Raw genomic sequence first — 56709 nt, forward strand, 5'->3', positions numbered from 1 at the left:
ACGCAAGAAATGCTGTGCATGTCTGGACTGGAGTGAACGAAAGTTTCATCTTGGCGGACATGCTGGAGCGATGCTGTTTGAGTTTTTTGAAACAAATAACTGGATTCAAAGAGTCACCGGATATCGAGAAGTCATCATTACAAAGCAAGGGCACCGTGCTCTTAGAAAATATTTTAGCCTAGAGACTGAGTAAAACAGGGAGTTATTCCTATCATAATTCAGTTTACCATTAGTCGCTAATACTAAGCCTGTAGAAATGAATGTACATAATTTCAATAAATAAAAATATCAACCCAATAAGTCCAGAATAATGCTTCGTTACACTTCGATTGTTTTTATATAATAACGAGATCTATACTCACTGAGATAAGCAAGTTGACTCACAGTGAGTGTATTTCATGTATATGAAAGTAGAAAGAATAAAAAACAATCATCAGTCGGTCACTCATACTATCGATGAAAGAAAAGAAGGTGTGATTCAAAAACGTGGTTTCTTCGATCACAGACCAGAATCGATCAACCAACCAAGTATGAAATATTTAATTGATAATCGCTCTACTGTTTTTCAGCTTCATACAGCATCGAAACAACCCATACAATTTGTCAGAGGAGTGAATAAACAAGAGAGAACTCGACATTTAAATGATGTGACATCACTGCGCGGGCATATCATGTATGCCCGAGATCATCCGGTCAAAACAAGAAAAGCAGGACGCAAATCTCAGGCACGGAGCTCAGTGAAAAAGAAATTAACCCCGAGAGAGCGTTTCTTTACTCATACTGAAGGGCATTACGTCAGAACACTAAATAAAAGAAATGTTACAGTCAGAGCACACGTGGATGAAGAAAATAAAGTAATGACGCACGTGTTACAAGGACGTTTGGATATGTGTAAAAACTGTCAGCAATTTTTACTACCGGAACTGAAAAGAAAATACCCGCGATACACCCATCAAGTACATTATTCTTTTCATGATTTAACCGGCTCCAGAACCTTCTGGAACAAACTAGGTAAGAAGAAAATGGTCACGAGAGTTGGTAATGATACCATAACAAGGTACAACGAATCAGAAAGATAGCAACTTTTCGTCATCCTTCCCCCTAATTGTAATTCCATATGTACCGTTACAAGGAGATTGAGGTGTGTGCCCGGTTTATTTGAGCATACATATACGATGAGGGATTTAAAGTGCCTGTCCTTATTAGCTCCTGCTTATTAGCTTCACCCAACCAAGAAAATCATCAGTTCCCCGATGACTGAAAGCGAATCAAGCACGGCTCTTATCTGATCCGGATTCGCGACAACCGAATTCTTTTTGTATATTTTTATACCAATTCAGTACAGTCATGAGTCACATGAAACGCTTGCAAGTGAGTTGGAACGACAAAAGAAAAGGCTCTGAAATTAAATTCTCAGAGCCTTTATCAGCAGCTTCGAGCAGCGTTCAACCGAGCTGCTTCACTGATCGGCATAAGTAAAACCTGCCTCTTCTCTTATCACTACCTATTAAAGATTAATGGGAAGCGATCCACTGTTTCAGTGTATTGTATACGGAGCTGGTCATCCGAGTACCACAGTTACGGGAAGATGAACCGGTTGTATGAATGCCACGCACGTAGTTATTCTTATCCCGGATACCGCTGCCACTTTGGCCACCGGCTGTATCCAGCGTATAGCAGACACGATAAGAAGAAATGGTATTGGTCGCACCGGAGTCAGTCCACAGCGTCCAGTGTGTTTTATCACCCGGATATCCGGTCACCGAATGAGTACCGCCGGAATAAACGCCCCAACCAGAAGACCCACCATGTGGTGCTTTTTGCAACACGATTAACCCATAATCATAATTAGAATTACGGTTATCAAACCAAGCTTTGGTGGTGACCGCAGTTTTCCACCCTGTGGTTCCCCAAGGTTTTGCAGAACCATTCTGCCCGGCGGCGAAATCCAGATTCTTATACCAGCTACCACGACCGTCTGCCACACAGTGGCCCGCTGTCAGTACATATTTATTACCAATTAGTGTACCAGTACATCCCACTGAAATGTGGCCGATATAGTTGTAAGGTGAAACAGTTGTATTAGTGATCCGGGTTCGATCATCACTACCAATGACCACCCCCTGAATATCCTCTTCTTCTCCGGTCACTTCAGGTTTCACCGTTGATTCCTGTTCCGGTGTAGTAAATAAAGTGGCATCCAGACCCAGATCATCAAATGTTCTAATTGCGTCCTCAAGTGCTTGCAGTGTTTCTGCTGAAATCTCAGCGGTGGATTGATTTCCCTCACGATCAACGGCAATTGCGCTCATTGCATCTGCCCGGTCAACAACAGAGTCACTGAACGTCGGATCATCATTGGTAAATTCCGGCGGCTCAACTATATTAACACCATCAATAAAGTTAGCTTTCTGAGCGATTTCGGTAAATAGTGCTAAATCACTGGCCTGAACACCCAGTGAGCACAGACCAATGATTGAGAGGGATAAGATTCTAAACTTCATTTTGTATTCCTTTAGATTCAGATTAGAAAGTAAGCAGCGTTCTGACATCCTGCCACTGCTAGATATGTTGAAACATCAATAATCAACAACATGCATAATAGCTTAAGTTTTCAATTTCAGGAAAGCTTAAAATCAGTATTCATCTCATCACTCATTACGCGGACACCCGCCCTAATCAATCTCTCATCATTATGCAATCAGTCTGATCATTGATGACTAACAAAGTTGAACTCACTCGGAATAAGCTGTTGAATCGGTTTCCTATCTCGCCTCAGTCCACCACGATAAGACGCACGTTTCATCATCCCGAGAGTATCCATGACAACTGCCCGCTCACAACTGATTTGCCCCGAGGTCACGCCCTACTATCACATCGTCTCCCGCTGTGTCCGGCGCTCATTTTTATGTGGTTACGATAGTTATAGTGGTAAATCCTATGAGCATCGCCGTAACTGGGTGGAATCGCGTATCTTCACATTAGCTTCTATTTACTGTATTGGAATCTGCTCTCATGCAGTGATGAGTAACCATTACCATATGGTTGTCTATATCGGTAAAAAGAAGGCTATCTCTCTTTCTGACCATGAGGTCATTGAACGATGGGGACAAGAGCATCAACTCCCCCGACTCATTCAGCGCTTTCTCGCCGGCCAGTTGACTTCTCAAGCTGAACATGATTCTTGCACCCAACTCATTGAAACCTGGCGTCATCGCCTGTATTCCCTCAGTTGTTTTATGCAAGAGCTCAATTATGAGATTGCCGTCCGCGCTAACAAAGAAGACCAGTGCAAAGGACGATTCTGGGAAGGGCGGTTTAAATCTCAGGCTTTACTTGATGAGAGAGCCCTGTTAGCCGCAATGGCCTATGTTGACCTCAATCCGGTCAGAGCAAACATGGCTGACACGCCTGAGCAGTCTGAGTACACTTCAATTAAAGCCCGACTGACCTCACTGGAGCAAGGAAAAACCGAAACCCACGGTTTAGTGAACTTCATCGGCTACGAACATCAGGATAAATCCCAAGGCATTCCTTTCCGGCTGATGGATTATATCGAATTGGTCGACTGGGTCGGGCGACAAATCAGAGAAGATAAACGGGGCTATATTAATCAACGCCTACCCAATATTCTCACGCGGTTGTCTCTGCCTCAGCAGGAATGCTTCAAACTCTGTACCGAGCTGGAAAAGAAACCCAGACTCTGGATTGGCTCGACTAAACGGCTTAATCTCGCGAAACAACAGCTCAAAAAGCAGAGAATCCTCGGGATTCATATTTCCTGAACAATACCATTCAATATCAATTCAGTTGCTTACATCCGTCATCCATTCAAGCCGATGATTCATCTTTATCGGCGCGCAAGACTGCTCTTCATCATTCAATAACCCGACATAAAATCGAGCAAAAAACAACGCATCTCGAGAACTGGCTTAGAAAAAACAGAATGACTTCAATCTCTGAACGAATCCATTCCTGAGGTGCGTGTCCTGATTATTCTGCGTGTCCTGATTATTCTGATTATTCTGATTATTCTGATTATTCTGATTATTCTGATTATTCTGATTATTCTGATTATTTCTAATATATCTAAAACCATTGTCGTTTCAAATTATAAACAAGCTTGCGAGCTAATTGACTCATTAGTTGAAGAAGGTATTAAAGCCGTTGAACTCTGTGGTGGGTCGGTGAAACGGGCTTGTTTAGGATGGTTCCAGATACCGTAAAATATTCAGTGTCATTTCTTTAAACTGAACCCAAAAGGAAATGACACTGAATTTTGAACACTAGCTTAAAAACTAATTAATTTATTTTTTTATAGAAAAATTTTCATTAAGCCATTTTGAGAAAAGAATTTCATATAATTTCTCCGGAGACCCTGTAGACAATGGGATGCCATTTACCTTACTAGGGCAACTTGCTGATGACAGACGGGAGGTATTTATTAACTTCTTATCTTTTAATGAATACATAGAAATCAAAACAGACGCTTCATCATAATAATATTCATTACAGTTGATCCCTAGTGGATCACTCCATTTTTCTACACGTGAATATATTAAATAATCATTTTTATTAATAGTCCCTATTTCTAATGCCTTATCTTCAGTTAAAACATTTCTATCAGTCGTGACACGAGATGTATACTTAGATAATTCATCATTGGCAATTCTTAATGCAGAAATATCACTTCCTTCTGCTACTTCATCAGAATTTATTGGTGATAAATAGGTCATTTTCATGCCACTACCACCATTTACCAAGTAGATACTAACACTCTGTAATGGTATTTTAGAACTATTATCTAAGACTTTACCATTGATGGTATCAATGTTATAACTATTTGATGAACATGCAAAAACAAACAATGTAGACATCGATATGAAAATTATTTTAATTTTTTTTATCATGAGACAACCTTATAATACTATAAAATAAAGACACTCCAAAAACATTTATCAAGTCATCCTTTTCATATTTCCATGAACCCAACCATTTCTATATAAACATCGTCCATTTGTTAAAGATTATATGCAAACCTTACATTTAGATAATGTGTAAAAAATAGGTCTATCCATAGAAGTAAAAATAGATCACTCTACAGATAAAGAACAACAAAAATTTATTAAATATCTTCGTATTCAGAGGATGACTTAGCATAAATATCGTCCCAAAGTAGGGATTCATTGTTTTTGTTAGGAACGTATTTTAAATTGCAAATTAGTCAATAGCAATGATCATCTCATAAACAACACACTAATTTATTGAATTTATTGATCTATGACGCCTTTTTATATCTAAATATAAGCTATTGAAAAGACAAAATATGCAACAAGTTAATTATTGCTTTATATTTATTCGCTTCTTCATCTATCCAATATAAAAATAACTTCAGTAATATCATTTCCTATTTTGGGCACACACAATGTAAATGCAGAACTTCACCACTACACCGGTCCCGGCAGGTCAATTCCATTTTCTTCCATTTTGCCCATTCGGTGATAAATAGCATGAGCTGCATCGATAAATGGCATGGCCAGAGCCGCACCACTGCCTTCCCCTAATCGTAATTCCATATGGATGAATGGTTTTAAGCGGAGATATTCGAGTGCGATTGCTGCACCTTTTTCTGCGGAAACATGGGAAGGGATCAAATAATCCCATACGTTAGGTTCAATCAGACAAGCGATCATAGCTGATGCATAGGACAGAAAACCATCCAGCACCACCGGGGTTTTCATGGCGGCAGCACCCAGAATAGCACCACTCATTCCGGCCAGATCAAATCCTCCGACTTTCGCCATCACATCGATCGGATCATTGCGATCCGGCTGATTAAGAGCAATAGCCTGAGCAACAACCGCTTCTTTATGACGTAATCTGCTGCTGGGCAAATTCGCGCCCAAGCCAACGACTTCCTGAGGTGCTTTCCCGGTTAAAACGCTCACAATAGCAGCAGCTGGTGTTGTATTGGCAATACCTAACTCACCGATCCCAATCACACTGAGTTGCTCTGTATCAATGGTTTTTCTGACGTATTCGGCGGTATCTAAAATTAACTGCTCTGCCTGCTGGTAAGTCATCGCCGCCTGTCTGAAAATATTGCCACAACCCTGTGCGACTTTCATATCGGTCACACCATCGGGGGCCGGCCCATCGATCCCGACATCAATCATTTCAACATCAATACCGAGCGAGTGACTGATAGCTGCCACACCAGTCAGACCATGAACCGTATTCACGGCCTGTATTGCTGTGACTTCCTGCGGGGTAACCGCGACATTTTCAGCAAAAACACCATGATCCCCGGCCATGACAAAAATTTTCTTCTTACCGGTTTTCCACTCCGTCGTCCGGTAGATTGCGGCCAGTTGGCAGGCCATTACTTCCAGCTGACCTAAACTGCCGACCGGCTTGAATAAGCGATCCACATGGGCTCGTGCCATTTGACGAATGGTTTCATCAACCGGAAAAATCGATGCTTTCAAAGCGGTCAACTGCGGGTTCACAAGATACCTCCTGCATGTCAAAAATTTGTGTCGGAACAACAATATCTCCAGATAACCTCAGGCCGTTGATTTCTGGCCCGGCATCCATGAAATTCCCCAGTCTTTCATTTCCTGTTCATTGCGAAATAAAGGCATGCCCAGTTCCTGATGCATTCTGACCAGCCATGGCTGCTCCAGACCAATATTTTCAATCGATGTTTTATCCAGAAAAACGCTTTCCGGTTTCCCTGCTGATACAACTTCGCCACCGGACATCACATAAACGTAATCACACAACTCATAAATCAGATTAATATCGTGACTCGACATCACAACGTGTTTTCCGAGAGAAGCGAACGAGCGGATCAGTGATTTCATCTGCCGGGTTCCCACCGGATCCAGACCTGCAGTTGGTTCGTCCAACAGTAAATACTGACTGTCCAGTACCAGTGCCCCGGCGATCGCAACCCGTTTTTTCTGTCCATAACTGAGATACTGAACCGGCTTACTGACAAGACTTTGCCCGTCCACCAGAGACAAAGCGTGTCCGACACGTCGGGTAATTTCTGATTCGTCAATGCCCAGGTTTCTTAAGCTAAAGGCAATGTCGTCAAAAACGTCGGTATAGAAGATTTGCTGATCCGGTTCCTGAAAAACCAGCGTGACCCGCTGACGATGTTCAATCAGGGATTTTTTGCTGTATGCCAGCGCCTTTTCCTGCCACAGCACCTCGCCATGACACGGTCGGTACAATCCGAGCAATATCTTGAACAGAGTCGATTTTCCGCAACCGTTCGCACCGACTACGCCGACCACACCATGATCAGCAAAGTTCATCGACACCCGATTCAGCACTTGCGAACCATCATCATAGACAAAATCTACTGCCTGAACCGATAATGTCATTGCGGAAACTCCCCCTGATACAACTTCACGAAAAGAGACTCTTTCATCTGTTGATGGCGAATCAGTACACGCTGCAACAACATACCCGCCAGCAATGCCAGAGACTTCAGCCAACCACGGCGATGGATATAACCAAAACGCAATGTCTGAGCGCTGAAAATTGCGTGGGCTTCTTCAATGAAGATAAAAATAAACCGATAGGTCAGTAACACCTGCTCAATCAGTACTGTCGGTAATCGGGTTGCCTTCAGGATCGTGACACACTGACTAAAGGGTGTAGAAATGACAAAACAGAACGTCGCGGCAATCGAACACAGACAACGGGACAAAGTTACTCCGGCGATCCCCCATAAGTCACGGCTGACACCCACAAACCCATCAGCGACCGGCACACTGATAAGCAAATCATCCGGATGCTGGTGATAAGTCATCACCATGGCTGTCACACTAAAGAGCAGAAATCCGGCTGGCAGGCTCAGCCAGCGAAGGTATTGCCGGAGTGAGATTCTTCCACCGAAGCAAGTCAGAAAAACCATCAGGAAAAACAACCCCCACTGATACACAACCGGCAGTGTCAGCGCCAGTATCAGTGTCAAAAGATAAAGCCATCCTTTATACACCGGCGGCACGTTGACCCACCGGCTCCGATAGGCATATTTATCAATGATCAGCATGACGACTTCGACGACCCTGATAAAAACCGAGAATATAGAAAATAACCGCAGCACCAAGTGAGCCCTGTAAGGTGAACAGCAAGCTCTCAATCTCACCACTGGCCGGTTCAAATACCGGCTCGAACCACGGCTGATAATCGGGGGCCATTTCGGTAATCACCGATTCCGCCTGACCGTCTGAACCGCCGAATTCACCATGAATACCTAAGACAAACGGCATCGCAACCAACAGACAGACCATCAGGATAATCACTAGACTTTTTTTCATCTCGCTTTCCTTCATCTCAGGGCACCTTGAGTTTTACCAAGCAAAGCCCGTTTGGTAATTTGTTCATAAATCAGCACGGTCAGTAATCCTTCCGCAATCGCAATCGGCACCTGAGTCAGAAGGAAAACACCCATAAACTTACTGACCGAAGCGAAAATACCCAGTTGCGGATCGGGAAATGCCAGACCAAGCTGAACCGACGTCACGAAGTAGGTGGCAAGATCAGCAAATGCGGCACACAGGAATACAGCAACATCCTTTCTGATCCTCAAGCGATTAGCAGCAATCCATATCAGATATCCGACCAAAGGCCCGAGAACCGCCATCGACATCCCGTTAGCTCCCAGAGTTGAAAGCCCGCCATGAGCCAGCAACAACGCCTGAAACAGCAACACGATGCCACCCAGAAGCGGCACTGCCATAAAGCCGAACATAATCACCGCCAGACCGACACCCGTTGGATGAGAACAGCTGCCGGTAACCGAAGGGAGCTTTAACGCAGACAGCACAAAGATGAATGCACCACATAGAGCCAGCAGAATCTTTCTGTCGCTATCGTTAGCGACCATGTGTTTCAGCTTTCTGATGCTCAGCGCCAGAAATGGCAAAAATAATACCCACCAGCTCAGTGCCCATACCGGGGGCAGAAATCCTTCCATGATATGCATCGCATTTGCACTCATGGGAAACATAAAAAACGCTGCGGCCCAAATGGATATGCCGAGTTTTTTGCGGAAAAGATGATAAAACATAAGTCTGATCCCTTATCTGTCGTCTAATGTTGATGCCATCTTCTGTTCACTACACTTTTTGTTGACGATATTTTCTGTTCACCAGAATGGTTGAAAAATAAGGAAGTGCTTCACCGGCCTTGATGGCAGCAAGCTCCGGGTAATACATTTCATTTTCCATCGAAGCATTTGCCATCAGAATGGCACACTGCAACAATCCGAGTTCGGCAAGGAGTGCCCGAATTTTTTCGAACCGACCATAAACTTTCATCAACACCACACACTCATGATCGATCAGAGCCCGGCGCAACACTTCTTCGTCTGCCGTACACGACATCACCGCCATGGATTGCTGCTCCATACAGAGCGGAAATTGTGCCCGTGAGGCAATCCCGGCGAACGAAGTAATCCCCGGAACGACTTCGATATCAAGCTGCGGCCCAAGACGTTCAAGCAGGAAAACCCAGGTGCTGAACAGCATACTGTCACCCAAAGTGATAAAACCGACCTGTTTCCCGGATGTCACGTCCTGCGCCATTTCAGCAGCAATTTCATCCCAGGCCTGACGTTTTTCCCCGGCATCTGCCGTCATGGGAAAGTGACGTTCTTTGATCAGCACCTGCTCACTCAGATACTCGCGTACAATCGACAATGCCAGACTATCGCCCTGCTTACGGCTGGCCGGTGCATACAGCACCTGAATTTCACCCAGAATCCTAGCGGCCCGGACAGTGATTAAGTCGCTGGCTCCCGGACCGGTGCCAATCGCAAACAGTTTTCCCGTACTCATGCGACCTGCTCCTCTGCCGGTTGTGTGGCTGCCAGATGATCAACAAACAGCTGCCGGATGAGCTGATTTTCTCCCAGTCCCTGCACAATGGGCTCAGCTTCAATACCTGCCTGCCGGATCAGCACTTTCCACGAATCGGGTTCATCGGATGCCATGTCATTGATCGCGTGATCACCGGCAACCAGCATCAGTGGCATTAAATAGACTTTACGGACATTTTCCTGTCTGAGGCGGTTAATGACCGAGTCGATTCCCGGATAACTCTCCACGGCACCAACAACAAATGGCAGTTCATTTTCCCGGATCATATGGTCCAGACAGGCATAGGCAGAAAATGCATGATGAGTCGCGCCGTGTCCCATTAACACCAGACGCTCATCGGCTTCAAGTTCAGGAGACTGATATTCAATAGCCTCAATCAGACGATTATAGTCATCAAAACTACTCAGCAACGGCACACCGATTTCGATTCGTTCAAACCAGTCTCTGCAATGCTCGACTTCGCGGACGATTTTTTCATACTCGTCACCATTGATAATATGTAATGACTGGATCAGTACATCCCGGTATCCGGCGCGTTTTAACCGTTCCAGAGCCTGACGGGGATTACTGATTTCAATTCTGTCCCGCTGAGATAACTTCTTAATGATCATTGAGGAAGTGAAGGCACGAAAGAAATCCCGCTCGGGGAATGCGTCTGCCAGTTCCTGTTCACACACTTTAATATTTCTCTGCATGGCTTGCGGATAACTGGTTCCGAAACTAATCACTAACAGGGCTTTTTTCATAAAGTACATTCCTTCTGTTTCCACTCATAGAACAATGCTCCGCACGCTTCAACACTGTGTAAGGTCTGGGCATAGTGTTCAGCAAAAAGCTGAGGAGGACGTTCAATCACAATACAGGTCATCCCGAGTTCGATACACGGCGCCACTTTTTCAGCAAATCCACCCGCCTGACCGGACTCTTTAGTAATCACTACATCGGGCTGAATGGTGTCGTATAAGGCGTGATTCATTGCCGCAGAAAATGGGCCTTTCATTGCAATAATCTGGTCACTGCCAAGTCCCAGAGACTCACATTCAGCCACAACACCGGATGTCGGCAGTACTCGCGCATACAAGGTTTTATCAGTGAGTAACCGGCTGAAAAGTGCCAGATCTTTGCTGCCGGTGGTCAGCAGAATCTTCTGCTGCTCAGGCAGAATGCGCTGACAGGCCTTTGCAATACTGCCAACTCTGATGACCAGCGGATGTTCAATAAAATCATGCAGAGCCGGACGCTCATAACGAATCACCGGACATGCGCTATTCATACCTGCGTTCACGATGGTTTCACGCAATATCTGCGCATACGGATGAGCCGCATCAATCACACAATCAACCCGATGCTCCACGATCCATGCACACATCGTTTCGCTATCCATTCTTCCCTGAATAACAGGCGCGGTAAGCGATTGGGCAGCAGCTTCACCTTCCGGAGTCGCAACCGACAGCGTATAACGGATATGGTATTGCTCCAGCATCCGGCAGATTTCCACGGCATCCGATGTTCCGCCAAAGACCAGCACATGGTTCGGACTCACAACGTATACCCTCTCGGAGTAATCATCATGCCCTGTTCCACGTAGGTGGACTGATTGCCGACAATGACCATCGTCCGCATATCCACCAGCTCAAAATCCATCGACTCAATCGTTGTTAACCACTTGGTTTCTTTGCGCCGTCCGGCCTCTTTGACAATACCAACCGGCGTATCCGGTTTTTTATAAGGAGACATCAGTTCGAAAGCATGGCGCAAATGCCCTTCCCGGCCACGACTGCGCGGGTTATAAAAGCAGATCACGAAATCAGCTTCAGCCGCTGCGGTAATGCGCTTCTCGATCACCGGCCACGGTGTCAGCAGGTCACTCAGACTGATATGGCAAAAGTCATGCATTAGCGGTGCACCCAATGCCGCACCGGATGCAATACTGGCCGTCATTCCCGGAACAACTTTGACTTCCACATGCCATTCCTGCTTCGTGACCATCTCCAGAATCAGTCCGGCCATGCCATAAATACCAGCATCACCACTACTAATCAGCGCAACAGTTTTACCGGACTGGGCCATTTCCAGTGCAGCCTGACACCGTTCGATCTCTTTACACATCCCGGTTTTGATCACCGGTTTATCTCCGACCAGTGCTTTCACAAGATGGGTATACGTTTTATATCCGACGATGACATCGGCGGCTTCAATTGCCTCCCGGGCCTGAGCTGTCATCATATCGATACCACCGGGACCAATTCCTACGACATATAGCATTACTTGATGACTCCATAAGTCAGGGTTATTCCTTGTTGTCTGACGGTTTCTCCCAGCAGACAACCGTGACTGAGCAGCCAGGCTGCCGGTTGAGAAACACATCCGACACCCACGGTTTTTTGCACGAATTCCGATTGAGGAAACTGGTCAGAACACGTACTTAACGCAGCTGCGCTAAAAAGTTTGAATGGCACCTGAAAGTGTTTGGTCAGATGCAAAATGGCAGGTTCATCGCGCTTGATATCAATGCTGCCAACCACAACCAGAGCAAGCGGATGGATATTGAGCTCTTGTATCTGTTGCTCAAACAGTGTCAGTAACTGTTGTGATGAGACGCCTTTCCGGCATCCGATTCCGGCGACAAGTCGCTTGGGGATCAACTGAAAGCTGGGAACCGGCCAGCGGGGCCGTTCTTTCTGCATCGAGACATCAATCAGAGCAGATAACTGGTGATGCTCCACTTCATCTTCTGCCACCACGGTTAACCCGCGGATATCAAAATGGTGGATATCAAAACCGATCGTCTTTTCCAGCCATGGGTCAATATGAATACCAACCGGATGACCACTCACCAACAACTGATTAACGGTTTTGGTTGCTTCCCGGAAATTTTCACTTTCAGCACTGATCTGTTTGGCAAGCAGATCAAAAGAACATTTCTGATTCACGTCGGTTGCCGTAGAAATGACCGGCTGAGCACCAATCACCCCGGAAACATACCGGGCCAGTTCATTCGCTCCACCGATATGACCCGACAGTAAACTGATTACATACTGCCCTTTCTCATCGATCACCAGTACAGCCGGGTCAGTCAGTTTATCTTTGAGTAACGGAGCTATCATTCTGACGGCAATACCACAGGCACCGATGAAAATAATGGCGCTATCACGCAAAAATGCTTCTGCAACCGTCAGCTTTAAACTGCCATGAAAAGGAGTATATCCTTCCTGCACATATTTCTCGGCGCAGTAACACTCCATTGGCAAAACCTGACGCAGCCGGTCTGCGACGGATTGTCCTCCCGGCGTCAGCGTAAACAGAGATACCGATTCACAGTTAACGGTATTCATGGCAAAACTCCGCATCATAGAGTTTGGAGTAGTGATACTCTTCCCCCAGAAAACGGCCAACCAAGATCAATGCTGTTTTTTGAATCCCTGCATCCGTCACTTTCCGGGCGATATCGGCAAGTGTACCTTTGACAACCTGACAATCGGGCCAGGTCGCTTTATAAACCACGGAAACTGGCGTATCGGTCGGGTAGCCGCCGGTTACGAGTTTATCGACAACCGCCGCAATCCCTTTCACCGATAAGAAAATTGCCATCGAAGTCTGATGGCGGGCAAACAGTTCCAGTGATTCCAGCTCAGGCGTCGGAGTCCGACCAGCCATTCGGGTAATAATGAGACTTTGCGAAACTTCAGGCACCGTGTATTCAGCCCCAAGTTCGGCTGCCGCGCCAAGAAAAGAAGAAACCCCGGCAATACAGCGAAAACCGATCTCCTGCTTTGCCAGTTCTTCTCCCTGCTCACGCACCGAGCCATACAAAGATAGATCCCCGGTTTGCAACCTCACGACCAGCTTATCGTTATGAATTCCGTCAACCATCAGTTGAATGATCTGCTGTAAATGCAAATAAGCACTGTCATGGCATTCTGCTTCCGGCTTGCAGTAATTGAGCAGTTCCGGATTGATCAGAGAACCGGCATAGATCACCACATCAGCCTGCTGCAGGATGCGGTATCCTTTTAGTGTAATCAGTTCCGGATCACCGGGCCCGGCACCGACAAAATAGACTTTGCTTTTGTCCACCACTTCCATTATTCATTTCTCCCCTTAATGCATGAAATCACAAACGTCGGGTTGTTCGGTTTAAAGTAATAACTGCTGCCCAGGCGGGTCAGCGGTGAAACCATAATCTGCGTACAATCCAGATCCCGTACCGGACAGTTTCCGAGATGGCCGAGCGCCTGATGAAGATTGCCCTGCAAAATGAAAGTCATCACCAGCCGTCCGCCGTCCGCCAGATGATTCAGTGCCCAGTCAATAATCTCGCTGAGATTGCCGCCACTTCCTCCGACAAAAATTGCATCGGCTTCGCTAAGAACCATGTCACAAGGCGCAATATCCTGAACCAATTCAATATGTTCAACTTCATGTCGCGTCATGTTCTGGCGCATAATCGCAATCGCATGAGTATTTTTCTCAATCGCAGCAACTTTCAGATCAGGAAAACGTAGTGCCGCTTCAATCGCTACACTGCCTGTCCCCGCACCAACATCGACAAAACACCGGGCATGGTTAAGTTCCAGCCGGTCAAGAACCACCGAACGAACCTCCTGCTTGGTCATCGGTACTTTATCTGCCCTCAGAAATTCACTGTCTTTCATCACTGCCTCTCTCATTCAGTACCACTACGACGTTCATGTCATAGGAACGTTGCACCTGATCCGCCTGAAGCATCCAGATTCGTTGCTCTGAATAGCCAAGGTTCTCTCCGATAATGAAAGTGCGCTCCAGTTGACGCAGCCTGGCCTGCTGAGCGATTTCAAACGGCCCCAGATGCTTGTCCGTAACCAATGCCACTTTGTCGTGAGCAAACAGAAAATCGAAGTCCGGCAATTTGCCATGACTGCTGGAGATATACAGATTGTTCATGTCCAGCCCGACTTCAGAAAACAACATCTGGATGGAACTGATACCGGGCACAACTTGTCTTTCGTGTGGCTGAAAATGCTGACAGATACGTTTGCCGATCCCGAACAGCATCGGATCACCCGAAGCCAGTACGACAACATCCCGCGATAAGCAGCGCGCCAGATATTGCATGGTCTGGTCGATATTTCCGGGCATTTCAACCCGTTCGCCCTGAAAATCAGGAAACAGACTCAACAACCTCGGCCAGCCGACCAGAATTTCAGCTTTATCTATCAGTTGCCGGGCCGCGATAGTCATCATGTCATCCTTACCGGGGCCGGTGCCTACAACATAAATCATTGATAGTCCCTCACAATCTCTTCGACCGGGCGGTTACTGCCAAGCACGTCATTGTCATAAGAAAAAAGCACCACATCACAGCGGAACTGGTGACTGGCATATTTCAGCATGTCGTGGATTCTGGTACAGATCCGGTGAGCCAGTGCGGTATACACTGCCTGATAACCCTGCTGTTCAATCAGCTCCAGTGCCTCTTCGGTTGTCAGACAGGCATAAACTTGCTGAAGCAAGGTATTTGGTGCCCCCAGTAAGGCCAGATGCGTTACCAACGTTTCAAGTCGCGCATCTGCAATGTGAGAATGGGTATGAAAAACCCCGGCAGCAATCTTAATCAGCTTGCCGATATGTCCCACCAGCAAAACATGCTGAAACTCAAGCCGATTGGCTTCCTGAAGCATGTAGCCAACGAAATTACTCATCGTCACCACAATATCGTGTTCAATATTCAATTGCTGGCGGACAAAACGCTCACCATGGTTTCCCGGAACCAGAATGATGCTGTCATGACCCTGAGCTTTTTTCTGTTCCAGTTCAATTGCCAGAGAACGTTTCCAGCTCTCCTCTGACATGGGTGTTACAATGCCGGATGTTCCGATAATCGAAATGCCGTTTTCAATCCCCAGCCTTGCATTGTAGGTTTTCTTTGCCCGCTCAATACCTTCCGGAGCAAAAATCTCAACAATCGCGCCCTGATTCGGCCCGATGACTTCCCGGACTTCCTGCTCAATGGTATGACGGGGTGTTTTATTGATCGCAGCAGCACCGACAGGCAGTCCGATCCCTTTCCGGGTCACGGTACCAACACCCTCGCCGCCAACAATATCAATCGATGTACCAGTGCCGAGAGTCACACGGGCATAAATCAGCATGCCGTGAGTTGCATCGACATCATCACCACCATCTTTACGAATCGCCGCAACTGCCTGAGAGGCAAGCACTGATGCATCTTCGACACTCAGATGCAACGGCACTCCGGAAGGTGTGACAATTGAGACCTGATGGATTAACTGTTGGCGCATAACCATCAACGCCGCAACCTTTGCAGCCGCAGTCGCACATGATCCGGTGGTATAGCCTTTGCGGTATGCTTTTCCCCGGTGCCAGACAACCTCTTGCAGGACCGATTCCGTCATCGTTCCTCCCGCATGTCATACAACACGGCATTCACAATCGCTGCCGCCACATTACTGCCACCTTTACGACCTAAAGCGGTAATAAAAGGAAAGTCACTTTCATACAATGCCTGTTTAGACTCAGTCGCCCCGACAAAACCGACCGGAACACCGATGGTTACCGGGCGTATGTCTCCGGCACTCTGCAATAGTTGGAACAGCGCCGTCGGTGCATTACCAAACACAAAAACCGCATTCCCCGTTTCAGACAACGCTTTTTCTACCGCCACCATTGAACGGGTTTTCCCCTGTGCTTTTGCTGTTGCAGCGACATCAACATCTGCAATATGACAGCGCACTTCACAGCCAAACTGGTGTAATAAGGATTTATTCATACCGGAAAGTGCCATGGTGGTATCCGTGTAAAAAATGCACCCGGCAGCAATCTGTGCCTGTAATTGTTCCAGAACTGTCGGAGAAAATTTCAGGATCTCCAGCCAGTCAAAGTCGGCAGTAGTATGAATCGCCCGGGTGATAATTTTCTTCTCCAGAGCATTGTGAAAACGATAATCCGGAAACTCAGAGGAAATGATCTGATCGATGATGTCGAAACTGGTGGATTCTATTTGTTGCGGCTGCTGGATAAAGCTCATGATTTGCTCCCTGTGGTCAATGACAGATGAATACAGGAAAGCACTTCGTGTGGCTCAAGGGGAGAAAGAATGGTCTGGCATTCCGGCGTACATTCGCCGCTATTTGCCAGTGTGTTCAGAATTACTTTCATATGCCATCAATCACTCATTGTTCCGGTGAATTGCGGGTAGAAAGCAACTGTCCCCAGTAATCTTTGGCGACAGCACCTTACTCGCTTCCCACCGAAGGAGTTTCCGGGATTGCTTTGACTCGTCTTCTGACTTAGCTTCAACCTTCCTGATCCCTTCCCGTTTTCACAGTGGATTGATCAGGTTGTCAGCATTACAGCAGCGGGGGCTGTGGAGGATTTTCACCTCACTTCCGAATCCCTGTGGGATATACATCAAAGCAACGTATGTTTTTCGGTCAACGTTTCAGTATTTACGGTGTTTACACACTGATAGACACCACACTATAAAACGGGTAATAAAACGACTATAAAACTTTTATCGATAAATTCTGGCTCACTCCATATCGATTTCATGTTTATTTTTACGTTCAATGGTAATAAATTGCCATACTATGTTCAGATTTCATTGATAATCATCAATTTATATTCAAATAATAAAAATGCTCATGATAAATTATTGTCATGCATCTTTATCCGGTTTTGTTAACTCTGACAATTTAATTATTATGAATATAAAAATAGAAGTAGATCACTAAATATCCTATCGCGGTAAATCATCCCAAAAGCCATCGGCTACATTTAAAACGGTGGAAATTTTACCAATCCATAGCAGGAATGAATATGACAAGCTAAGTTATACGTTAATACTTTCCTGATAGTTCTTTTCCCGATATTCCTGAGGACTCATGCTACATATTTTTCTGAAGACTTTACAGAAATAACTGGTTTGCGAAAAGCCCAGATTCTTTGCAATAGTCGCGACGGGAATCCCGCTGCTTTTCAGCATTTTTTTAGCCTGCATAATACGATAATTATTCAGATAAGCATTAAACCCGACACCTAGGTGCTTCTTGAATAATTTAGAGAAATAATAGGGACTTAAATAAACATGAGAGGCAACATCTTCCAGCTTGATGTCGTCGCTGAAATGATGTTCGATGAAACGCAGCGCTTTTTTGATCTTATGGTCATTGCTATGTGAAGTAAAAGTTTTCTGAGTTCCCATATCCGTATCATCAATTACGACAAGATTGATGTGCTGGCGAATACAGTTATCGACGATCAGTTGCAACAATTCGGCAGATGCCAATACTTTCTGGTAGTCAACGACGGGAACATCTTCATAAAAATTTCTCAGCTCTTCATTTTTGAACCACCCTTGCTGTATCGGGGAAATCCCTTCCAGCGAATCGGCTTCATCCTGTTCCAGACGAACCTGCCCACAAAGCACAAAACCAACCAGATGTCCTTCAACAATCAAAGGGATAGAGAAATCAGTTAAGCCGGTATGACACCGGTAAACACAAGGTTTGTTATCAGCGGATGCCCTGAGTCCGCCTCTTTTATCACTGAGCATACACTGATGATAAAGCTCGGGGTTTTCTCTGATCTTCTTGCAAAACATCGAGAAATTAAACCGCTCAGAGATTTCTTCTCCATGAATATTGACAACCACGACGGCCAATCCTGTTGCCTGAGCAAAATCTGAAGCGATTTTTCTGATTAATGCTGAATCTAACGCGGTCATCGAAGCCATCACTACCTTCTCTATTATTTTATCCTAACCATACCTGTTTTATCCTAACCACACTCATACGGCTATACCTGAATAACCTTGGTTCTACGGTAAAAATGGAATAAAAACTGTTTTAACATTAATAGACAAATAATTAAGTGATCAATTAGCCATATTTAGAATAGATTCATCAATAAATAATACGGTTATAATGTTAATTATATATATACAGAATTAACAAGTTGTTAAAATAACTATCTGTATCAGAGTAATTAATAAAAATATCCCGATAATCAGAAGTTTCCCCAAAAACCAGAAGATTCCCCGGAAATGGCTGATTAGAAAATAAAATAGAATGATCTTGCCCGCTTGATGAAATTTAGTTATTTGATCTCTCCTGTTTGCTCTGCATCACGAAATGAAATAATAATAAATTTTTGCTTCGGACAATTTTTTACCACTTCATTCATTTCACCAAACGCTGTCAGGACTTACATCATCACTTCGATATAGCGCAATTTTTTCACATAGCCTCGCCATAAATATCCAGACAACAACCAAAACTACACCATTATTTACCCGCCGCATTTTCTAATATCCCGAGGCAACATTGTGAAAATACTACGAGGTATATATATGCAACAAGAAGCTCTTGGAATGGTAGAAACCCGTGGATTAACTGCTGCCATTGAAGCCGCAGATACCATGGTCAAATCCGCAAACGTCATGCTGGTCGGCTACGAAAAGATTGGCTCAGGTCTGGTCACTGTTGTTGTTCGTGGTGATGTCGGCGCGGTCAAAGCGGCAACAGATGCCGGTGCATCTTCTGCTGCCAATGTCGGTGAAGTCGTCGCAACGCATGTCATTCCGCGTCCTCATACTGACGTTGAGAAAATCCTCCCAAAAGGACTTAGCGAATGAGTGACAACCCACTAGTTGACAAAATCATGGATCAGGTGATGGCCAGAGTTAAGGAGCAATCACCTGGCTCACCTTCAATCAAAGAAGAACGAGGCACAACAATGAAGCAGAAAACATGTGGTCTCACTGAGTTTGTCGGTACTGCGATTGGCGACACAATCGGGTTAGTCATAGCGAATGTGGACAGCGCGTTACTGGAAGCAATGAAGCTCGAAAAACGCTATCGCTCTATCGGTATTCTGGGAGCACGCACCGGGGCCGGACCACACATTATGGCTGCCGATGAAGCAGTGAAAGGCACCAATACCGAAGTCGTCTCGATTGAACTACCGCGAGACACCAAAGGCGGCGCCGGTCATGGTTCGTTAATCGTATTTGGCGGTGACGATGTCTCCGACGTCCGCCGGGCCATTGAAGTTGCTCTGAAAGAGCTGGACCGGACCTTTGGTGACGTTTATGCCAACGAAGCCGGCCATATTGAGTTGCAGTACAGCGCCCGGGCAAGTTATGCCCTTGAAAAAGCATTCGGTGCACCACTGGGGAAAGCCTGTGGGGTAATCGTCGGAGCGCCTGCATCAATCGGGGTTCTGATGGCAGATACGGCCGTGAAATCAGCCAATGTGGATGTCGTCGCCTACAGCACACCGGCAAACGGCACCAGCTTCAGTAACGAAGCGATTCTGGTGGTCTCCGGTGACTCCGGCGCAGTCCGTCAGGCAGTGATTTCTGCCCGTGAAATCGGCAAAACACTACTGGCAACAATGGGTGACGACCCAGTCAACGATCGTCCGTCTTACATCTGATCAAATTAACGAGGTTGGTTCATGCGTTCAAAAAGATTTGAAGCACTGGCAAAACGCCCGGTTAACCAGGACGGATTCGTAAAAGAATGGGTCGAAGAAGGCTTTATTGCAATGGAAAGCCCTAACGATCCGAAACCATCAATCAAAATCGTCAACGGCAAAGTTGTCGAACTGGATGGTAAACCCGAATCCGAATTTGATTTAATTGATTTTTACATTGCTCGTTACGGCATTAACATCGACAACGCAGAAAAAGCGATGCAGATGGACTCCGTCAAAGTCGCCAATATGCTCTGCGACCCGAATGTCAAACGAGATGAAATCATTCCACTCACCACAGCAATGACACCGGCAAAAATCGTTGAAGTCATGTCACAGATGAACGTGGTGGAAATGATGATGGCAATGCAGAAAATGCGCGCCCGCCGTACACCATCACAACAAGCCCACGTCACCAATGTCCGCGATAATCCGGTCCAGATTGCAGCCGATGCTGCTGAAGGTGCCTTCCGTGGTTTTGATGAACAGGAGACAACTGTCGCCGTCGCCCGCTACGCACCATTTAATGCGATTGCTCTGCTGATCGGTTCGCAGGTCGGCCGTCCGGGCGTATTAACTCAATGCTCTCTGGAAGAAGCCACCGAGCTGAAACTGGGAATGCTGGGTCACACCTGCTATGCCGAAACCATTTCGGTTTATGGGACAGAACCCGTCTTTACCGATGGTGACGATACACCCTGGTCGAAAGGATTTCTGGCCTCGTCTTATGCGTCACGTGGTCTGAAAATGCGCTTTACTTCCGGTTCCGGCTCTGAGGTTCAGATGGGTTATGCCGAAGGTAAATCGATGCTGTATCTGGAAGCACGGTGTATTTACATCACCAAAGCTGCGGGTGTTCAAGGGCTGCAAAATGGTTCGGTCAGTTGTATCGGCGTTCCTTCAGCAGTGCCTTCAGGTATTCGTGCCGTACTGGCGGAGAACCTGATCTGTGCAGCGCTCGATCTTGAATGTGCATCCAGTAACGACCAGACATTCACCCACTCGGACATGCGCCGTACCGCACGTCTTTTGATGCAGTTCTTGCCCGGTACGGACTTTATCTCCTCCGGTTACTCGGCAACCCCGAACTACGACAACATGTTCGCCGGTTCCAACGAAGATGCCGAAGACTTCGATGACTACAACATCATCCAGCGGGACCTGAAAGTCGATGGCGGCCTTCGCCCGGTGCGTGAAGAAGACGTGATTGCCGTCCGTAACAAAGCAGCCCGTGCAATGCAGGCCGTATTTGCCGGATTAGGTTTCCCGGAAATCACCGATGAAGAAGTCACTGCTGCGACTTATGCCCACGGTTCTCAGGATATGCCGGAACGCAACATCGTTGAAGACATCAAAGCAGCTCAGGAAGTGATCGAACGTAGTCTGAGTGGACTGGATGTTGTCAAAGCGCTGGCAAAAGGCGGATTCGAAGATATCGCTCAGGATATGCTCGATATTCAGAAAGCCAAGATTTCCGGTGACTATTTGCATACATCCGCCATCATCATCGGCGATGGTCAGGTGCTTTCCGCAATCAACGATGTCAACGACTATGCCGGTCCAGCAACAGGATATCGTTTACAGGGTGAACGCTGGGATGAAATTAAAAATATCCCGAATGCCCTTGACCCGAAAGATCTTTGAGAAGGAAGGCGAAAGATGGTTGATATCAATGAAAAACTATTGCGTCAGATTGTTGAAGACGTACTGAAAGAGATGCAGGGTGCCGACAAACCGGTCTCGTTTACCCGCTCTGCTCCGCCAGCCGGAGATGAAACATTCCTGCGTGAAACAGGACAGGCGCAGACCGGGACCAGCAAAGATGAAGTAATTATTGCTGTGGGACCGGCATTCGGATTAAGCCAGACCACAAATATCGTCGGTACACCCCATCAGGCGATTATTCGCGAGCTGAAAGCCGGTATCGAAGAGGAAGGTTTGAAAGCCCGGGTGATCCGCTGTTTCAAATCATCCGATGTGGCGTTTATTGCCGTCGAAGGTGATCGTCTCAGTGGCTCAGGTATCTGCGTCGGTATTCAGTCAAAAGGCACTGCGGTGATTCACCAGAATGGTCTGCCACCACTGTCCAATCTGGAGCTGTTCCCACAGGCACCGCTGCTGACTTTAGAAACCTACCGTCAGATCGGAAAAAATGCAGCTAAATATGCCAAAGGTGAATCTCCTCAACCTGTCCCGACACTGAACGACCAGATGGCACGTCCAAAATATCAGGCGAAGTCAGCGGTCTTACATATCAAAGAAACCAAACATGTCGTGCAAGGTAAGAGTGCCGTTGAACTTGAAGTACTCGGCTAACGAAGGGAAATGCTATGAATTCTGAATCTATCGAAACTCTGGTTCGCGAAGTGCTGCAAAAGATGACCACTGCAAATGGTCAGGAAACCGCAGCGCCAGCCAGCCCGGCGGTAAAACCGAACAGCAGTGTCTCCGTCGCGGATTACCCGCTCGCCAACAAACATCCGGAGTGGGTAAAAACCAGTTCCGGAAAGACCCTTGATGATATCACGCTGGAAAATGTGCTCAATGACAGTGTCAAGTCACAGGACATGCGTATTACACCTGAAGTGTTGCGTCTTCAGGCAGAAATCGCCCGCGACGCCGGGCGGGAACGTCTGGCCGTCAACTTTGAGCGTGCCGCAGAACTAACGGCGGTTCCGGATGATCGTGTTCTGGAAATCTATAACGCATTGCGTCCATACCGCTCCAGTAAAGAAGAGCTGTTGGTCATTGCAGACGAACTGGAGAACCAGTATCACGCTACCATTTGTGCAGCTTATGTCCGCGAGGCAGCAACGCTTTATGTTCAGCGTAAAAAACTCAGAGGCGACGATTAAACCGGGACTCCGACGAGCAGACTAAGAGGTGAGGTGATGACATATATTGTAGGGATTGATATCGGAAATGCTTCCACTGAAGTCGTACTGGCTTCTCTGGAAGCTGACACTCCCCGTTTTATCGCCAGTGCCATCACGGAAACGACAGGCATCAAAGGAACCAAACGCAATTTGTTTGGGATCTATAAAGCGCTGGATCTGGTTACCGAGAAAGCCGGTCTCAGCCGTGATGCCATTGATATTGTGCGGATCAATGAAGCAACACCGGTCATCGGGGATGTGGCGATGGAAACCATTACCGAAACCATCATCACCGAATCAACGATGATCGGCCACAATCCTAAAACCCCCGGAGGACTGGGGCTTGGGGTTGGTATCACCATCACCTTTCAGGACTTGCTCAAATGTGACAATCACCAGCCCTATATTCTCGTCGTACCCAGTGAGATCGATTTTGAAGATACTGCGGCGATGATCAATGCCGCAACTCAGGCCGGATACGCCATTACCGCAGCTATTTTGCAAAAAGATGATGGTGTGCTGGTCAGTAACCGCTTGCAGCGCACGATTCCAATCGTCGACGAAGTCAAATATATCGAGAAGATTCCCCTCGGAATGTTGGCTGCCGTCGAAGTTGCAATGCCCGGTCAGGTCATTACTTCCTTATCCAACCCCTATGGCATTGCAACGGTTTTTGAGCTCAGTGCAGAAGAAACCAAAAATATCGTTCCCGTTGCCCGGGCACTGATCGGCACCCGCTCTGCGGTCGTGGTCAAAACCCCGGCTGGAGATGTCAAAGCCAGAACCATTCCTGCTGGTCACATTACGCTTTACTCTGAAGGACGCACTACGTCGGTCGATGTCGCCAAGGGCAGCGAAGCGATCATGCAAGCCGTATCTGCCTGTAAAGCTCTGGATAATGTCACCGGTGAAGCCGGAACAAACATCGGCGGTATGCTGGAAAATGTCCGTCAGACCATGGCGGAACTGACCAACAAACCCAGTCAGGAAATCTATATTCAGGACCTGCTTGCCGTCGACACATTTATTCCCGTCAATGTCATCGGTGGTTTAGCCGGTGAATTCTCCCTTGAACATGCTGTTGGTATTGCTTCAATGGTGAAATCCGATCACCTGCAAATGGCCCGGATTGCCGAGGAGATTCACAATACACTCAAAGTTCAGGTTCAGGTTGGCGGGGCTGAAGCAGAAGCCGCGATTCTGGGTGCACTCACAACCCCCGGAACACAGACACCACTGGCAATTCTGGACTTAGGTGCCGGTTCGACCGATGCATCAATTATTGATCATCAGGGGAGCATTACGGCAACCCATCTGGCCGGTGCGGGAGATATGGTGACTTTAATCATTGCTTCGGAACTGGGTCTTGACGATAGCTATTTGGCAGAAGATATCAAGAAATACCCGCTGGCTAAAGTAGAGAGTCTGTTTCACATCCGTCATGAAGACGGCACAGTGCAGTTTTTCGATAAACCATTACCCAGCGACCTTTTTGCCAGAGTCGTGGTCGTCAAAGAGAGTGGATTTACGCCACTTCAGGGAGAGGAATCACTCGAAAAAGTTCGCATGATTCGCCGTAGTGCCAAACAACGGGTCTTTGTTACCAACGCTCTGCGTGCGCTTTCGGCTGTCAGTCCGACAGGCAATATTCGTGATATTCCTTTTGTCGTACTGGTGGGTGGATCTTCACTGGATTTTGAAGTACCACAACTCATCACCGACGCACTGGCTCATTACAACCTTGTGGCCGGTCAGGGCAATGTCCGGGGTTGTGAAGGCCCGCGTAACGCTGTCGCTACCGGTTTAATCCTCTCCTATCACCAGCAGGGAGGGAACCGGTAATGAACATGCTTCAGGAAACCCCGGCGATTTATGTTGTACTTCACCAGATCAGTGAAGATGCCCTGCAACAGCTGTTCTGGGGCATGGAAGAAGAAGGAATTCCGTTCCGGATATCAACATCAGCAGAAAATGATCTGCGTAGTGAAGCTCATCAGGCAGCCTCACTTTCTCCGCTGGCTGTCGGGATTGCCTGCAACCCCGGAGAAATCGTCCTGCATACCCGTAACCTGTCGCCGGATACCCCGCTGTTTCATCTTATCCTGAAAGATCAGGAACAGGATCGACAGCTACGCCATTTAGGCTGCAATGCCGCCCGTCTGGTCAAGGGACTACCGTTTAAGCCTTTGTAACACGACCTGCTCAGGAGAAAAAAGTACAGATGAACAACGTATCAGGACGCATTGAAACCATAAACCGGAGCATAACCCCGGCAGCCATTGACGCCACGATGCGATCAACCCGTTCTGCACATCGCCCCGAATGAAGGAGCCCACATGAGAAAGTCATTAGGATTATTAGAAATTAAAGGGTTAGCCAGTGCGATAGTGGTCGCAGATGCAATGGCAAAAACAGCCGCAGTAGAACTGTTAGGCATTGAAACCGCCAAAGGCGGTGGCTGGATGACGATTAAAGTCTTGGGTGATGTTGCGGCAGTTCAGGCTTCTCTTTCAACAGGACAGGCATTGGCTGAACGAACCCATAGCCTGGTCGCCCAGGTGACTCTGGCACGACCTGACCAACAGGTTCTGGACAGATTTGCCATTGCTGGTGTTCCTGAAGCCACGATTTCTGAAGCCACTGTCTCTGAAACCACAGCATCTGAAGCGGCCGTTTCTAAAGCCGGAGTATCTATGGCTGTTACTGACAAAACAGTGGCTTCCGAACCGGCTGTCTCTGAACCTCCTGTTTCCGAAAAGACCGAGCCACCGGCAAAAGCTGAAAAAACCGAGCCGACCTGCAATTTATGCCACGACCCGCTTTGTCCGCGAATCAAAGGTGAAGCTCACAGTAAATGTCTCTATCACAAGAAGGTGAAGTAACGTGGATATAGGTGAAGTAAAACAGACTGTTCGCGATGTACTGACTGAAATGCGCCTTCGCCCGATTCCGCTGGGAATTTCGAACCGACATCTGCATCTCAGTCAGCAGGATTATGATCTGCTGTTTCCCAATCAGCCCATGGCCGTTCGGAACACGCTAAAGCAGCCCGGACAATATGCCGCAGCACAAACCGTCACGCTGGCAGGCCCGAAAGGCCAACTGGAAAGAGTCCGGATTCTGGGGCCGGTGCGTAGCACCACTCAGGTAGAAATATCAAAAACCGATGCCCGTACGCTGGGCATTCAGGCACCGATCCGCCTTTCCGGAGATCTGGCCGGTACTCCGGGCATCCGGTTAATCACTCCCGATGCAGAACTGCAATTAAATCAGGGCGTGATTGTTGCTCTACGGCATATCCATATGTCGCCCCTCGATGCTCTGATTTATGGCGTCAGGCATGGTGACAGTGTTGCTGTAGCGATCGAAGGAACACACCGCAACAGCGTATTTGAAGAAGTCTCAGTGCGGGTGTCTCCGGATATGGTTCTGGAAATGCATCTGGATACCGACGAGGCCAACGCTGCCGATGCGGATAACCCCAAAGCCTATGCCCGGATTCTGGGGAGATAACGATGCCAGAGCTGAGTGAACAAGTGATTGCCGGAATTGTTGAACGTGTCGTTGAGATCATTCTCAAACGTGAACACGCCGTCTATACCACAACCTTCGCCAATCTGGCAGCAGACATCGCTCCAGAGATTCTGACCCGCTACGGGAACATCGTTGTCGAAGCTGTCGATGCGAATGGGATTCTTACGCTCGCTCGCTGCCTGACTGAACAAATCGAGATTAGGAATCTGTTACACATCGTCAGCTTCGGCGCCCGTATCACACTGGTCATTCATCCGTCACTCTGCGCCATACTCCCGGTGAAAGCATTATGTGCACTTCCATTCCACTGGCAAACCAGCGACGGTCGTCCGGTTTACCTGTGTAGCCAGAGCGTTATTTCGTATTCAAACGTTTGTGAATTATCCCACGCCATTCTGGTGACCCGGCCGAAAGCAATCGTGACCGTGATGGCTCAGGAAATCATGAATAAAAATCAACTGATTTGGTCCCGTTCGGAGGACACATTATGGATTTAGCAAAAGTTGTCGGCTCTGTCGTCTCAACCCAAAAATCAGACTCTCTGACCGGACGGAAACTACTCCTTGTTCAGGCAGTCGACACCGATGGGACAAGCCCGAAAATCCCCGGTTCCGTACCGGAAGTGGCGATCGACTGTGTCGGCGCCGGAGATGGAGAGTTTGTGCTGGTGACCCGCGGTTCGTCAGCCCGGGCATGTCTGAATAATGCCGTATCAGCCGCAGATCTGTGTGTCATTGCAATTGTCGACTCACTTTCGGTCCACCAGTAACTTGATCCACCAATAGTCATAGCGGAGAAACGTCGTGGGAATTTATACCAAAACCGGAGATAAAGGAACGACTGCACTTGTCAGTGGCGTCCGGGTTGCAAAAACCGATATTCAGGTTGAAGCCTACGGCACGATTGATGAGTTAAATACCCACATCAGTGTGGCTCAAAAGCAGGCGACAGTTCCGGAGACCATTGCCCTTTTAGAGTCAATTCAGTATCAGCTCTTTTTTATGGGGGCGGAGCTGGCGTCACCAGATGTATCCATCCATGCAGATAATCAGCAGCAAGTGACGGATAGCGACATCAAAGCACTGGAAAATGCCATCGATCATGCCATGGCTCGGGTGCCGGAACTACACAGTTTCGTTCTGCCCGGCAGCTCAGGTGCCGGAAGTCAGTTACATCTGGCAAGAGCCGTTGCCCGCCGTGCCGAACGACGGATTCTGACGCTCAATGAAACTAAACCGGTTCGTGGTGAGTTGATGCGTTATCTGAATCGTCTCTCAGATGCGCTGTACGCTCTGGCCCGCAGAGAAGATCATGAACAACAGCTCCAGTCTGTCATTGCTCAGGTCACCACACGTTATCAGGCTGCCCTTTTGTCAAAAGAAGACATCTTGTCAGGAGAAAAGCTGGCAGAAAACAGACAATCAAAAACCACACCGCAAGAATCAACACCAAAACCACAGACTTCAGCGGATGCCACTCAGGCCGCACTGAAATTATTAACCCTTGCCGTGACAGAAGCACAGCGTATCGGTATTCCCATCGTGTTTGCGCTGGTCGATAAGCACGGCAATGCCATTCTCAGCTATCGCATGCCAAACGCTTTGCTGGTCAGTCATGAACTCGCACCAAAGAAAGCGTATACCGCCGTCGCTCTTAAGATGGCAACCCATGAACTTCATGCGCTGGTCCAGCCGGGTCAGGATCTCTACCAGCTGGAAGCCAGTTGCGCCGGTGAAATTGTCTCATTCGGCGGAGGCTTTCCCATCTGGATCGATGGGGAACTGGCAGGCGGTATCGGCATCAGCGGCGGCACTGTCGAACAGGATATGCAGATTGCACAAGCCGCATTACAAGGAATCTAAGGAATTACTATGAATAATACCGAACTCGAAACGCTCATTCGTACAATTCTGACTGAAAAGCTTGAAAACCAGACAGAGACGACCACTGCCCCGGTTTCCCCGAATCAGGTCGCAATCTTTGCTGATGTCGATTCAGCCATCAAAGCCGCACACGATGCTTACCATCGTTATCATGAACTGCCGCTCAAATGTCGTAGCGCGATTCTCGATACCCTGCGCCGGGAACTGGATCAGGATATCGCCTATCTTGCAGAAGAAGGCGTCAGAGAAACCGGCATGGGTAATGTGGCTCATAAGGTTCTGAAAAACCGTTTGGCACTGGAAAAAACCCCCGGTATTGAGGATCTCACCACAACAGCCCTGACCGGTGATGACGGCATGGTGCTGTTTGAATATTCGCCCTATGGGGTTATCGGCTCTATCACTCCCAGTACGAATCCGACTGAAACCATCATCAATAACAGCATTAGCATGCTGGCAGCCGGTAATGCTATCTACTTCAGTCCGCATCCCGGTGCAAAAGCGTTATCTATCTGGCTGATCAAAAGAATTGAAAATCTGATTTACAAAACCTGTGGCATTCATAATCTGGTCGTCACTGTGTCACAGCCCAGCTTCGAGAATACTCAAATCATGATGCAGCACCCGAATATAGCCGTGTTAGCGGTGACCGGCGGTCCGGGGATTGTCGATATGGCATTAAGAAGCGGCAAGAAAACCATTGGTGCCGGCGCCGGAAATCCACCGTGTTTAGTAGATGAGACAGCTGAAATAGTCAAAGCAGCGCAGGATGTGGTTTCCGGAGCTTCACTTGACAACAATATTCCGTGTATCGCCGAAAAAGCGCTGATCGTCGTAGAGCAGGTCGCTAATGACCTGATCGCTCAAATGATCGATTTCGGTGCCTTACTGATCCAGGAACCAGCGCAGGTTCAGGCCTTAAAATCAGCTTGCCTGAGTGACGGGAAAATCAATAAAAATCTGATCGGTAAAAGTCCGGCCGCCATTCTGGAAGCCGCTGGTATTCCCGTTCCGGGTAAAGAGCCGAAGTTGCTTATCGTCGAAACAATGCAGGATGACCCGCTGGTCATGCATGAACAACTCATGCCCGTGTTACCGGTCGTCCGGGTCAGAGACTTTGAACAGGGAGTGACCGTTGCGCTGGAAGTAGAAGGTGGTCTGCACCATACCGCAATCATGCACTCACAGAATGTCTCCCGGCTAAATAAAGTTGCCCAGTTAATGCAGACATCAATTTTCGTCAAAAACGGGCCGTCCTATGCCGGAATCGGCTTTGGTGCTGAAGGTTTCTGTACATTTACAATTGCCACACCAACCGGTGAAGGGACGACGTCGGCAAGAACTTTCTGCCGCCTGAGACGCTGTACCCTGACGAACGGCTTCTCGATTCGTTAATTCACAGGTGAGCGATAATGAAACAATTTTCTATATCCACAATGATATACAGCGGTGAAGGAAGCCTTCACCGGCTAGCACGGATCAAAAACAGAAAAGTGTGGATTGTCTGTGACGAGTTCTTAGCCACAGGTGAAGCCATCGAGCGAATCCGGGTATTGCTACAACATAATGAGGTCCGGCTGTACACCGACATTCAGCCGGATCCCAGTATTGCAACCATCGTCTCCGGGATGGAAGCACTGATCGCTTTTACACCAGACATCGTGATCGGATTCGGCGGCGGTTCAGCGATTGACGCGGCAAAAGCGATGGTCTTTTTTGCCGCCCATTTTAACGTAGAACTGGAACGCTGCATTGCCATTCCAACCACCAGCGGTACCGGTTCTGAAGTGACCAGTGCCACGGTGATTACCGATCCAGTCGCAGGAATCAAATATCCTTTATTTGACCGTTCGATCTATCCGGATGAAGCGATTCTCGACCCGACCCTGACCGTCACTGTTCCGCCACACATTACAGCCAACACTGGCATGGATGTATTAACCCATGCCATTGAAGCTTATGTATCAACCAAGGCTAATGATTTTACTGACGCACTGGCCGATAAAGCGATTCATGCGGTTTTTGAATATCTGCCGACAGCTTTTAAAAACGGAGCCTGTGTCCAGACCCGTGAAAAAATGCATAACGCTTCCTGTATGGCAGGCATTGCTTTCAGCCAGTCCGGCTTAGGAATCAACCATGCCATCGCCCATCAGTTGGGCGGAAAATTTCACATTGCTCACGGACTGGCAAACGCGCTGTTGTTACCCCATGTAATTCGCTTTAATGCCAGACACGATATTCGCGCCCGGAAACGTTACGCCCGGATTGCGAAAAGTTGTCGTTTCTGCCATCCGGACGCCACTCCGGAAGCAGGAGTTAATCAATTGATTCACCGGATTAAATTGCTACAACGTGAACTAAAACTCGCAACTTCGCTGCGAATGCTCAAAATCATGCGCCAGGACATTTTAAAGCAACTGGAGGCTATGGCACATTCAGCACTTCAGGACTCAACCATGGCAACAACACCATACCAGGCCAGTGACAAACAGGTACGCCAGATAATTGAGGCATTATTATGAATTTAGCGACGCAAATCCGGTTACCGGAACTCAAAAACGTCTCTCCTGAACAGATTGTTGCCACCGCCAGACAATCCGGCGTAGTTGGTGCCGGAGGCGCAGGTTTTCCAACCTACGTCAAACTGCAGTCCAAAGCCGAGATTTTTCTGGTGAATGCTGCCGAATGTGAGCCCATGCTGAAGGTCGATCAACAACTGATGGTAACGGAAGCTCAGGCACTGATTCAGGGACTTCGCTACGGAATGCAGGCAACCGGTGCCAAAGAAGGGATTATTGCGTTAAAAGAAAAATACCGGCAGGCGATTGCAACGCTGACTCCCCTGCTGCCAGAGAATGTCCGGCTCCACATTCTGCCCGATGTTTATCCTGCCGGGGACGAAGTCATTACCATTTGGCTGGCAACCGGACGCCGAGTGCCTCCGGCTCAGCTTCCCATTACCATTGGCGTCGTCGTCAACAATGTTCAGTCCCTGATTAATCTGGCCAAAGCCATTGATGAACAACACCCGGTGACTCACCGGACTTTAACGATCAATGGTGCAATTCAGCGTCCGATGACACTTTCCGTCCCTCTGGGAACTAAAATCAGTGAGCTGATTGAGTATGCCGGAGGATGTACTGTTGCCAACCCGGCCTTCATCAATGGCGGGCCGATGATGGGAAAATATCTTGCAGATATTGACACTCCGGTAACGAAAACCACCGGTGGAATTCTGGTATTCCCGGATGATCACCTGCTGATCAAACGACGCCTGAGATCCAACGAACAAATTCTGGCGATGGCAAAAACTGTTTGTGAACAATGTCGGCTGTGTACGGATTTATGCCCGAGGCATCTGATCGGTCATGAACTCTCACCTCATTTACTCGTTAAATCGATGGGTTACAAACAGTTTGCCAAACCATCAACTTTACTCTCAGCCCTGACCTGTTCTGAATGTAGTGTGTGCGAAAGCTACGCCTGTCCGGTAGAAATTTCGCCGATGCGCATTAACCAGATGCTCAAAGCAGAGTTAAGAGCTGCCAATGTCCGCTATGAAGGAGAAATCGAACCTCAGGATCCGATGGCAGAACACAGAATGGTACCCATTTCACGTCTGATCAGCCGTCTCAATTTACAACCGTATTATCAGGAAGCCCCATTAACCGAGCTTTCCTGGACTCCGGAACGCGTGGATATTCCACTCCAACAACATATTGGTGCCCCTTCCGTACCGGTGGTTCATACCGGTGATCAGGTCCGGGTCGGTGATTGTATCGCCGAGCCTGCTTCTGATGCTCTCAGCGTTGGCCTGCACGCCAGCATCACGGGCACTGTAACAGATATTACGAATCATGCTATCACACTGTGTCGAGGATAATTTATGCATCATGCCATTGGATTAGTCGAATTAAACAGTATCGCAAAAGGAATTGAAGTCACGGACACCATGCTCAAAAGTGCGCATGTGGAGCTTTTGTCGGCTAAGACGATCTGCCCGGGGAAATATATTGTCATGGTCGGCGGTGAAATCGCTGCGGTGAAACAATCGGTTACCAGCGGGGAACAACAGGGCGGCCACATGACTGTCGACAGTTTTGTCCTGCCCAATGTCCACCCATCTATTTTACCGGCGCTCAGTGGTGTCACCATTGCCCAGCAGCGCCAGTCGATCGGTGTGGTCGAAACCTATAGTGTTGCAACCTGCATCAATGCAGCCGATGCAGCCATTAAAGCGGCGAATGTTGAGCTGATCAGAATTCACATGGCTTTTGGCATTGGCGGCAAATGCTACCTTGTTGTCAACGGTGATGTCTCCGACGTGAATACCGCTGTCGCCGTAGCCAGTGTTAACGCCGGAGAAAACGGCTTACTTGTACATGGAACCGTCATCCCCAAACCTCACCCGGATGTCTGGCGCCAACTGCTTTAATCAGGCGTTCTAATCAGGAAGGGTCTGACAAAGAGCAATAACAACCGAGCTGTAACGGAGTGCTTATGTTTGATGAACAAGAAAAAAAGAGCCGCGTCATTCAGGAATATGTACCGGGAAAGCAGGTCACGCTGGCTCACCTGATTGCCAATCCCAATAAGGCGGTCTACAAAAAGCTGGGCCTGAACGAAACGGCAAACGCGATTGGCATTCTGACCATCACCCCAAGTGAAGGCGCCATTATTGCCAGTGATATCACCACCAAATCCGGCAATGTAGAAATTGGTTTTATTGACCGCTTTACCGGTGCAGTTGTGATCACCGGAGATGTATCAGGTGTGGAGTACGCATTAAAACAGGTCATTCATATTTTGAGCCACCAGCTCAAATTTACGCCCTGTGATATCACCAGGACATAATCGATGAAACGCATCATGTTAATCGGACAAACGCTCAGCGGCAAAACAACGCTACTGCAAAAACTACAGGGTTTACCGCTGGACTATCACAAAACTCAGTCGCTGGCATGTGAAGATACATCGATAGATACGCCGGGAGAGTATCTGGAGAATCGTTCACTAAACAGTGCATTATTCATTACATCATACGATGCGGATATCATTGGTCTGGTACATAGTGCAACGGCACAACAAGAAATGTTCTCCCCGTTATTTGCTTCCGCTTTCACCAAACCAGTGATTGGTATTGTCACCAAATCCGATTCACCTGAAGCAAACATTCAGGAAGCAATCACCCACCTGACCTTAGCCGGAGCCGATCCCATATTTATCACCTCTTCTTACGATGGTGATGGCATTCCCGCTCTGGTGGACTACTTAAGCCAAACCGAACTGAAACAAAACCGAACTGAAGTTAAACCAAACTAAAGTTAAACCGAGGTATACCGACATATGGAACATAAAATCATCGCGATCAACGCCGGCAGCTCATCACTCAAGTTTCAGCTGTTCTCTATGCCTGCTGAAGTCTCCGTTTGTCAGGGACTCATTGAACGTATCGGGCTGGATGATGCAGTTTTTACCCTCAAATTCCGCGAACAGAAAATCAGCCAGACACTGCCAGTCACCAACCATCAGCAAGCCGTTGACCTGTTGCTATCCAGTCTGGTCCAGCATGGTGTCGTGACATCATTACAGGAAATTGAAGGCGTCGGGCACCGGGTTGCTCACGGCGGAGAATTCTTTCCGGACAGCGCTATTATTGATGAGAATACCATAACCAGAATTGCCCAGTTGAACGATTTGGCACCGCTGCACAACCCGGTCAATCTGACCGGTATCAAAGCATTCAGAACAGCCCTGCCGGATGCAAAAGCCGTCGCAGTGTTCGATACATCTTTTCATCAGACCATGGCAAAGATGGATTACATCTATCCGATTCCATACTCATACTATGAAAAATACGGAATCCGTCGCTACGGGTTTCACGGCACCAGCCATAAATATGTCGCCCATCGCTATGCCGAGCTGGTTGACACACCGATCGAACAACTCAACCTGATTACCTGCCATCTGGGTAACGGTTCCAGCATTTGTGCCATTGAGGGTGGAAAATCAATTCACACTTCGATGGGATTTACACCTCTGGCCGGAGTCATGATGGGAACCCGCTGCGGAGATATCGACCCGTCGATTCTGCCTTTTCTGGCCGATAAAGAACACCAAACAGTAGAAGCGCTGAACCAGATGATGAACAGCCAGTCCGGTTTACTGGGCGTTTCAGGATTATCGCATGATTTCAGAGATATATTGGCCGCTGCCCCCCAGAATGAGCGGGCTCAGTTAGCACTGGATATGTTTGTTGAACGGATCAGAGCCTATGTCGGACAATATCTGGTCAAACTGGGGAAAGTTGACGCCATTATCTTCACCGGTGGAATCGGCGAAAACTCAGCAGATGTCAGAGAAAAAGTCTGTCGCAACCTCGAAATGCTGGGAATATCCATTTGTGACGAGGAAAACCATTCTGGATCAACGATATTTTCTGCCAGTCGTAGTTCAATTGCTTTAGCGGTCATTCCGACCAATGAAGAATTGATGATTGCTCAGGATGTGATGAGGGTAGAAAAGAGATGAAAGGCAAAGTATGGCTGGTGGGCGCCGGACCGGGCGACCCGACACTACTGACGGTGAAGGCACTTTACTGTATCCGTAAAGCCGAAGTCATTGTGTATGACCGTCTGGTCAGTAAAGAAATTCTGCAGGAAGCGCCGGACAATTGCAGAATGGTGAATGTCGGCAAACTTCCTAATTTCCATCCGATTCCTCAGGATGATATTAATGACTGCCTGATCCAGTTTGCCCGGCAAGGGTTGAATGTGGTCCGTCTTAAAGGCGGCGATCCTTATGTCTTTGGCCGTGGAGGTGAAGAGGCAGAAGCGCTGGCAGAACTGGGGATAGAATTTGAGGTTATCCCCGGAATCAGTTCGGCGATTGGTGGTCTGGCGTATGCCGGAATCCCGGTGACTCACCGTGACTGTGCCTCGTCTTTTCATGTCGTCACCGGACATTTAAAGCAGGGCAAAGATCCGTTGGACTGGACACAGTTTTCCAAACTGGACGGTACACTGGTGATTCTGATGGGAATGAGTCAGATTAAACATATCTGTCAGCAACTCATCGACGGAGGAAAATCTTCCAATACGCCCGCAGCAGTTGTACGCTATGCCAGCCGGGAGAACCAGCAGGTGGTCACCGGAACAGTCGCCGACATTGCCCGGCGGGTAGAAGAAGCCAAAGTTACCTCTCCTGCACTAATTGTCATTGGAGGTGTGGCCGCAAAACATACGACACTCTCATTTCAGGCAACCTGCCGGCATATCGGCGAACTGGTGGAATCAGAGAGTGATCTCATCAAATAGCAGATAGAAAACAGAACTAACATGGTTACATACGAACAACATCAGAACAGCACTCATCCAGAATTACCGGTCAACCTCCGGAAATCCAGTCATGGCTGAAGCACGTTGTCCGGCTTCTTGTGGCGAACTGATTCAGGGATGGATTGCCGGTAGTGAAAAATTGATTTCATGTCCGATCAACTGGTTCAGTACTATCGAAGTTACTTCCGGTGATGCACGTAGCAGCCGGGAGCGGCCTCTGATGCGCAGTGCTCTGAAACTCGCACTGCAATCACTGAATATCCCTGTGACCGAATCTCAGGGTTTGAAGATCTCTTTTGATTCCACCATTCCGGTTGCCAAAGGCATGGCCAGCAGTACTGCAGACATCGCCGCTACCATTACCGCAACCTACCGCCACTTCCAGTCAGAATTATCAGAACAGCAACTTGCCTCACTCTGTGCCCGGCTCGAACCCAGTGACAGTACGGTATTTCGTTCCCTGACCCTGTTTGATCACAAACAGGGGATTGTCTCTGCTCAATATGGTCAGGCCGGGAATCTGGATATTCTGATTCTGGAAAGTCCGCAACAACTTAGTACAGCAGCCTATCACCGTATTGACCGGCGATTTCATCTGGTTAGGTCCTCGGAAAAACTGGCTGAAGCGGCACATTATCTCGCCCAGTCGATTCATTTAAAACAGGCCGGACGAATCGGATTAGCAACCACAGTTAGTGCGATTGAAAGTCAGCAAATTCTGCCGAAGCCTCACTTCAATGACTTACTCCGGTTGGTGGAAAAGCATGATTTGTACGGATTGAATGTAGCGCATAGCGGGACAGTCGTCGGACTGTTGTATCACTCAGCCAGACAGGATATTGAGGCCGTATTACACGATGTTCGCAACTCTCCAATCGCTCATGCGTATACTCAATATCATCAGTGCCAGTTGATCAGCGGTGGTGTCAGATAATATATTCGCAGACCTGATTACAATAGCGGGCAGGCAATCGCATTCACTGTCAGATATGGCTGACTCTGATACCAGTTCAGCGTGATATGTGTGAGACTCTGATTCGGAATCGCAAGACTGGTGTACCAACGCGGATTCTGCCAGTCCAGCCCGAGAACATGTGCCAGTATATAGCGAATCGGCCCGCCATGAGCGATGATCAAAGTGTCATGCTCACACTGCTGAACCAGCTCTTCCCAAGCTTCAGTCACCCGCGCCATCCCCTGAGATAACGGTTCAGCATCAGGTAAAGTCGCATTTGCAGGATCTGCCCAGAACCTTTCTAAAGTTTCCCATTCTCCCTGCAAATCATCAAATGGCACACCATCAAACCGGCCGAAACTCTGTTCCCTTAACCGGTCATCAATCTTTAAGTTCAGAGCCGGATCCAACGCCGTCAATAGCTCGGCAACGTATTTACAGCGAATCAAAGGCGATGAATAGATCGTCTGAAAACGGTAATTCTCAAGCAGGGAACGGGCAATCAGCTGCTGTGTGATCTCATCAACCCCTACATCTGTATGACCATTCAGTGCCGGTTTCCCTTCGGTTTTGCCATGTCGCAGCAAATACAAATTAATCATCATTTTTCCTTTGAAATCATCCACCGACAAGCATATCACTTCCTCTAATCTATAACATTATAAGCAAATCTATGCTGATGTACCCAAAGAAAGGTGGAAAATGAGAGTATGAGGACAGACACGGTAATCTGATACTCCAGAAACTGATTCCACGAATAAGTTCTTAGCGTGACTGTCCCTGTAATTTCCGATGACGGTGAGTTAAAATACCTAGAAAAAATGCTGACTCATATAAAGCTGCGGTAACTCTTATTTCTGGTGAATCAATCCGTAGCGCTGATACTATCGATATCGATAGTGTCAAATATATTACAGAAGATGGGCAGGTAAGATACATCCAAAGAAATGATAATAGGCCTGATGATTCTCTGGCCCTTTCAGGTTTATGAAACTTAATATTTGATAATGATGGTTCCCAAATGAGAGTAAAAATAATCTATCAATCATATGAATTAAGTGATGGTACTAGAGGCGCAATGTACGAAGACTTCAAAATTAACTATAGCGGTATAACATACCGCGGTTTCACTGGAAAATATAAAAGCAGATAGCCTTATGAGAAGATCATGAATAGAAAGCCTGTCTAAACTGTCTGTTCCAGATCTCCTACCTGCGATGATAACGCAAAGCATCGACCAATAACCGGAAAGCCGGTGAAGAGAGCTGACGGTTCGGATAATAAAGATAGTAACCGTCAAATGGCAGACACCAATCTTCCAGGACACGTTCTAACCGGCCTTGCTTGATATGCTCTTCAACCAGATCCTCTGGAACATAACTAATACCCAATCCGGATAATGCCGCATCCAAACGTCCTATGGAACTGGTCATCACAACCTGCCCCTTCACATTCACATTGATCTCTTTCCCGTCCTTTTCAAATTCCCAGACATACATGCCGCCATAAGTCGGTAGTCGTATATTAATACAGTTATGCTCGACCAGCTCATGAGGTATTGTCGGTTTCTGCCGCTTCTGCCAGTATTCGGGAGTTGCCACAACGGCCATACGCAAAGGCGGAGAAATCGGTACGGCAATCATATCCTTATCCAGATTCTCACCCAGACGAATCCCCGCATCAAAGCGTTCAGCAACGATATCAACGAATCCATAATTCACACTGATTTCGACGGAAATATCGGGATATTCCAGTAACAACTGACGCACTTTCGGCCACAGAAAAGTGTTGGCAGCATGCTCAGCCGCTGTAATCCGAATCGTACCGGCCGGGCGTAATTTAAACTCATTAATTAGCTCCAGCTCACGATCAATATCCTCAAGTTTAGGGGCTATTGACTGAAGTAAACGCTCACCAGCTTCCGTTGGAGACACACTCCGTGTCGTCCGGTTCAACAACCGGACATCCAGACGCTCCTCCAACCCTTTCACGGTATGACTTAACGCCGACTGAGACACCCCCAGCAACCCGGCGGCTTTGGTAAAACTACCTTCCCGGGCAACCGTCACAAATGCCAGCAGATCGTTGTAATTCTTATTCATGGTATTCTCGCAGAAACGCAATCCTGAAGTTCTCCGGATATATTAACCGAATCCGTATAACAGTTCACATTGAGTTCCCACAAACGTACCTGAGAGAAAAATTAAAGATTCCCTTCCTTACCTGAACGACGTACAAAAAAAACAACAACTAGTGTGGATACAATAACCTGAGCAACAAACAGAATGAGATTAAGCACCTCATATTGCTCGTCCTGCCATGTATTCATGAATCGCGTGATCAAAAAAAAGGCAATCACAGAAAATGTCATTGCCCACCCATATATCCTATTGATGCGATACCACTGCTGTTGATCGCTGAAAGTTAATTTTATCCTCACGCCATAGAATCGGTTTGGTCTGACTTTTCCAAATGCCAACGGAAGGGCAGTAATCAGAAAAATAAGGCTACCTATGCTCAACAGTAAGAAAGAAGTACCCATAGAAATCCTCTTGCTATATACGATCCCGTTTATGTGCAATCCTGAATTCTGTATGAGAGCGAGTAAATAAGCAACGGTTTCTGTAACTTCAGGTGAAGACAGTTCAGTCGTCTCGGAAAAACGGCTGAACTATCGTGGTCATTTACAACAGTGGTCATTTACAAACGAACGGCTATCACCATGCTAAGCAGAAATTTTCTCTGGAGTTCTCGTTGGAATAACCGATTGATCATCGGATATACACCGAACTAAATATTCCGCATCAGTCGCCACACCGGCAAAGCGCCCGGATCCCCATGTATGAAGCCATGAGAGGCCAATAAAATAAAGCCCGCTGACAGAAGTCACACCCCGTTCATGAACAGGTGTACCACAACCGTTGAATACCGGCACGTCCACCCATCTGAAATCAGACATAAAGCCAATACACCAAATGATAGATGTGATCCCTTCCTCCGCAAGATGGCATGTTTCTCGCTCCTGCTTCGGTTCCCACACAGGCGTGTACTGGTATCCTTCAGGAGCGACAATCCTATTCTTACGGATATAATCATCTATGCGCCGATTGACACTGTTGTACACATCATCCGCACGGGCAAGATTTTGCGCTAAAGTCGGCGCAAATTTCATTTCGCCGTGTTCGTAATCAAGCAGGTGCCCAAACAACGTCATACCTTCCGTCGCAAATTTGCGTAAATCAATATCGTGTCCACCATCCCGTCCTGTCACATAATGATTGGTATTATGACGGACATCTTTTCCTAAAGGATGTTGATTTACCGAGAGTTTGTAATATTGCATACGCTCAAGCCACTCAACGACATCCCGGCCACGATAATGTCTTGCAACTCTCGGCGCGTTACCCGTTACCAGATAAACTTTTTTTCCGGCCAGATGTAGGTCTTCAGCAATCTGGGCTCCGGACTGGCCGGAACCTACAACCATTACTGCACCGTCAGGAAGCTGGCCGGGATTCTTATACTGCACCGAATGAATCTGTACCATACTTGCCGGAATTTTTTCGGCCATACGCGGAATGAGTGGCTGCTGATAGCCGCCGGTAGCAATAACCACCTGATCTGCCGTATATTCACCATGGCTTGTAGAGACATGATAGATACCCTGATCATTTTTTGTCACTTTTTCTACAGTCACGCCTTCAACCACTGGTGCATTCACCTTCTCAGCAAAGCGGTTTAAATAATCAATGACTTCATCCCGGGTCATAAACCCCTGAGGATCATCACCATCATACGGATGACCGGGTAGTAAACACTGCCAGTTGGGTGTCACCAGAGTAAATGAATCCCAGCGTTCATGCTTCCAACTATGCATCACTGTGCGTTTTTCAATCACCAGATGGTCTATTTTTTCCTGTTGCAGATAGTAGCTGACGGACAATCCCGATTGCCCACTCCCAACGATAATTACGCTATAGTGTTTTTTATAGGTATCACTCATCATCTTCTTACCCTTGTTGTTGGCAAATTAATCTCTGTCGGCGAGTTCATCGGTGAAAAATTTTTCCACAATAATCGATAAGTGTTCATCAGCGTAAAACGTGATGAATTCGCGACAACGTAGTCGGATTCGTTCCAGTTGTTCATAAGCTCCGGAGCAGGCAAACCCATACTTCGCTTCAACCCGCTCGCTGGCTATCTTTAACGCCTTCTCACACTGGTGAAGAAAAACTTCAGGCGTATAGGCAATACCCGGTTCGAGATACTCCTTGATCACACTTGAAGGCGAATAACAAATTTCCGTTCCTCCTTTTGGCCACTTCACTGCAAATTTTGTTACCGGCATAGCGCATACTCCTTCTCTGGGGGAAAATTCCAGAATGTTTCCTGCTCGAAATCCCAGAAAGTTGCATGCTGTGTTCCATAACCCACCGTGACCTGGGCTGTCTCATTGACAGTTCCTATCACGCTGACAGAAATTCCCCGTTTCTGAAAAAGTGCGGTAATTTCAGGAATGCATTCATGTTCACAGCTAATCAGATAGCCAAAGCTGGGGAAAGTCAGCAGCCAGTCGGCCAATGACACGTCCCGTGGCCGGGTAATTTCTGCCAGTTGAATGTCTGCTCCCCGGCCGGAACAACTCATAAGCATCAGAACCGTTCCCAACAGGCCGGCCTGACTGATGTCTTTGCATCCGGTAACACCATCGATCCGGGCTAGTTGTGGAAATAATGCCAAATTTTCTCTCAACTGTCCTTTCGGGGCCGTAGTCGCCGCGTTCCAGTTTAAAAATGGCGCCATGTACTGGCCTCTCAGATCAACAACGGCAAGTAACGCATTCCCCGGCTGCACATCGAAACTGGTCATCAGCGTCGTCGCCCGGCCAAGTACCGCAACCGACAGCTGATTATAGGGTGTATGGTGGCAGGTATGACCGCCAACGACATCAACCTCATAGGCACGGGCTGCATCTAAAATACCATGCTGAAGACGTTGAATATCCTGAGAGTTTTTACCCCAAACGGCATTCACAACTGCTGTCGGCGTTCCGCCCATCGCCGCAATATCACTCAAATTAACCATGACTGAACACCAGCCGGCAAACCAGGGATCATGCTCGACAAATTCCGGAATAAAACCCTCAATCGCCAGCAAGTCATAACCATTACCATGGGGAATGACTGCCGTATCGTCCCCATTCGGATACCCCCAGCGGTTGACAGGTTCGAACCGGTCAAAGACATGACTCAACTGCCGCTTACCTTCAATTCCTGTAGCCTGCCGGACTTGCTTTATTAAACACTCAAGCATAGCTTTCTTCTCCCACCCAGCACCGGGATAACTGATTTAAGACTTTGGTATCCACACGCAGCGACCTTCCCTCGACCCAGAAACCATCCTCCATACCGGAGAGTATCGGGTAATAAGACAGATCTGCTGACATCGCAACATGGGGTTTCCCAAACGCGGAGCAAGATTGAGTCGCTATCCAGTTTAATTTCCGGAACAGTTTTTCGTTGCGTTTCTGTACGGTGGCATAAAAAGCATCACATCCCAATGTCACTGCGCTTCTGACCGCAAGTTCAATCAACGCAGCCCCCAGAACGCCTTCACGCCGGAAGGCTTTATCGACAGCCAGCCTTGATCCATACCAGATACGCTCCGAGATCCGGTGAATCCGGACTGTCCCGACAACCTTCTCCGGCATACCGGCAATATGAGTAACTGCAACCAATGTATATGCTTCACCGTCATGCTCATCGAAGTCATGACCATCAAACATTTCCTGTTCAATACAGAAAACAGCATTACGAATACGATGAGCCTGTGTCAGCTCCCAATCGGAAGTTGCCCATTTCACCTGAAAATGATGATTCTCTCTAATCACATTCATCAATCAGCTCCTCCTCATACTCAGAAAGAGAAGAACAGGCTCCGCATTTAACACATCCTGCTTTTGTTCCGGCAGAGCGCATCTCTGCATCAATCAACATCCGTGACAGTGGCCGTAATACTGAGGCCATAAACTCAGATGATGGAGCAGGATGATCTTCCAGTGGTGTGCCTCTGATCGGAACAAACGGAACAACAAAGGGATACACGCCGATGTCTATCAACTCTGCACTGAATTCAAGGATCGTTTCCCGGGAGTCACCCAATCCGGCCAATATATAAGTACTTACCTGCCCCCGGCCAAAAACACGGACGGCAGCCCGATAAGCTTTCAGATAGTATTCAACCGGTATCTCCGCTTTACCGGGAGTGATTTTCTGCCGGACAGAAGGCGTGATCACTTCCAGATGCATGCCGAGTGAATCAATTCCAGCATCTTTCATTTTCTGAAACCACGAGAAATCATCCGGAGGCTCACACTGCCCCTGAACGGGAATATCAACCACATGTTTAATTGCCAGTGCGCTCTCACATATGGCCCGGGCACCTCTGTCACTGTGGTTCGGCGTACCGGTTGTCATCACAACATGTTTGATACCATCCAGTTCAACAGCTGCCTGTACAACTTCCGCCAACTGCTCCGGTGCTTTACGATTGATCGTCCTGCCCGCATACAACGACTGACCAATAGAACAGAACTGACATGCCTTTCTGCGGTTTTCATAACGAATGCAGGTTTGAATCACCGTCGTTGCCAATACATCAGTACTGTGTAATGTTGCAATATGGCTGAACGGCACACCTTCAGCGGTCACCCGATCATAAAATGCCGGTTTAGCGGTCAGCTGAACTTCCGTGACCGGAATCAGTTCACCACTGATCTCATTGTTTTTCAGTAACATATCACCAGACAAGGTGTACTTCGATTCCCATGCGGTCTGGGTGAATGTCGGAATCATCAGTGTTCTGCCACTAAACTGCATGGCCTGATGATCAGACGGTCCGGCACCACCTTTCCGGCTGACCACTTGCTGCCGGGTTCCCATTAATCTGACACCCTGTGTCTGAATCTCTGTGAGTAGGTCGGCGTCAACAGAAAGATTGTCATTCATTAATTGATTCCTCCCGGGACTGATTCCTGTGGCTCCGGAGATTCACGCAACCCGGCCATTGGCGAAATATATTGTGAGACTTCCCGGTTGATTTTCAGGCTCAGTAACTCCGGACGGGCATAATGTCCGACGGAGTCCATCATTCGTTTACGCTTATCGATCAGTGAAAAATCCAGATCGGCAATAAGCAAACCTTCACCTTCCACAATCGGTGGTACAAGATGCTTTCCCTCCGGAGAGACAATTGCGGTATGACATCCGCCTCTGAACCTTTTTTGCAACTCAGGATCTGTCGTGATCCGGGCTATCTGTTCTTCGGTCAGCCAACCGGTTGAATTAACCACAAAACAGCCGGATTCAAGTGCATGATGACGGATAGTAACATCCATTTGCTCCGCAAAAACCGGGCCGACAAGTGAACCGGGAAACTGAGAGCAGTGAATCTGTTCATGCTGTGTCATTAAACAGTAACGGGCCAGAGGATTGTAGTGTTCCCAGCAGGCCAGAGCACCAATACGCCCTTTAGCTGTTTCAACGACTTTGAGCCCGGAAGCATCCCCTTGTCCCCAAATCATACGTTCATGATAAGTAGGGGTAATTTTTCTGCGCTTAAGAACCAGTTCCCCTTCATCATTAAAAATAAGTTGGGTATTAAACAGTGTTCCATACGCTCTTTCATTCACTCCCACAACGACAACCATGTGATGCTCTTTCGCTTTATCTGCGATTGCTTGCGTCGTCTTCCCGGGAACATGAACTGCCTGTTCATATAGTCTGAGGTGTGCTTTCCCCTGTTTTGCCGGCGCTTCAATGAAAGAGAAATAAGGGTAATACGGTAAAAACGTTTCGGGAAATACGATCAATTCAACGCCCTGCTCTGCAGCCTGATCGATCATCTTCAATACTTTTGAGAGTGTGCCGTCCAGACTCTCTAAATCCGGAGAAATCTGAACGGCAGCAGCCCGTACAATTTTCTTATGCATACTGCCGCCTCCCAAGACTATAATGTCCAGGTATCGAGAATCACCGCATTATCGCGGAGATGAAGTAATTTCAGATCCATCACATCAAGTGGATTAATTGGTGTAATACCTTCGATCAGTGAAGGCTCTCCATGACCATAGAGCGCTTGCAGCGCAAAGCGGCAGGCGTAAACTTTACCGCCTTCCGCCATGAATTTTTTAAGCTGATTCGCGTAATTCTGATGCCCGGGAAATGCTTCATCGCCGAGCGTTGGAAAGCCTCTCTGGATTCCCAGCGTGACACCTGGTCCATACAGCAGGATCGATGTCTCAAATCCTTTCCGCTGTAGCCGGGTTGCCTGAAGCATATTCACCAGACCAATCGAACCTTCAAAAGCGACCGTATGAAATGTTACCAATGCTTTCTGACCCGGCTTCGCCTTCACGTCTTCAAATACTTTCTCTTCATAATCAACAAAGAAGTCACCATCTTTATGCAATGGGGTTTCTACTTTTGGCATTTACTTTATCTCCGAATTATTCTTATTTAAGCAACTGAAATCGTCAGCCCCGGAGAAACACCTGCAGTAGCAATGCCAATAATCACCGTCCAAAAAGCAATCAATATGCGATAAAGCAATTCATTGCATAATTAAAATTTCTTAAAACTGAATTTTTTAGCGCAATCAGTCATATATATCAGCCCACAAACGTAAGCAGCATTGCACCAATATAAGACAAAACTCACCAATATAGTGCAAACCTACCCATATAAGTGTGGAGTTATACTGTTGAATTGTGAGTGATATAGCTCAGTGAACAACCGGTTTCAATACGATTAAGTATCAGATTCATAACTTAATCATCTCATTTGATTGAATCATATCGCAGTAACCAAACTCATTTGAAAGAGAGCTTGCCCTACTAAGCAAGATCATATAATCAACAAAAGTGAAACGCCATGGAAACAATTTGTAACATCACCAAAATGGTGCATCGCCTATGTACAAGAACAGAACGAGACAATGGCAAATAAGCCTATCCCAAAGAGGCAAGTATCCGGCATATAAACTGATTGCCGATTTGATCGCACAAGATATAGAAACGGGCAAACTTTCTCCCAATGACAAAATTCCTCCCATGAGAGATCTGGCAGCAGCGCTGCATATCAACTATTCAACAGCAGCCAGAGCGTATACCGAAGCGAAAAAAAGAGGCCTGATAGAAACGGTGACGGGGTCAGGAACTTTCATCCGGGGCAAACTTAAATCGATGAAACAACCACTGGCTACTTATGAGCTGATGATGAATATGGTGATTGAACCGGCCATTCCTACTCTCGTTGATGAAATCAAAGATGTCGCTCTGTCCAGTATCGCAATGAATGATTTTTATTCATTAATGCGTTATCAAAGTTACGGCGGCAATGATGAGTCAATCGATATTATGACCTCATTAATTCAACGACGGATTCCTGATGCAGACAGAAACAGAGTCATTACAACCCAGGGGATACACACTTCTATTACAGCCCTGCTGACCATGCTTTGCGAGCAGAATCAGGTATTGTGCGTCGATAGCCTCAGTTATCCGGGAATCAAAACCGTTGCTGCTCAGTTGGGAAAAACCCTGTTTGCTCTGGACCGGGATAAAAACGGACCAACGGCAATTTCTTTCGAAAATGCCTGTCAGTCTCACTCGGTTGCCGCACTTTATTTGAATCCAACCATGCATAATCCCACCTGTACCACGATTCCGAGAAGCAGAAGGGAAGCTTTATGCGACATCGCTATTCGGTATAACATCCCGATCATAGAAGACGACAGCTATGGCCTGCTTTCAGAGAGTACTGTTCCGCCGCTGGCATATTATGCGCCTGAATTAACCTACTATCTCGGTGGCTTTTCTAAATGTCTGGGGCCGGGATTACGAGTCGGCTACATGCTCTGCCCTTCACAAAGAAAAAAGGAACAGGTAATAGGCGCAATGCATTCATTAAATATTATGGGCTCACCGCTCATCCATAAACTGCTTTCCGACTGGATATCAGCCGGGACACTTGATCGGATGATCCAAGCCATTCGTACAGAGGCGGCGGCAAGAAGAAATGCGGTCTACCAAATCTTGCATGGTTATGATTTAAGGATGGAACTAAATGCTTTCCATTTCTGGCTGAATTTACCAAAGCCCTTCAATAAGACCCCAGTTGAATTTGCAGAAGAGTTACGCCAATTGGAAATCAGTGCTGTCGCCAGCAGTGCATTCTCAACCGATAATAATCCGCCAGATGCGCTCAGAGTGTGTATCGGCGGCCCGATTAGCCGGGTGGATATGAAAGAAAACATGAAAACACTCAAAGAAAAATTGGTTCTTCTGGGCTATCCATCAACTGCCTCCGGGTATCGTCAACAATATACCCGGTAATTTCCCGGAAGATACCAAGGCATAATATCTTCGTACCTGACGACAACATCTGAAATCAACTCACAGCACACTGGCTTCTATCTCCAATTTGGTCACATCTTCATTATTATATTTATACGTTTATTTATTGAATTCTCTTTTCACGCGAGATGACTCACATATGAAAGTCCAGACTCTGGACATGAAATCGATTTTACAAAGAATCGAGTATATATCGTCACGAAAAGGAATGGCTATGTTTAAATTATCACCTTGTCTCATTACCGTTGCCACAGCATTGACATTCAATGCTCATGCAACTTCAGTAAAATGGATTCAGTCTGGCTGGGATACAAATACCAACAGCATTGTAAACTGGCAGCAAAATAAAGCACCTGCGGTTTTAAAGAAAGATAATACCGATTATCGAGTCATAAAAATCGACACATCCAACCCTTTACAGACCATTGACGGCTTCGGTGGTGCATTTAATGAAAAAGGCTGGGATGCGATGTCCGGAATAAAAGCAGCAGAAAGAGAGAAGATCATTAAAAATCTGTTTACGGAAGATGGACTGAATTTTACTCTGGGCAGAATTCCCATTGGAGCAAATGATTATTCAATGGATTACTACTCACTCGATGATGTTCCCGGAGATTACGAATTAAAGCATTTCTCAATGGACAGAGAACACAAATATCTGCTGCCATACCTGAAATCAGCGATGAAATATAAACCGAATCTGCATGTCTTTGCTTCTCCGTGGACACCGCCCGCATGGATGAAAGCCAATCATTTCTATGGCTGTAAGGGCTCTGAGGAAAATGCCCATTTAATATGGAATGAAAAGACTCAAACCGCTTATGCAAAGTACCTGTCTAAATTTGCAACTGCATATCAGGATGAAGGCATTCACCTGGAACAAATCCACTTACAGAATGAACCTGCCGCATGTCAGGATTTCCCTTCCAGTGTGTGGACAGGCCCGGAGATGCGTGATTTTTTACGAGACTATCTCGTACCCCAATTTGAAAAAGATAATCAGAGCGCATCGATTTGGCTAGGAACAATTAATCATGGCGATTATATGGCATATGCAGAGCCGGTTCTGAACGATCCCAAACTGAAAGGAAAAATTGCGGGGGTCGGATATCAATGGGATGGGAAATATGCAATTGCAGAAACACATAAAAGACATCCAGATATTAAACTCATGCAAACAGAATCAGAATGTGGTGATGGAAAAAATGATATTTCTGCGGGATTATATACTTTTAGCTTAATCAAAAAATATCTCGCCGGAGGGGCAAATTCCTATGTTTACTGGAATATGGTGCTGGATTCATCAGGAAACAGTACCTGGGGCTGGAAACAAAATTCACTGATCAGTATCGATCGCAGACAGGGTGGAAAACCAAGCTATAACTTCGAATACTATGTCTTAAAACACTTCAGCAATTTAATTAAACCCGGCGCTCAGTTATTAAGTTATGATCTCGATGAGGATACACTGATTTTTGAGAATCCGGATCAGTCAATCATCATTGTTTCAGCAAACCCCAGCTTTTCTGAAAAAGAAATGACTTATACGCTCAAGGACCAGATGTTTAAAGCCAAATTACCGATGATGACCGTGAACAGTTTTGTTGTTCAATAAGCGTCTATCGTTCATAACTAATATTGAATGCCTGTACTTCTACAGGCATTTATATACCCAAATGACCTTGGTAACTTACCTATGAACAGGCCGGAAATAAAGATACTTCAGCTAACTGTTTTGTATGTGCATCCTTGAGATACCAGTCATTAAATACGAGTTCTACTCTGTTGACCGTATGAATACCAAAATCAAACTCGCGGTAATCTTTCAAGAATCTGAACAACATATCAGGATCACGCAATGGTGCTTTAAATCTGACGACTGTTGAGTGTGCTGTCGCGATGTTATACCTTGAATCCCGGCTGGCATGTAGGTGGGACTGACCAAATGCAGCTCTCAGCTTCTCTCTTAAATCTGACAACATTTCATCAGGCATAAAACCTTGTAAAAGTATGCAGCTGGGAGAGGCTGTAATCCCCTTAAACTGAATATCAAATGAGCCGATGCCCCGGACTGCTTCCTTAAAAATTTCAGCGTAATCCTGCCCTTCACTTTCGGACAAATGATAATTTTCAAAACAGGTAATAATAGTCAGAATCGTTAAATGTAAATCCGATAGCGGTTGATAATACTGCTCAGGCTCTAAGGATTTTATCTTCTGTAGAAAGTTTGATATTTCGTTTACCAATGATGTGCTGTTACGCAAATATGATAGTGTTGTCATCCCCCTGCGACTATCATGTGGATTATCAATCAGAGGATCGGTCTGATACTGACCTGTTTTGACAACCTGTTCAAAATTACGCCACATTGTATCGTAAATACGCTTCTCTTCTCCCATTTGGCCTATTCCTTCCCGAACACATTATTTTCCTGTTCCTGAACCCGGATAAATGTGGTGCGCTTGGTCAGCTCTTTCAGATTAGCTGCACCAACGTAGGTACAGGTTGAACGTACACCGCCGAGAATATCCTGAATTGTGTCTTCAACACTGCCGCGGTAAGGTAATAAAACGGTCTTGCCTTCGGCAGCCCGGTACTGAGCCACACCACCGGCATATTTGTCCATCGCACTCTTTGACGACATTCCGTAGAAATTCACATAGCTTTCGCCATCTTTCACAACAATGTCACCACCGGATTCTTTGTGTCCGGCCAGCATTCCGCCCAGCATGACGAAATCAGCACCACCGCCGAAAGCTTTCGAGACATCGCCGGGGCAGGTGCAGCCACCATCACCGATAATCTGACCACCCAATCCGTGTGCAGCATCGGCACATTCAATAATGGCCGATAATTGCGGATAACCGACACCGGTTTTTACCCGGGTTGTACAGACCGATCCCGGCCCAATACCAACTTTTACGATATCCGCACCGGCAATGATCAGTTCTTCAGTCATATCTCCGGTTACAACATTACCGGCGACAATCACTTTGTCCGGCAGAGCCCTGCGGACCCGTTCAACAAACTCAACCAGATGTTCCGAATACCCATTGGCGATATCAATACAGACAAACATCAGATCTTCACTCAAAGCCAGAATTGCCTGCATCTTAGTAAAGTCAGCATCCGATGTCCCGGTTGAAACCATGACATGCTTTAATGTCGCGGATTCTGCCCCTTGCACAAAATCTTTCCAGTCTTGCAGGGAATAATGTTTGTGAATCGCCGTAATCACATCATATTTTGCCAGAGCCTGAGCCATGCCGAAGCTTCCGACAGAATCCATATTGGCAGCAATGACGGGAACACCGTGCCATTGACGGCCACTATGCTTGAAGGTAAACTCGCGGGTTAAATTAACTTGGGAACGACTTTTCAGGGTAGAACGTTTCGGCCGAAACAGCACATCCTTAAAACCCAACTTTAGTTCTTGTTCGATACGCATTCATATTTTCCTCAATTGATTCACCTTGTGTCTCAATTTCGCAGTGCGATGATTCTGACGTTGGCAGACGTCGGTCTCTTAATTATCGGACACAAAAAAACCGGAGCGTTGGCAGACGCTCCGGTTTTCAGCATTATAGACATCACTTAATTTCCTGCAAGACTGATATTCCACATTTTTTTATGCTACTATCTGAAAACTTGCATATCTGATAAAACCATAGAAGCTTATTTTTTTCTTTCTATTATCAATAAGTTAATAAACTCAAACTGCTTACTCTGGATCTCCGTTTGTGTTTCTGCTGCATCATTACATTGATCACATCAACTTTTGTGCTCTCTGCACAAAAAACTACAAAATTGAACGATGGCAGCAGCAAGCAGTGTTCACATTTGCTACAGTTAGGAGACGCTGGCGGGTTTTCTCCTCTCTATAACTGACTCTCTGTAACCGACGCCTCACAACAAGATAAATACTAAGAATAATCTCAGGGAACGCATGGAGTGCAAGATGGAATCAACCATTTCTCTGATCATTGCAGTGTTACTTCTATTATGTGCGGCTCCCGTTCAGGCTCTTGCCGGGCCTGATTCACATCATTTCTATCAAAGCTCCGGTATTGCCAAACTCAATCACAATAGCAGTTCTGACGAAACCTGGGTCACTCAGTATGGTTATAACTATAATCTAACCTCAAACATTGGATTTGATTTGGGTTATGCCAAAAATCCGGATGATCTGGGACAGTTCACCTCAGTGTCATCACAACACCCTCATCAGCCAACGCTGCATTATCAGGAAATTTTTGGCGGAGCAAGAATTCAGCACACAGTGTTCGATGTTGCATGGATATATGCCAAAGGCGGATTAAGTTTAACCCGTGCCGGCGATAATCCGGCAATCACGACCTCACTGCCTGATATAGAGACAAAGAATATTGCACCTTATTTTACTCTGGGCGCCACAATCCCATCAGGCATTGCCACAGGATTCGAATTAAACTTTGAAATCTCTTATCAGGAGCCAGAGCAGGATGTAACGGCAAGCCCGGTGTTCCTGCTGGGAACACACTATCGGTTTTGAAATACACTATCGGTTTTAAAATACACTTATCGTTTTTGAAACACACTACCGGTTTTGATTTGATGAACAAACACTGGTCAATTGTTTACTAATTTACGTAAATGGGGCAGCAAATCACTGGCAAGCAATCCCCGTTCTCCAAATGATTCCGTATTCTGATCCGCTGCCATACTATGGACTAAAACACCCAGTTGTGTGGCTTCAACCAACGGCAGTCCCTGTGCGATAAATGAAGTAATTACCCCGGTCAGGACATCGCCCATGCCTGCACTAGCCATTCCCGGATTCCCAGCCATGCACACAGAAATTTGCTGTCCGTCATAAACCAGCGTTCCCGCCCCTTTCAGTACCACAACACCACCATACTGACGGTGAAGAGCCTGAATACTGGCATACCGATCCGCTTCTACTTCCTCCACGGTCGTCTGCAACAACTGAGCAGCTTCCGCCGGATGAGGAGTAATCACCCGCAGCGGATCCTGATTCGGATGCCGCATCAGAAAATACAAACCATCAGCATCAACCACTTTCGGTTTCTTAACAGACTGAACTGCCTGATAGATTTTGTAGGATTCATCACTGCGTCCCAGCCCCGGTCCGACAGCCAGAACATCACACCATTCAAGACGCCGTTCAATAGCATCTTCTTTATTCCAGCAAGCGCTCATCACTTCCGGGGCGCTCACCAGCAAAGGTGTCACATTATAAGGATGACACAAAACGGCTGTCATACCGGCTCCGCATCTGGCAGCAGCCATCGCCGTCAGAATAATTGCACCACCCATGCCTTCATTACCACCGATCAATAATGCTTTACCGTGTGTCCCTTTATGGGAAGTCGCGCTACGTTTCGGTAGCATCTGACCCGGCATTTTCGTATGAATTGCAGTAACTGTCGGATGATTCTGCTGATCGAAAGCATCTTCAACGCCCAAACCAGCGAAATGGAGCTCTCCCACATATTCACGGGCTTTTCCGGTCACTAATCCCTGTTTCAGACCAATAAAACTGACCGTATGTTTTGCAATAATCGCATCACCAAGCACACTGCCGGTATCGCCACACAAACCAGAAGGAATATCCACCGCAATCACCGGCTTCATACTTTGGTTCAGTGTTTCAATTAAAGAGAGCATTCCCGGCCGGACTGTTCCACGAAGTCCGGTTCCCAGCAATGCGTCAATGACAACATCAACACTATCCGGTACGCGATCCTGTGGTTCTGAGACAATACCACCGTGATTTTGCCAGTGCTCGTACGCCATTCTTGCATCGCCGGTCAACGCTTCAGGATCACCGACCTGCCAGACCGTTACATACAATCCGATCGATTTAGCCAGACTCGCAACAATATAACCATCGCCGCCATTATTGCCGCCACCGCAGCAAATCAGCCAATGCTCAGAACTGGGATATTGAGCCATACCAATGGCAAAAACAGCCTGTCCGGCACGTTCCATCAGACTGTACATTTCCAGTCCTTTGGCATCAGCAGCTTTCTGCTCACCAACACGGACCTGCTGGGTCGAATAAAATACATTCGTCATCGTCATGGGAGAACTTCTTTATCTTTTTAATTCATCAAACATCGGAAACGGGAGAACTTAACATTCGCACCGCAGGGAAATCAGCGCCTCCGCCGTCGCATCCTGAATCGAAAGAAAGACTGACTTCACCTCACCGGTCGGCGTTCTCATCGGATTGAGTGTGATATTCTGATACATAAACTCGGCCTGCTGAGTCACCGGACGAACATTACGACATTTGAACAGATAAGGCCGTTGCTGCCAGGTGATAAAACTACGACAACCCAAATTGTAAACAGGTTTAGTTTTTAATCTGAACCAGTCCTGAGGAATTTCAGGAAAAACGTCAAACAGAGAACGGCCAATCACTTCATGTGGCTGTTTTCCACTATGGTGAGTCATAAAACCGTTCCATACCTGAACTTTATAATCCTTATCAATCACGATAAGTCCGAGATCAACATTCTGAACCATGTCCACCATCCAGTGGAACTGTTCAAACTCTGCAGGAAGACTCATAACTAAAACTCCTCCATAAGATAAGCCAGCTTGTTATCCAGAAGAGGCAAAGACTCATCGACAAACATAAACAGCAAATCGCAGCGAATCGATGTTCCTTCAATGTTGTAGCTTACCTCAAAGGTCATCGTTTTCTGAAACGAACCGGCAGTTGAGCGAATCACCGATTCAATGGGGATATGTTGTCCCAGTAATACCGGGGAACTCTGGAAAAAACGGATTTCCGCCTGTTCACCGAGCCCGTTCAGGAAGGAACCGACCAGAATGTTCGATACATCCATTAAAAGTTCCAGTTCTTCCAGATCTTCACTTTCTGCCGGAACCTGCATTAAACGTTTCAGATCGGAGACACTTGAATCACTTAACAGGACTAAGGCTTCCCCGGCAATCCCTTCACCACTGAATCCCTGACAAACACCGGAAACCTGATCATTCTCCGCCAGTTCCCGCAGAGCCATATGGAGCTCGCTGACTTCAAAGATATTCACATTTGGTAGTGGTAATTCGACAAAAACATCAAAATAACGCGCTAAGGCATCCGCAGCCCGCCCAATGGAAACGTTGGCAACTTCCATATAGATATCCCGGCGCTTGATAACCGGGTACTCGATTCTTTCCGGAATCACAACTTTCGGTTGTGTCGGTGGTTCCACCAGTTCACTGAGTACTTCTTTCAGCGCATCAGCTGCAATCGGCTTTTGGATAAAAGCTTTGGCTCCCATTCCGAGAACCCGTTCCTGAGCCTTTGGCTGAATATCACCGGAAACAACCACCACAGGCGTTGTATAAGCTGCCTGATTCATGGCTTCTAACGTACCAAAACCATCCAGCTCCGGCATGGTTAAATCCAGAAACATCAACTGAAACTGTTGCTTCTTTAACTGCTCCAGTGCATCAAGACCATGAACAGCAAAGTTAACCTCTGCATTCAGGGAGGTTGGCAACGATCTCGCAATCTGTTTTCTCGCTAGTGCTGAGTCATCACATATTAATACTGAAAACGACATAACCGGCCTTACCCTTGTCTTTCCTAATTAAAAGTGTATACGGAAATTCAACATCTACAGGCGCAAAGCGATAAAGAACAACCAAATCTTTATTATTTTTGTGACCTTACAACGATGCCTATGGATGCTTATGCTGTAGGCCATAACGTCAGAATGACGATCCGAAGTAATACAGCCACAACAATCAATGCAACCCCGAAACGATATCGGCGATATTCTTCAATCGTCATTGGAATTCGTTTAAAGAACATTGTAGCAACGCCTCGCCAATCCTGACTTCTTCTGCCATAACGGATCATACTCATCAGAATCAGGAGGATTCCCAGTATCAGGATTGCCTTTTCCAGCCAAAAGAGCGTCACAACCATGTTGAACTCCATGTGGGATATTTGAAAGGTAGAAAAACCATAAGATGGACAGCGATATATTCTGCATCCTTCACAAAATATAGCCTATTGATAAAAACTGTCATTACACCATGTGTAAGCAAGAATGAAGAAGCCCTATACAAAAACGACGTTATGCAGCTTTTGGATAGGACTCCTGCCCCTGATGTTTTGCTTTACGCTGAAAGCTACCTTTGCCTTTTTTCGGTTTTTCGACTCTCATCTTAAACACTGGACTGGTCACAAGCGCTTTGAGGGCGTTATCAGTCACTGTGCCACGTTGAATCTCAACGTCACCAGAGACGGATTGGCGTTTTTCTTTCTTCATACAAGAACCTTTCATTTAAGTTGGTCAATAAAAACGCAACGAATTCTCCTCCATTATGTTGGTATGTCAATCAATTAGATGTAAAAAAATATATTTTATGATTTTGGCAAAAATAATAATGTAACAATGAAAACAGATTCTCACTAAACTCTAAAACGATCATAAATATCAGGCACATTAAAGTTTAGCCGCAATATTTGATTGACAACCCCTAAGATTACTCTACACTCACATGAGGCTAGGAAGCAGTTCTTTGTTTACCATAACGTCTTGTTGGATTTTGTAACTCCCCAGTCGTTCTGTACACAATAGCAATCTACTTTTCCACGCTAGAATCGCCGTTTATCGGCTTAGTTTTACTTTGATTTACCAGGAATATATTATGTCTAACACAGTGACTGGCACTGTAAAGTGGTTCAACGAAACTAAAGGTTTTGGTTTCATCCAACAAGAAAATGGTCCCGACGTTTTTGCTCACTTCAGCGCGATTCAAGGCGACGGTTTCCGTACCCTAGCTGAAGGTCAAACTGTTGAGTTTGTGATCTCTCAAGGACAGAAAGGCCCTCAAGCTGAAAACATCAAAGTCCTATAATATAACAATATAGGCAAGAATCTTTAAAAATAGCCAGCGTTGTTTGCTGGCTAATTTTTTGCCTCCGGAAAAGTAAATTTTCATTCTTCCGGTATATCACCGTGACCCAGAGCAGCCAGACAACTCCGGCTGTAGTGCAATCCAGGGGTTTCCGGGAATCACACTTCTCATCCGGCTATTTTCCCTCTAGAATGGTTTAAAAAATTCCCGTAGCCTTATGCAAAATTTTCCGATCACGACCCTGTCCACACTGGCAGAAATGACTATCGATCTTGCCAGCGGCCTGAATGATGAGAATCGATTTAACCGTTTACTGGAAACGATCCGCAAAATTATTCCCTGTGACTGTGTCGCACTGATGTCCCGTCAGGGGAATACATTGATCCCTCTGGCAATGCAGGGACTTACCAAAGATACCCTTGGCCGGCGATTTATCATTGATG

The 56709-nt window shown here is 46.9% G+C and carries 66 protein-coding genes and 1 riboswitch (2 of these 67 cut by a window edge); of the genes, 30 read left to right on the forward strand and 36 right to left on the reverse strand.

Annotation, left to right across the window (positions count from 1 at the left end; all coding sequences use genetic code 11):
• Both OCU74_RS20885 and OCU74_RS20890 read left to right on the forward strand, forming a co-directional pair.
• A protein-coding gene (locus tag OCU74_RS20885; RefSeq protein ID WP_234993632.1) for an ArsR/SmtB family transcription factor crosses the window boundary here: on the forward strand, positions 1-193 show its final stretch. Its footprint begins 521 nt before the window's first position; the window shows 193 of its 714 coding nt (coding positions 522-714); its start codon lies off the left edge, out of view; it ends in the stop codon at positions 191-193.
• Positions 194-398: 205 nt separating this feature from the next.
• A complete protein-coding gene (locus OCU74_RS20890; RefSeq protein ID WP_087482592.1) occupies positions 399-1079 on the forward strand; it encodes a hypothetical protein in 681 nt (226 codons plus the stop codon).
• Between the two features lie 435 nt (positions 1080-1514).
• Here OCU74_RS20890 and OCU74_RS20895 read toward each other — a convergent pair whose 3' ends face one another.
• The gene (locus tag OCU74_RS20895) at positions 1515-2504 is read right to left on the reverse strand and encodes a trypsin-like serine peptidase (protein ID WP_159457473.1); all 990 of its coding nucleotides are present in this window, start codon (positions 2502-2504) and stop codon (positions 1515-1517) included.
• A gap of 318 nt (positions 2505-2822) precedes the next feature.
• Between OCU74_RS20895 and OCU74_RS20900 the strand changes: the two genes are divergently transcribed.
• Positions 2823-3785, forward strand: a complete 963-nt coding sequence (locus OCU74_RS20900) for a transposase (protein WP_087482594.1) — start codon at positions 2823-2825, stop codon at positions 3783-3785.
• A 195-nt stretch (positions 3786-3980) separates the two neighbouring features.
• Positions 3981-4226, forward strand: coding sequence for a DUF6506 family protein (locus OCU74_RS20905; protein WP_087482595.1), 246 nt, complete (start codon positions 3981-3983; stop codon positions 4224-4226).
• A gap of 81 nt (positions 4227-4307) precedes the next feature.
• Here the strand turns inward: OCU74_RS20905 and OCU74_RS20910 are convergent, their stop codons facing one another.
• From OCU74_RS20910 to pocR, 18 genes are all read right to left on the reverse strand, one after another.
• Complete coding sequence (locus OCU74_RS20910; RefSeq protein ID WP_087482596.1) at positions 4308-4910, reverse strand: DUF4823 domain-containing protein; 603 nt, start codon at positions 4908-4910, stop codon at positions 4308-4310.
• 537 nt (positions 4911-5447) lie between these two features.
• Positions 5448-6509 (reverse strand): nicotinate-nucleotide--dimethylbenzimidazole phosphoribosyltransferase, encoded by a 1062-nt coding sequence (cobT, locus tag OCU74_RS20915; RefSeq protein WP_200807783.1) that lies wholly within the window; start codon positions 6507-6509, stop codon positions 5448-5450.
• Between the two features lie 57 nt (positions 6510-6566).
• Positions 6567-7394, reverse strand: coding sequence for an ATP-binding cassette domain-containing protein (locus OCU74_RS20920; RefSeq protein ID WP_087482597.1), 828 nt, complete (start codon positions 7392-7394; stop codon positions 6567-6569).
• Positions 7391-8068 carry a cobalt ECF transporter T component CbiQ gene (gene cbiQ / locus OCU74_RS20925; protein WP_087482598.1) on the reverse strand — a complete coding sequence of 226 codons (678 nt, stop codon included), beginning with the start codon at positions 8066-8068 and terminating at the stop codon, positions 7391-7393. Before cbiQ ends, OCU74_RS20920 begins: the two co-directional genes overlap by 4 nt.
• On the reverse strand, positions 8055-8336 hold the full coding sequence (locus OCU74_RS20930; RefSeq protein ID WP_087482670.1) for an energy-coupling factor ABC transporter substrate-binding protein: 282 nt from the start codon (positions 8334-8336) through the stop codon (positions 8055-8057). Before OCU74_RS20930 ends, cbiQ begins: the two co-directional genes overlap by 14 nt.
• A gap of 11 nt (positions 8337-8347) precedes the next feature.
• Positions 8348-9088, reverse strand: a complete 741-nt coding sequence (locus OCU74_RS20935) for an energy-coupling factor ABC transporter permease (RefSeq protein WP_234993633.1) — start codon at positions 9086-9088, stop codon at positions 8348-8350.
• 49 nt (positions 9089-9137) lie between these two features.
• Entirely contained in the window at positions 9138-9857 is a 720-nt protein-coding gene (locus tag OCU74_RS20940) for a cobalt-factor II C(20)-methyltransferase (protein ID WP_087482599.1), read from the reverse strand.
• Positions 9854-10645, reverse strand: coding sequence for a sirohydrochlorin cobaltochelatase (gene cbiK / locus OCU74_RS20945; protein ID WP_087482600.1), 792 nt, complete (start codon positions 10643-10645; stop codon positions 9854-9856). The genes OCU74_RS20940 and cbiK overlap by 4 nt, the downstream gene beginning before the upstream one ends.
• The gene (gene cobK / locus OCU74_RS20950) at positions 10642-11442 is read right to left on the reverse strand and encodes a precorrin-6A reductase (RefSeq protein WP_087482601.1); all 801 of its coding nucleotides are present in this window, start codon (positions 11440-11442) and stop codon (positions 10642-10644) included. The genes cbiK and cobK overlap by 4 nt, the downstream gene beginning before the upstream one ends.
• Positions 11439-12164, reverse strand: a complete 726-nt coding sequence (locus OCU74_RS20955; RefSeq protein ID WP_087482602.1) for a precorrin-3B C(17)-methyltransferase — start codon at positions 12162-12164, stop codon at positions 11439-11441. The genes cobK and OCU74_RS20955 overlap by 4 nt, the downstream gene beginning before the upstream one ends.
• Complete coding sequence (locus OCU74_RS20960) at positions 12164-13234, reverse strand: cobalt-precorrin 5A hydrolase (protein ID WP_087482603.1); 1071 nt, start codon at positions 13232-13234, stop codon at positions 12164-12166. Before OCU74_RS20960 ends, OCU74_RS20955 begins: the two co-directional genes overlap by 1 nt.
• Positions 13221-13985, reverse strand: coding sequence for a cobalt-precorrin-4 methyltransferase (locus OCU74_RS20965; RefSeq protein WP_087482604.1), 765 nt, complete (start codon positions 13983-13985; stop codon positions 13221-13223). Before OCU74_RS20965 ends, OCU74_RS20960 begins: the two co-directional genes overlap by 14 nt.
• Positions 13985-14554, reverse strand: a complete 570-nt coding sequence (locus tag OCU74_RS20970; RefSeq protein WP_087482605.1) for a decarboxylating cobalt-precorrin-6B (C(15))-methyltransferase — start codon at positions 14552-14554, stop codon at positions 13985-13987. Before OCU74_RS20970 ends, OCU74_RS20965 begins: the two co-directional genes overlap by 1 nt.
• On the reverse strand, positions 14541-15161 hold the full coding sequence (locus OCU74_RS20975) for a cobalt-precorrin-7 (C(5))-methyltransferase (RefSeq protein ID WP_087482606.1): 621 nt from the start codon (positions 15159-15161) through the stop codon (positions 14541-14543). Before OCU74_RS20975 ends, OCU74_RS20970 begins: the two co-directional genes overlap by 14 nt.
• Positions 15158-16294 (reverse strand): cobalt-precorrin-5B (C(1))-methyltransferase CbiD, encoded by a 1137-nt coding sequence (gene cbiD, locus OCU74_RS20980; protein ID WP_087482607.1) that lies wholly within the window; start codon positions 16292-16294, stop codon positions 15158-15160. The genes OCU74_RS20975 and cbiD overlap by 4 nt, the downstream gene beginning before the upstream one ends.
• Positions 16291-16926: a cobalt-precorrin-8 methylmutase gene (locus OCU74_RS20985; protein WP_087482608.1), complete on the reverse strand. Its 636-nt coding sequence runs from the start codon at positions 16924-16926 to the stop codon at positions 16291-16293. The genes cbiD and OCU74_RS20985 overlap by 4 nt, the downstream gene beginning before the upstream one ends.
• Positions 16923-17057, reverse strand: coding sequence for a hypothetical protein (locus OCU74_RS20990; protein WP_261856174.1), 135 nt, complete (start codon positions 17055-17057; stop codon positions 16923-16925). Before OCU74_RS20990 ends, OCU74_RS20985 begins: the two co-directional genes overlap by 4 nt.
• Before the next feature lie 99 nt (positions 17058-17156).
• Positions 17157-17329: riboswitch (cobalamin riboswitch) on the reverse strand.
• Positions 17330-17730: 401 nt separating this feature from the next.
• Positions 17731-18633, reverse strand: coding sequence for a transcriptional regulator PocR (pocR, locus tag OCU74_RS20995; RefSeq protein ID WP_087482609.1), 903 nt, complete (start codon positions 18631-18633; stop codon positions 17731-17733).
• Between the two features lie 615 nt (positions 18634-19248).
• Here pocR and pduA point away from each other — a divergent pair.
• The 21 genes from pduA to OCU74_RS21105 all read left to right on the forward strand — a co-directional run bounded on the left by pduA (position 19249) and on the right by OCU74_RS21105 (position 36942).
• Entirely contained in the window at positions 19249-19533 is a 285-nt protein-coding gene (gene pduA / locus OCU74_RS21000; RefSeq protein WP_087482610.1) for a propanediol utilization microcompartment protein PduA, read from the forward strand.
• Positions 19530-20336, forward strand: a complete 807-nt coding sequence (gene pduB, locus OCU74_RS21005) for a propanediol utilization microcompartment protein PduB (RefSeq protein ID WP_087482611.1) — start codon at positions 19530-19532, stop codon at positions 20334-20336. The genes pduA and pduB overlap by 4 nt, the downstream gene beginning before the upstream one ends.
• A 21-nt stretch (positions 20337-20357) precedes the next feature.
• Positions 20358-22019, forward strand: a complete 1662-nt coding sequence (gene pduC / locus OCU74_RS21010) for a propanediol dehydratase large subunit PduC (protein WP_087482612.1) — start codon at positions 20358-20360, stop codon at positions 22017-22019.
• Between the two features lie 15 nt (positions 22020-22034).
• Complete coding sequence (locus OCU74_RS21015; protein WP_087482613.1) at positions 22035-22691, forward strand: propanediol/glycerol family dehydratase medium subunit; 657 nt, start codon at positions 22035-22037, stop codon at positions 22689-22691.
• Positions 22692-22705: 14 nt separating this feature from the next.
• Positions 22706-23230 (forward strand): propanediol dehydratase small subunit PduE, encoded by a 525-nt coding sequence (gene pduE, locus OCU74_RS21020; RefSeq protein ID WP_087482614.1) that lies wholly within the window; start codon positions 22706-22708, stop codon positions 23228-23230.
• Positions 23231-23266: 36 nt separating this feature from the next.
• Positions 23267-25093, forward strand: a complete 1827-nt coding sequence (locus OCU74_RS21025; protein WP_087482615.1) for a diol dehydratase reactivase subunit alpha — start codon at positions 23267-23269, stop codon at positions 25091-25093.
• Positions 25093-25443 (forward strand): glycerol dehydratase reactivase beta/small subunit family protein, encoded by a 351-nt coding sequence (locus OCU74_RS21030; RefSeq protein WP_143693297.1) that lies wholly within the window; start codon positions 25093-25095, stop codon positions 25441-25443. The genes OCU74_RS21025 and OCU74_RS21030 overlap by 1 nt, the downstream gene beginning before the upstream one ends.
• 144 nt (positions 25444-25587) lie before the next feature.
• On the forward strand, positions 25588-26133 hold the full coding sequence (locus tag OCU74_RS21035) for a BMC domain-containing protein (protein ID WP_087482616.1): 546 nt from the start codon (positions 25588-25590) through the stop codon (positions 26131-26133).
• A gap of 1 nt (position 26134) precedes the next feature.
• On the forward strand, positions 26135-26764 hold the full coding sequence (locus tag OCU74_RS21040) for a phosphate propanoyltransferase (protein WP_087482617.1): 630 nt from the start codon (positions 26135-26137) through the stop codon (positions 26762-26764).
• Between the two features lie 2 nt (positions 26765-26766).
• A complete protein-coding gene (gene pduM / locus OCU74_RS21045; RefSeq protein ID WP_087482618.1) occupies positions 26767-27282 on the forward strand; it encodes a PduM family microcompartment protein in 516 nt (171 codons plus the stop codon).
• Positions 27273-27554: a EutN/CcmL family microcompartment protein gene (locus OCU74_RS21050; protein WP_087482619.1), complete on the forward strand. Its 282-nt coding sequence runs from the start codon at positions 27273-27275 to the stop codon at positions 27552-27554. The genes pduM and OCU74_RS21050 overlap by 10 nt, the downstream gene beginning before the upstream one ends.
• 34 nt (positions 27555-27588) lie before the next feature.
• The gene (locus OCU74_RS22065) at positions 27589-28647 is read left to right on the forward strand and encodes a cob(I)yrinic acid a,c-diamide adenosyltransferase (protein WP_087482620.1); all 1059 of its coding nucleotides are present in this window, start codon (positions 27589-27591) and stop codon (positions 28645-28647) included.
• A 9-nt stretch (positions 28648-28656) separates the two neighbouring features.
• Complete coding sequence (locus OCU74_RS21065) at positions 28657-30063, forward strand: aldehyde dehydrogenase family protein (protein WP_087482621.1); 1407 nt, start codon at positions 28657-28659, stop codon at positions 30061-30063.
• Between the two features lie 17 nt (positions 30064-30080).
• Positions 30081-31193 (forward strand): 1-propanol dehydrogenase PduQ, encoded by a 1113-nt coding sequence (locus OCU74_RS21070; RefSeq protein WP_087482622.1) that lies wholly within the window; start codon positions 30081-30083, stop codon positions 31191-31193.
• On the forward strand, positions 31190-32554 hold the full coding sequence (locus OCU74_RS21075) for a 4Fe-4S dicluster domain-containing protein (RefSeq protein ID WP_087482623.1): 1365 nt from the start codon (positions 31190-31192) through the stop codon (positions 32552-32554). The genes OCU74_RS21070 and OCU74_RS21075 overlap by 4 nt, the downstream gene beginning before the upstream one ends.
• Positions 32555-32557: 3 nt before the next feature.
• Positions 32558-33106: a BMC domain-containing protein gene (locus tag OCU74_RS21080; protein WP_087482624.1), complete on the forward strand. Its 549-nt coding sequence runs from the start codon at positions 32558-32560 to the stop codon at positions 33104-33106.
• A 65-nt stretch (positions 33107-33171) separates the two neighbouring features.
• Positions 33172-33525: an ethanolamine utilization microcompartment protein EutS gene (gene eutS / locus OCU74_RS21085; protein WP_087482625.1), complete on the forward strand. Its 354-nt coding sequence runs from the start codon at positions 33172-33174 to the stop codon at positions 33523-33525.
• 3 nt (positions 33526-33528) lie between these two features.
• Positions 33529-33993, forward strand: coding sequence for a EutP/PduV family microcompartment system protein (locus OCU74_RS21090; protein ID WP_087482626.1), 465 nt, complete (start codon positions 33529-33531; stop codon positions 33991-33993).
• A gap of 24 nt (positions 33994-34017) precedes the next feature.
• Positions 34018-35202, forward strand: a complete 1185-nt coding sequence (locus OCU74_RS21095; RefSeq protein ID WP_087482627.1) for an acetate/propionate family kinase — start codon at positions 34018-34020, stop codon at positions 35200-35202.
• Complete coding sequence (gene cobA, locus OCU74_RS21100; RefSeq protein ID WP_087482628.1) at positions 35199-35987, forward strand: uroporphyrinogen-III C-methyltransferase; 789 nt, start codon at positions 35199-35201, stop codon at positions 35985-35987. The genes OCU74_RS21095 and cobA overlap by 4 nt, the downstream gene beginning before the upstream one ends.
• 91 nt (positions 35988-36078) lie before the next feature.
• Positions 36079-36942 carry a GHMP family kinase ATP-binding protein gene (locus OCU74_RS21105; protein ID WP_087482629.1) on the forward strand — a complete coding sequence of 288 codons (864 nt, stop codon included), beginning with the start codon at positions 36079-36081 and terminating at the stop codon, positions 36940-36942.
• A gap of 17 nt (positions 36943-36959) precedes the next feature.
• On the opposite strand, the gene OCU74_RS21110 is transcribed toward OCU74_RS21105, so the two are convergent.
• The 10 genes from OCU74_RS21110 to OCU74_RS21155 all read right to left on the reverse strand — a co-directional run bounded on the left by OCU74_RS21110 (position 36960) and on the right by OCU74_RS21155 (position 45453).
• Entirely contained in the window at positions 36960-37565 is a 606-nt protein-coding gene (locus OCU74_RS21110; protein ID WP_087482630.1) for a histidine phosphatase family protein, read from the reverse strand.
• Positions 37566-38171: 606 nt separating this feature from the next.
• Positions 38172-39065 (reverse strand): LysR family transcriptional regulator, encoded by an 894-nt coding sequence (locus OCU74_RS21115; protein ID WP_087482631.1) that lies wholly within the window; start codon positions 39063-39065, stop codon positions 38172-38174.
• A gap of 101 nt (positions 39066-39166) precedes the next feature.
• Positions 39167-39505: an SdpI family protein gene (locus tag OCU74_RS21120; RefSeq protein WP_087482632.1), complete on the reverse strand. Its 339-nt coding sequence runs from the start codon at positions 39503-39505 to the stop codon at positions 39167-39169.
• Between the two features lie 183 nt (positions 39506-39688).
• On the reverse strand, positions 39689-40969 hold the full coding sequence (locus OCU74_RS21125; RefSeq protein WP_087482633.1) for an MSMEG_0569 family flavin-dependent oxidoreductase: 1281 nt from the start codon (positions 40967-40969) through the stop codon (positions 39689-39691).
• Positions 40970-40993: 24 nt separating this feature from the next.
• Positions 40994-41311 (reverse strand): MSMEG_0570 family nitrogen starvation response protein, encoded by a 318-nt coding sequence (locus OCU74_RS21130; protein ID WP_087482634.1) that lies wholly within the window; start codon positions 41309-41311, stop codon positions 40994-40996.
• Positions 41302-42276: a sll0787 family AIR synthase-like protein gene (locus OCU74_RS21135; protein WP_087482635.1), complete on the reverse strand. Its 975-nt coding sequence runs from the start codon at positions 42274-42276 to the stop codon at positions 41302-41304. Before OCU74_RS21135 ends, OCU74_RS21130 begins: the two co-directional genes overlap by 10 nt.
• Positions 42269-42859, reverse strand: coding sequence for an MSMEG_0567/Sll0786 family nitrogen starvation N-acetyltransferase (locus tag OCU74_RS21140; protein ID WP_087482636.1), 591 nt, complete (start codon positions 42857-42859; stop codon positions 42269-42271). Before OCU74_RS21140 ends, OCU74_RS21135 begins: the two co-directional genes overlap by 8 nt.
• Positions 42846-43970 carry an MSMEG_0568 family radical SAM protein gene (locus OCU74_RS21145; protein ID WP_087482637.1) on the reverse strand — a complete coding sequence of 375 codons (1125 nt, stop codon included), beginning with the start codon at positions 43968-43970 and terminating at the stop codon, positions 42846-42848. Before OCU74_RS21145 ends, OCU74_RS21140 begins: the two co-directional genes overlap by 14 nt.
• The gene (locus tag OCU74_RS21150; RefSeq protein WP_087482638.1) at positions 43970-44953 is read right to left on the reverse strand and encodes a Nit6803 family nitrilase; all 984 of its coding nucleotides are present in this window, start codon (positions 44951-44953) and stop codon (positions 43970-43972) included. The genes OCU74_RS21145 and OCU74_RS21150 overlap by 1 nt, the downstream gene beginning before the upstream one ends.
• A 17-nt stretch (positions 44954-44970) precedes the next feature.
• Complete coding sequence (locus OCU74_RS21155; RefSeq protein ID WP_087482639.1) at positions 44971-45453, reverse strand: MSMEG_0572/Sll0783 family nitrogen starvation response protein; 483 nt, start codon at positions 45451-45453, stop codon at positions 44971-44973.
• Between the two features lie 481 nt (positions 45454-45934).
• On the opposite strand from OCU74_RS21155, the gene OCU74_RS21160 reads away from it, so the two are divergent.
• Both OCU74_RS21160 and OCU74_RS21165 read left to right on the forward strand, forming a co-directional pair.
• Positions 45935-47356 carry an aminotransferase-like domain-containing protein gene (locus OCU74_RS21160; protein WP_087482640.1) on the forward strand — a complete coding sequence of 474 codons (1422 nt, stop codon included), beginning with the start codon at positions 45935-45937 and terminating at the stop codon, positions 47354-47356.
• Between the two features lie 235 nt (positions 47357-47591).
• Positions 47592-48992 carry a glycoside hydrolase family 30 protein gene (locus tag OCU74_RS21165; RefSeq protein WP_159457474.1) on the forward strand — a complete coding sequence of 467 codons (1401 nt, stop codon included), beginning with the start codon at positions 47592-47594 and terminating at the stop codon, positions 48990-48992.
• 79 nt (positions 48993-49071) lie between these two features.
• Here the strand turns inward: OCU74_RS21165 and OCU74_RS21170 are convergent, their stop codons facing one another.
• Both OCU74_RS21170 and OCU74_RS21175 read right to left on the reverse strand, forming a co-directional pair.
• Complete coding sequence (locus OCU74_RS21170) at positions 49072-49776, reverse strand: 2'-5' RNA ligase family protein (protein ID WP_087482642.1); 705 nt, start codon at positions 49774-49776, stop codon at positions 49072-49074.
• 5 nt (positions 49777-49781) lie between these two features.
• Positions 49782-50825 carry a GMP reductase gene (locus OCU74_RS21175; protein WP_087482643.1) on the reverse strand — a complete coding sequence of 348 codons (1044 nt, stop codon included), beginning with the start codon at positions 50823-50825 and terminating at the stop codon, positions 49782-49784.
• A gap of 510 nt (positions 50826-51335) precedes the next feature.
• On the opposite strand from OCU74_RS21175, the gene OCU74_RS21180 reads away from it, so the two are divergent.
• Complete coding sequence (locus tag OCU74_RS21180) at positions 51336-51908, forward strand: outer membrane beta-barrel protein (RefSeq protein ID WP_087482644.1); 573 nt, start codon at positions 51336-51338, stop codon at positions 51906-51908.
• A 77-nt stretch (positions 51909-51985) separates the two neighbouring features.
• On the opposite strand, the gene OCU74_RS21185 is transcribed toward OCU74_RS21180, so the two are convergent.
• The 5 genes from OCU74_RS21185 to OCU74_RS21205 form a co-directional block, all read right to left on the reverse strand.
• Positions 51986-53461, reverse strand: a complete 1476-nt coding sequence (locus tag OCU74_RS21185) for an NAD(P)H-hydrate dehydratase (RefSeq protein WP_087482645.1) — start codon at positions 53459-53461, stop codon at positions 51986-51988.
• Positions 53462-53512: 51 nt separating this feature from the next.
• Entirely contained in the window at positions 53513-53953 is a 441-nt protein-coding gene (locus tag OCU74_RS21190) for a PAS domain-containing protein (protein WP_087482646.1), read from the reverse strand.
• 2 nt (positions 53954-53955) lie between these two features.
• Entirely contained in the window at positions 53956-54960 is a 1005-nt protein-coding gene (locus OCU74_RS21195) for a response regulator (RefSeq protein WP_087482647.1), read from the reverse strand.
• 128 nt (positions 54961-55088) lie between these two features.
• Positions 55089-55328: a hypothetical protein gene (locus tag OCU74_RS21200; protein WP_087482648.1), complete on the reverse strand. Its 240-nt coding sequence runs from the start codon at positions 55326-55328 to the stop codon at positions 55089-55091.
• Between the two features lie 151 nt (positions 55329-55479).
• Positions 55480-55674, reverse strand: a complete 195-nt coding sequence (locus OCU74_RS21205) for an alternative ribosome-rescue factor A (protein WP_087482649.1) — start codon at positions 55672-55674, stop codon at positions 55480-55482.
• 382 nt (positions 55675-56056) lie between these two features.
• On the opposite strand from OCU74_RS21205, the gene OCU74_RS21210 reads away from it, so the two are divergent.
• Together OCU74_RS21210 and norR are read left to right on the forward strand one after the other, a co-directional pair.
• Positions 56057-56266, forward strand: a complete 210-nt coding sequence (locus tag OCU74_RS21210; RefSeq protein WP_027694422.1) for a cold-shock protein — start codon at positions 56057-56059, stop codon at positions 56264-56266.
• 217 nt (positions 56267-56483) lie between these two features.
• Positions 56484-56709, forward strand: partial view of a nitric oxide reductase transcriptional regulator NorR gene (norR, locus tag OCU74_RS21215; protein ID WP_087482650.1) — the start only. 1379 nt of this gene lie beyond the right edge of the window; 226 of the gene's 1605 nt are visible here — the first part of the coding sequence; its start codon is at positions 56484-56486; its stop codon lies off the right edge, out of view.

This window comes from Vibrio mangrovi, from assembly GCF_024346955.1.
Classification (GTDB): Bacteria; Pseudomonadota; Gammaproteobacteria; order Enterobacterales; family Vibrionaceae; genus Vibrio; species Vibrio mangrovi.

Excerpts from the sequence above, each read along its gene's own strand:
- OCU74_RS21150 (WP_087482638.1), bottom strand. The coding sequence starts at position 44,953 with ATGCATAAGAAAATTGTACGGGCTGCTGCCGTTCAGATTTCTCCGGAT.
- OCU74_RS21135 (WP_087482635.1), bottom strand. The coding sequence starts at position 42,276 with ATGCTTGAGTGTTTAATAAAGCAAGTCCGGCAGGCTACAGGAATTGAA.
- OCU74_RS21165 (WP_159457474.1), top strand. The coding sequence starts at position 47,592 with ATGTTTAAATTATCACCTTGTCTCATTACCGTTGCCACAGCATTGACA.
- OCU74_RS21210 (WP_027694422.1), top strand. The coding sequence starts at position 56,057 with ATGTCTAACACAGTGACTGGCACTGTAAAGTGGTTCAACGAAACTAAA.
- OCU74_RS20955 (WP_087482602.1), bottom strand. The coding sequence starts at position 12,164 with ATGCTATATGTCGTAGGAATTGGTCCCGGTGGTATCGATATGATGACA.
- OCU74_RS21170 (WP_087482642.1), bottom strand. The coding sequence starts at position 49,776 with ATGGGAGAAGAGAAGCGTATTTACGATACAATGTGGCGTAATTTTGAA.
- OCU74_RS20920 (WP_087482597.1), bottom strand. The coding sequence starts at position 7,394 with ATGACATTATCGGTTCAGGCAGTAGATTTTGTCTATGATGATGGTTCG.
- OCU74_RS21140 (WP_087482636.1), bottom strand. The coding sequence starts at position 42,859 with ATGAATGTGATTAGAGAGAATCATCATTTTCAGGTGAAATGGGCAACT.
- OCU74_RS21200 (WP_087482648.1), bottom strand. The coding sequence starts at position 55,328 with ATGGTTGTGACGCTCTTTTGGCTGGAAAAGGCAATCCTGATACTGGGA.
- OCU74_RS21190 (WP_087482646.1), bottom strand. The coding sequence starts at position 53,953 with ATGAGTCTTCCTGCAGAGTTTGAACAGTTCCACTGGATGGTGGACATG.
- cbiD (WP_087482607.1), bottom strand. The coding sequence starts at position 16,294 with ATGACGGAATCGGTCCTGCAAGAGGTTGTCTGGCACCGGGGAAAAGCA.
- pocR (WP_087482609.1), bottom strand. The coding sequence starts at position 18,633 with ATGGCTTCGATGACCGCGTTAGATTCAGCATTAATCAGAAAAATCGCT.
- cbiQ (WP_087482598.1), bottom strand. The coding sequence starts at position 8,068 with ATGCTGATCATTGATAAATATGCCTATCGGAGCCGGTGGGTCAACGTG.
- OCU74_RS20930 (WP_087482670.1), bottom strand. The coding sequence starts at position 8,336 with ATGAAAAAAAGTCTAGTGATTATCCTGATGGTCTGTCTGTTGGTTGCG.
- OCU74_RS21015 (WP_087482613.1), top strand. The coding sequence starts at position 22,035 with ATGGTTGATATCAATGAAAAACTATTGCGTCAGATTGTTGAAGACGTA.
- OCU74_RS20890 (WP_087482592.1), top strand. The coding sequence starts at position 399 with ATGTATATGAAAGTAGAAAGAATAAAAAACAATCATCAGTCGGTCACT.
- OCU74_RS20985 (WP_087482608.1), bottom strand. The coding sequence starts at position 16,926 with ATGAGCTTTATCCAGCAGCCGCAACAAATAGAATCCACCAGTTTCGAC.
- OCU74_RS20990 (WP_261856174.1), bottom strand. The coding sequence starts at position 17,057 with ATGAAAGTAATTCTGAACACACTGGCAAATAGCGGCGAATGTACGCCG.
- OCU74_RS21185 (WP_087482645.1), bottom strand. The coding sequence starts at position 53,461 with ATGACGATGACGAATGTATTTTATTCGACCCAGCAGGTCCGTGTTGGT.
- OCU74_RS21035 (WP_087482616.1), top strand. The coding sequence starts at position 25,588 with ATGAGAAAGTCATTAGGATTATTAGAAATTAAAGGGTTAGCCAGTGCG.
- OCU74_RS21160 (WP_087482640.1), top strand. The coding sequence starts at position 45,935 with ATGTACAAGAACAGAACGAGACAATGGCAAATAAGCCTATCCCAAAGA.
- OCU74_RS21175 (WP_087482643.1), bottom strand. The coding sequence starts at position 50,825 with ATGCGTATCGAACAAGAACTAAAGTTGGGTTTTAAGGATGTGCTGTTT.
- OCU74_RS21155 (WP_087482639.1), bottom strand. The coding sequence starts at position 45,453 with ATGCCAAAAGTAGAAACCCCATTGCATAAAGATGGTGACTTCTTTGTT.
- pduB (WP_087482611.1), top strand. The coding sequence starts at position 19,530 with ATGAGTGACAACCCACTAGTTGACAAAATCATGGATCAGGTGATGGCC.
- OCU74_RS21105 (WP_087482629.1), top strand. The coding sequence starts at position 36,079 with ATGGCTGAAGCACGTTGTCCGGCTTCTTGTGGCGAACTGATTCAGGGA.
- OCU74_RS21030 (WP_143693297.1), top strand. The coding sequence starts at position 25,093 with ATGAACATGCTTCAGGAAACCCCGGCGATTTATGTTGTACTTCACCAG.
- pduC (WP_087482612.1), top strand. The coding sequence starts at position 20,358 with ATGCGTTCAAAAAGATTTGAAGCACTGGCAAAACGCCCGGTTAACCAG.
- pduE (WP_087482614.1), top strand. The coding sequence starts at position 22,706 with ATGAATTCTGAATCTATCGAAACTCTGGTTCGCGAAGTGCTGCAAAAG.
- OCU74_RS21145 (WP_087482637.1), bottom strand. The coding sequence starts at position 43,970 with ATGAATGACAATCTTTCTGTTGACGCCGACCTACTCACAGAGATTCAG.
- OCU74_RS21065 (WP_087482621.1), top strand. The coding sequence starts at position 28,657 with ATGAATAATACCGAACTCGAAACGCTCATTCGTACAATTCTGACTGAA.
- pduM (WP_087482618.1), top strand. The coding sequence starts at position 26,767 with ATGCCAGAGCTGAGTGAACAAGTGATTGCCGGAATTGTTGAACGTGTC.
- eutS (WP_087482625.1), top strand. The coding sequence starts at position 33,172 with ATGTTTGATGAACAAGAAAAAAAGAGCCGCGTCATTCAGGAATATGTA.
- OCU74_RS20935 (WP_234993633.1), bottom strand. The coding sequence starts at position 9,088 with ATGTTTTATCATCTTTTCCGCAAAAAACTCGGCATATCCATTTGGGCC.
- OCU74_RS20965 (WP_087482604.1), bottom strand. The coding sequence starts at position 13,985 with ATGGAAGTGGTGGACAAAAGCAAAGTCTATTTTGTCGGTGCCGGGCCC.
- OCU74_RS20970 (WP_087482605.1), bottom strand. The coding sequence starts at position 14,554 with ATGAAAGACAGTGAATTTCTGAGGGCAGATAAAGTACCGATGACCAAG.
- OCU74_RS20960 (WP_087482603.1), bottom strand. The coding sequence starts at position 13,234 with ATGAATACCGTTAACTGTGAATCGGTATCTCTGTTTACGCTGACGCCG.
- OCU74_RS21120 (WP_087482632.1), bottom strand. The coding sequence starts at position 39,505 with ATGGGTACTTCTTTCTTACTGTTGAGCATAGGTAGCCTTATTTTTCTG.
- OCU74_RS21130 (WP_087482634.1), bottom strand. The coding sequence starts at position 41,311 with ATGCCGGTAACAAAATTTGCAGTGAAGTGGCCAAAAGGAGGAACGGAA.
- OCU74_RS21050 (WP_087482619.1), top strand. The coding sequence starts at position 27,273 with ATGGATTTAGCAAAAGTTGTCGGCTCTGTCGTCTCAACCCAAAAATCA.
- cobA (WP_087482628.1), top strand. The coding sequence starts at position 35,199 with ATGAAAGGCAAAGTATGGCTGGTGGGCGCCGGACCGGGCGACCCGACA.
- OCU74_RS21075 (WP_087482623.1), top strand. The coding sequence starts at position 31,190 with ATGAATTTAGCGACGCAAATCCGGTTACCGGAACTCAAAAACGTCTCT.
- OCU74_RS21025 (WP_087482615.1), top strand. The coding sequence starts at position 23,267 with ATGACATATATTGTAGGGATTGATATCGGAAATGCTTCCACTGAAGTC.
- cbiK (WP_087482600.1), bottom strand. The coding sequence starts at position 10,645 with ATGAAAAAAGCCCTGTTAGTGATTAGTTTCGGAACCAGTTATCCGCAA.
- OCU74_RS20975 (WP_087482606.1), bottom strand. The coding sequence starts at position 15,161 with ATGATTTATGTTGTAGGCACCGGCCCCGGTAAGGATGACATGATGACT.
- OCU74_RS21080 (WP_087482624.1), top strand. The coding sequence starts at position 32,558 with ATGCATCATGCCATTGGATTAGTCGAATTAAACAGTATCGCAAAAGGA.
- OCU74_RS21205 (WP_087482649.1), bottom strand. The coding sequence starts at position 55,674 with ATGAAGAAAGAAAAACGCCAATCCGTCTCTGGTGACGTTGAGATTCAA.
- OCU74_RS21115 (WP_087482631.1), bottom strand. The coding sequence starts at position 39,065 with ATGAATAAGAATTACAACGATCTGCTGGCATTTGTGACGGTTGCCCGG.
- OCU74_RS20910 (WP_087482596.1), bottom strand. The coding sequence starts at position 4,910 with ATGATAAAAAAAATTAAAATAATTTTCATATCGATGTCTACATTGTTT.
- OCU74_RS21095 (WP_087482627.1), top strand. The coding sequence starts at position 34,018 with ATGGAACATAAAATCATCGCGATCAACGCCGGCAGCTCATCACTCAAG.
- pduA (WP_087482610.1), top strand. The coding sequence starts at position 19,249 with ATGCAACAAGAAGCTCTTGGAATGGTAGAAACCCGTGGATTAACTGCT.
- OCU74_RS20895 (WP_159457473.1), bottom strand. The coding sequence starts at position 2,504 with ATGAAGTTTAGAATCTTATCCCTCTCAATCATTGGTCTGTGCTCACTG.
- OCU74_RS21110 (WP_087482630.1), bottom strand. The coding sequence starts at position 37,565 with ATGATTAATTTGTATTTGCTGCGACATGGCAAAACCGAAGGGAAACCG.
- OCU74_RS20900 (WP_087482594.1), top strand. The coding sequence starts at position 2,823 with ATGACAACTGCCCGCTCACAACTGATTTGCCCCGAGGTCACGCCCTAC.
- OCU74_RS21090 (WP_087482626.1), top strand. The coding sequence starts at position 33,529 with ATGAAACGCATCATGTTAATCGGACAAACGCTCAGCGGCAAAACAACG.
- OCU74_RS21070 (WP_087482622.1), top strand. The coding sequence starts at position 30,081 with ATGAAACAATTTTCTATATCCACAATGATATACAGCGGTGAAGGAAGC.
- OCU74_RS20940 (WP_087482599.1), bottom strand. The coding sequence starts at position 9,857 with ATGAGTACGGGAAAACTGTTTGCGATTGGCACCGGTCCGGGAGCCAGC.
- OCU74_RS21195 (WP_087482647.1), bottom strand. The coding sequence starts at position 54,960 with ATGTCGTTTTCAGTATTAATATGTGATGACTCAGCACTAGCGAGAAAA.
- OCU74_RS21180 (WP_087482644.1), top strand. The coding sequence starts at position 51,336 with ATGGAATCAACCATTTCTCTGATCATTGCAGTGTTACTTCTATTATGT.
- OCU74_RS21125 (WP_087482633.1), bottom strand. The coding sequence starts at position 40,969 with ATGATGAGTGATACCTATAAAAAACACTATAGCGTAATTATCGTTGGG.